The 57,671-nt window shown below is 33.4% G+C and carries 58 protein-coding genes, 3 tRNA genes and 1 riboswitch (1 of these 62 running past the window's edge); of the genes, 35 read left to right on the top strand and 26 right to left on the bottom strand.

The features are described from left to right. Positions 1 to 498 precede the first annotated feature (498 nt). The 12 genes from thrS to QLS65_RS14480 all read left to right on the top strand — a co-directional run bounded on the left by thrS (position 499) and on the right by QLS65_RS14480 (position 13,735). The gene (gene thrS / locus QLS65_RS14425) at positions 499 to 2,445 is read left to right on the top strand and encodes a threonine--tRNA ligase (protein ID WP_282718479.1); all 1,947 of its coding nucleotides are present in this window, start codon (positions 499 to 501) and stop codon (positions 2,443 to 2,445) included. Between the two features lie 16 nt (positions 2,446 to 2,461). Next, the gene (gene infC / locus QLS65_RS14430) at positions 2,462 to 3,019 is read left to right on the top strand and encodes a translation initiation factor IF-3 (protein ID WP_369800971.1); all 558 of its coding nucleotides are present in this window, start codon (positions 2,462 to 2,464) and stop codon (positions 3,017 to 3,019) included. A 116-nt stretch (positions 3,020 to 3,135) separates the two neighbouring features. Further along, positions 3,136 to 3,333: a 50S ribosomal protein L35 gene (gene rpmI / locus QLS65_RS14435; RefSeq protein ID WP_022827375.1), complete on the top strand. Its 198-nt coding sequence runs from the start codon at positions 3,136 to 3,138 to the stop codon at positions 3,331 to 3,333. A 179-nt stretch (positions 3,334 to 3,512) separates the two neighbouring features. Continuing rightward, entirely contained in the window at positions 3,513 to 3,857 is a 345-nt protein-coding gene (gene rplT / locus QLS65_RS14440) for a 50S ribosomal protein L20 (RefSeq protein WP_035633036.1), read from the top strand. A 189-nt stretch (positions 3,858 to 4,046) separates the two neighbouring features. Further along, the gene (locus QLS65_RS14445) at positions 4,047 to 6,656 is read left to right on the top strand and encodes a zinc-dependent metalloprotease (RefSeq protein WP_282718480.1); all 2,610 of its coding nucleotides are present in this window, start codon (positions 4,047 to 4,049) and stop codon (positions 6,654 to 6,656) included. A 221-nt stretch (positions 6,657 to 6,877) separates the two neighbouring features. Then, a complete protein-coding gene (locus QLS65_RS14450) occupies positions 6,878 to 8,602 on the top strand; it encodes a tetratricopeptide repeat-containing sensor histidine kinase (protein WP_282718481.1) in 1,725 nt (574 codons plus the stop codon). 226 nt (positions 8,603 to 8,828) lie between these two features. After that, complete coding sequence (locus QLS65_RS14455; RefSeq protein ID WP_282718482.1) at positions 8,829 to 10,505, top strand: tetratricopeptide repeat-containing sensor histidine kinase; 1,677 nt, start codon at positions 8,829 to 8,831, stop codon at positions 10,503 to 10,505. An 11-nt stretch (positions 10,506 to 10,516) separates the two neighbouring features. Further along, positions 10,517 to 11,185, top strand: coding sequence for a DNA-binding transcriptional response regulator (locus QLS65_RS14460; RefSeq protein WP_282711304.1), 669 nt, complete (start codon positions 10,517 to 10,519; stop codon positions 11,183 to 11,185). 188 nt (positions 11,186 to 11,373) lie between these two features. Next, on the top strand, positions 11,374 to 11,661 hold the full coding sequence (locus QLS65_RS14465) for a hypothetical protein (protein ID WP_282711306.1): 288 nt from the start codon (positions 11,374 to 11,376) through the stop codon (positions 11,659 to 11,661). 180 nt (positions 11,662 to 11,841) lie between these two features. Continuing rightward, a complete protein-coding gene (locus QLS65_RS14470; protein WP_282718483.1) occupies positions 11,842 to 12,147 on the top strand; it encodes a hypothetical protein in 306 nt (101 codons plus the stop codon). Positions 12,148 to 12,167: 20 nt separating this feature from the next. Then, a complete protein-coding gene (locus QLS65_RS14475) occupies positions 12,168 to 12,458 on the top strand; it encodes a hypothetical protein (RefSeq protein ID WP_282711310.1) in 291 nt (96 codons plus the stop codon). Positions 12,459 to 12,931: 473 nt separating this feature from the next. Then, positions 12,932 to 13,735, top strand: coding sequence for an endonuclease/exonuclease/phosphatase family protein (locus tag QLS65_RS14480; protein WP_282718484.1), 804 nt, complete (start codon positions 12,932 to 12,934; stop codon positions 13,733 to 13,735). A gap of 1 nt (position 13,736) precedes the next feature. Here the strand turns inward: QLS65_RS14480 and QLS65_RS14485 are convergent, their stop codons facing one another. Both QLS65_RS14485 and QLS65_RS14490 read right to left on the bottom strand, forming a co-directional pair. Continuing rightward, on the bottom strand, positions 13,737 to 14,579 hold the full coding sequence (locus QLS65_RS14485) for an isoaspartyl peptidase/L-asparaginase (RefSeq protein ID WP_282711311.1): 843 nt from the start codon (positions 14,577 to 14,579) through the stop codon (positions 13,737 to 13,739). A gap of 61 nt (positions 14,580 to 14,640) precedes the next feature. Beyond that, complete coding sequence (locus QLS65_RS14490) at positions 14,641 to 15,513, bottom strand: cyanophycinase (RefSeq protein WP_121341364.1); 873 nt, start codon at positions 15,511 to 15,513, stop codon at positions 14,641 to 14,643. A gap of 263 nt (positions 15,514 to 15,776) precedes the next feature. On the opposite strand from QLS65_RS14490, the gene cphA reads away from it, so the two are divergent. Next, positions 15,777 to 18,401 (top strand): cyanophycin synthetase, encoded by a 2,625-nt coding sequence (gene cphA, locus QLS65_RS14495; protein WP_282718485.1) that lies wholly within the window; start codon positions 15,777 to 15,779, stop codon positions 18,399 to 18,401. A gap of 127 nt (positions 18,402 to 18,528) precedes the next feature. Here cphA and QLS65_RS14500 read toward each other — a convergent pair whose 3' ends face one another. Next, positions 18,529 to 19,788 (bottom strand): asparagine synthetase B, encoded by a 1,260-nt coding sequence (locus QLS65_RS14500; RefSeq protein WP_282718486.1) that lies wholly within the window; start codon positions 19,786 to 19,788, stop codon positions 18,529 to 18,531. A 345-nt stretch (positions 19,789 to 20,133) separates the two neighbouring features. On the opposite strand from QLS65_RS14500, the gene QLS65_RS14505 reads away from it, so the two are divergent. Then, positions 20,134 to 20,781, top strand: a complete 648-nt coding sequence (locus QLS65_RS14505) for a DUF547 domain-containing protein (protein ID WP_282718487.1) — start codon at positions 20,134 to 20,136, stop codon at positions 20,779 to 20,781. A gap of 81 nt (positions 20,782 to 20,862) precedes the next feature. On the opposite strand, the gene QLS65_RS14510 is transcribed toward QLS65_RS14505, so the two are convergent. The 9 genes from QLS65_RS14510 to tgt all read right to left on the bottom strand — a co-directional run bounded on the left by QLS65_RS14510 (position 20,863) and on the right by tgt (position 29,494). Continuing rightward, positions 20,863 to 21,531 (bottom strand): response regulator transcription factor, encoded by a 669-nt coding sequence (locus QLS65_RS14510; RefSeq protein WP_282711317.1) that lies wholly within the window; start codon positions 21,529 to 21,531, stop codon positions 20,863 to 20,865. A gap of 3 nt (positions 21,532 to 21,534) precedes the next feature. Next, complete coding sequence (locus tag QLS65_RS14515) at positions 21,535 to 22,326, bottom strand: sensor histidine kinase (RefSeq protein WP_282711319.1); 792 nt, start codon at positions 22,324 to 22,326, stop codon at positions 21,535 to 21,537. After that, complete coding sequence (locus QLS65_RS14520; RefSeq protein ID WP_282718488.1) at positions 22,323 to 22,964, bottom strand: hypothetical protein; 642 nt, start codon at positions 22,962 to 22,964, stop codon at positions 22,323 to 22,325. The genes QLS65_RS14515 and QLS65_RS14520 overlap by 4 nt, the downstream gene beginning before the upstream one ends. A 6-nt stretch (positions 22,965 to 22,970) precedes the next feature. Next, positions 22,971 to 23,363, bottom strand: coding sequence for a hypothetical protein (locus QLS65_RS14525; RefSeq protein WP_282718489.1), 393 nt, complete (start codon positions 23,361 to 23,363; stop codon positions 22,971 to 22,973). Positions 23,364 to 23,542: 179 nt separating this feature from the next. Continuing rightward, positions 23,543 to 25,087: a replicative DNA helicase gene (dnaB, locus tag QLS65_RS14530; protein ID WP_282711325.1), complete on the bottom strand. Its 1,545-nt coding sequence runs from the start codon at positions 25,085 to 25,087 to the stop codon at positions 23,543 to 23,545. A 140-nt stretch (positions 25,088 to 25,227) separates the two neighbouring features. Then, positions 25,228 to 26,181: an acetyl-CoA carboxylase carboxyltransferase subunit alpha gene (locus QLS65_RS14535; protein ID WP_099716027.1), complete on the bottom strand. Its 954-nt coding sequence runs from the start codon at positions 26,179 to 26,181 to the stop codon at positions 25,228 to 25,230. 121 nt (positions 26,182 to 26,302) lie between these two features. Further along, positions 26,303 to 27,184 (bottom strand): DMT family transporter, encoded by an 882-nt coding sequence (locus QLS65_RS14540; RefSeq protein ID WP_099716028.1) that lies wholly within the window; start codon positions 27,182 to 27,184, stop codon positions 26,303 to 26,305. Continuing rightward, positions 27,171 to 28,259, bottom strand: coding sequence for an LptF/LptG family permease (locus QLS65_RS14545; RefSeq protein WP_282718490.1), 1,089 nt, complete (start codon positions 28,257 to 28,259; stop codon positions 27,171 to 27,173). Before QLS65_RS14545 ends, QLS65_RS14540 begins: the two co-directional genes overlap by 14 nt. Before the next feature lie 104 nt (positions 28,260 to 28,363). Continuing rightward, positions 28,364 to 29,494, bottom strand: a complete 1,131-nt coding sequence (gene tgt, locus QLS65_RS14550) for a tRNA guanosine(34) transglycosylase Tgt (RefSeq protein ID WP_282718491.1) — start codon at positions 29,492 to 29,494, stop codon at positions 28,364 to 28,366. A 459-nt stretch (positions 29,495 to 29,953) separates the two neighbouring features. Here tgt and QLS65_RS14555 point away from each other — a divergent pair, with 459 nt between their 5' ends. The 5 genes from QLS65_RS14555 (at position 29,954) to QLS65_RS14575 (ending at position 33,165) form a co-directional block, all read left to right on the top strand. Continuing rightward, entirely contained in the window at positions 29,954 to 30,829 is an 876-nt protein-coding gene (locus QLS65_RS14555) for a TIR domain-containing protein (RefSeq protein ID WP_282718492.1), read from the top strand. 166 nt (positions 30,830 to 30,995) lie between these two features. Then, positions 30,996 to 31,550, top strand: a complete 555-nt coding sequence (locus QLS65_RS14560; protein WP_282718493.1) for an REP-associated tyrosine transposase — start codon at positions 30,996 to 30,998, stop codon at positions 31,548 to 31,550. A 118-nt stretch (positions 31,551 to 31,668) separates the two neighbouring features. Next, entirely contained in the window at positions 31,669 to 32,226 is a 558-nt protein-coding gene (locus QLS65_RS14565) for a YdeI/OmpD-associated family protein (RefSeq protein ID WP_282718494.1), read from the top strand. Positions 32,227 to 32,258: 32 nt separating this feature from the next. Then, positions 32,259 to 32,645 carry a ribosomal maturation YjgA family protein gene (locus tag QLS65_RS14570; RefSeq protein WP_282718495.1) on the top strand — a complete coding sequence of 129 codons (387 nt, stop codon included), beginning with the start codon at positions 32,259 to 32,261 and terminating at the stop codon, positions 32,643 to 32,645. Between the two features lie 97 nt (positions 32,646 to 32,742). Then, entirely contained in the window at positions 32,743 to 33,165 is a 423-nt protein-coding gene (locus tag QLS65_RS14575; RefSeq protein ID WP_282718496.1) for a DoxX family protein, read from the top strand. A gap of 88 nt (positions 33,166 to 33,253) precedes the next feature. Here the strand turns inward: QLS65_RS14575 and QLS65_RS14580 are convergent, their stop codons facing one another. Beyond that, a complete protein-coding gene (locus tag QLS65_RS14580; RefSeq protein ID WP_282718497.1) occupies positions 33,254 to 34,189 on the bottom strand; it encodes a nuclear transport factor 2 family protein in 936 nt (311 codons plus the stop codon). A 419-nt stretch (positions 34,190 to 34,608) separates the two neighbouring features. On the opposite strand from QLS65_RS14580, the gene QLS65_RS14585 reads away from it, so the two are divergent. The 7 genes from QLS65_RS14585 (at position 34,609) to QLS65_RS14615 (ending at position 40,364) form a co-directional block, all read left to right on the top strand. After that, on the top strand, positions 34,609 to 35,928 hold the full coding sequence (locus QLS65_RS14585; protein ID WP_282718498.1) for a serine hydrolase domain-containing protein: 1,320 nt from the start codon (positions 34,609 to 34,611) through the stop codon (positions 35,926 to 35,928). Positions 35,929 to 35,931: 3 nt separating this feature from the next. Continuing rightward, positions 35,932 to 36,642 (top strand): DUF4328 domain-containing protein, encoded by a 711-nt coding sequence (locus tag QLS65_RS14590; RefSeq protein ID WP_282718499.1) that lies wholly within the window; start codon positions 35,932 to 35,934, stop codon positions 36,640 to 36,642. A 32-nt stretch (positions 36,643 to 36,674) separates the two neighbouring features. Next, a complete protein-coding gene (locus QLS65_RS14595) occupies positions 36,675 to 37,181 on the top strand; it encodes a MepB family protein (RefSeq protein WP_282718500.1) in 507 nt (168 codons plus the stop codon). Positions 37,182 to 37,202: 21 nt separating this feature from the next. Further along, positions 37,203 to 37,478 (top strand): rhodanese-like domain-containing protein, encoded by a 276-nt coding sequence (locus tag QLS65_RS14600; protein WP_282711348.1) that lies wholly within the window; start codon positions 37,203 to 37,205, stop codon positions 37,476 to 37,478. A 219-nt stretch (positions 37,479 to 37,697) separates the two neighbouring features. Further along, on the top strand, positions 37,698 to 38,261 hold the full coding sequence (locus tag QLS65_RS14605) for a YciE/YciF ferroxidase family protein (RefSeq protein ID WP_282718501.1): 564 nt from the start codon (positions 37,698 to 37,700) through the stop codon (positions 38,259 to 38,261). 215 nt (positions 38,262 to 38,476) lie between these two features. After that, the gene (locus tag QLS65_RS14610) at positions 38,477 to 39,328 is read left to right on the top strand and encodes a transketolase (RefSeq protein ID WP_282718502.1); all 852 of its coding nucleotides are present in this window, start codon (positions 38,477 to 38,479) and stop codon (positions 39,326 to 39,328) included. Positions 39,329 to 39,410: 82 nt separating this feature from the next. Next, positions 39,411 to 40,364, top strand: coding sequence for a transketolase family protein (locus QLS65_RS14615; RefSeq protein WP_282711353.1), 954 nt, complete (start codon positions 39,411 to 39,413; stop codon positions 40,362 to 40,364). Positions 40,365 to 40,431: 67 nt separating this feature from the next. Here QLS65_RS14615 and bamM read toward each other — a convergent pair whose 3' ends face one another. Next, positions 40,432 to 41,412, bottom strand: coding sequence for a BamM family beta-barrel-assembly machinery protein (bamM, locus tag QLS65_RS14620; protein ID WP_282718503.1), 981 nt, complete (start codon positions 41,410 to 41,412; stop codon positions 40,432 to 40,434). 79 nt (positions 41,413 to 41,491) lie between these two features. On the opposite strand from bamM, the gene QLS65_RS14625 reads away from it, so the two are divergent. Beyond that, a complete protein-coding gene (locus tag QLS65_RS14625; protein WP_282711357.1) occupies positions 41,492 to 41,881 on the top strand; it encodes an RNA-binding S4 domain-containing protein in 390 nt (129 codons plus the stop codon). An 82-nt stretch (positions 41,882 to 41,963) separates the two neighbouring features. Further along, positions 41,964 to 42,464 (top strand): phosphoribosyltransferase family protein, encoded by a 501-nt coding sequence (locus tag QLS65_RS14630; protein WP_282711359.1) that lies wholly within the window; start codon positions 41,964 to 41,966, stop codon positions 42,462 to 42,464. On the opposite strand, the gene QLS65_RS14635 is transcribed toward QLS65_RS14630, so the two are convergent. Then, a complete protein-coding gene (locus QLS65_RS14635) occupies positions 42,456 to 42,974 on the bottom strand; it encodes a shikimate kinase (protein WP_282718504.1) in 519 nt (172 codons plus the stop codon). The genes QLS65_RS14630 and QLS65_RS14635 overlap by 9 nt on opposite strands. A gap of 127 nt (positions 42,975 to 43,101) precedes the next feature. Between QLS65_RS14635 and QLS65_RS14640 the strand changes: the two genes are divergently transcribed. From QLS65_RS14640 to QLS65_RS14650, 3 genes are all read left to right on the top strand, one after another. Then, positions 43,102 to 43,174: transfer RNA gene (locus QLS65_RS14640), tRNA-Lys, on the top strand. Between the two features lie 38 nt (positions 43,175 to 43,212). Beyond that, positions 43,213 to 43,285 (top strand) — tRNA-Lys (locus QLS65_RS14645). A gap of 42 nt (positions 43,286 to 43,327) precedes the next feature. Next, positions 43,328 to 43,410 (top strand) — tRNA-Leu (locus tag QLS65_RS14650). A gap of 306 nt (positions 43,411 to 43,716) precedes the next feature. Here the strand turns inward: QLS65_RS14650 and QLS65_RS14655 are convergent. The 4 genes from QLS65_RS14655 to QLS65_RS14670 are packed head-to-tail and all read right to left on the bottom strand — an operon-like array spanning position 43,717 to position 45,867. Beyond that, the gene (locus tag QLS65_RS14655; protein WP_282718505.1) at positions 43,717 to 44,250 is read right to left on the bottom strand and encodes a DUF4252 domain-containing protein; all 534 of its coding nucleotides are present in this window, start codon (positions 44,248 to 44,250) and stop codon (positions 43,717 to 43,719) included. Position 44,251: 1 nt separating this feature from the next. Then, positions 44,252 to 44,827 (bottom strand): DUF4252 domain-containing protein, encoded by a 576-nt coding sequence (locus QLS65_RS14660; RefSeq protein WP_282711362.1) that lies wholly within the window; start codon positions 44,825 to 44,827, stop codon positions 44,252 to 44,254. A gap of 58 nt (positions 44,828 to 44,885) precedes the next feature. Then, positions 44,886 to 45,371, bottom strand: coding sequence for a hypothetical protein (locus QLS65_RS14665; RefSeq protein ID WP_282718506.1), 486 nt, complete (start codon positions 45,369 to 45,371; stop codon positions 44,886 to 44,888). Then, positions 45,358 to 45,867 carry an RNA polymerase sigma factor gene (locus tag QLS65_RS14670; RefSeq protein ID WP_282718507.1) on the bottom strand — a complete coding sequence of 170 codons (510 nt, stop codon included), beginning with the start codon at positions 45,865 to 45,867 and terminating at the stop codon, positions 45,358 to 45,360. The genes QLS65_RS14665 and QLS65_RS14670 overlap by 14 nt, the downstream gene beginning before the upstream one ends. Before the next feature lie 120 nt (positions 45,868 to 45,987). On the opposite strand from QLS65_RS14670, the gene QLS65_RS14675 reads away from it, so the two are divergent. Further along, positions 45,988 to 47,439 (top strand): S41 family peptidase, encoded by a 1,452-nt coding sequence (locus tag QLS65_RS14675; protein ID WP_282718508.1) that lies wholly within the window; start codon positions 45,988 to 45,990, stop codon positions 47,437 to 47,439. Between the two features lie 151 nt (positions 47,440 to 47,590). Here the strand turns inward: QLS65_RS14675 and QLS65_RS14680 are convergent, their stop codons facing one another. The 7 genes from QLS65_RS14680 to QLS65_RS14710 form a co-directional block, all read right to left on the bottom strand. Next, positions 47,591 to 49,501: a TonB-dependent receptor plug domain-containing protein gene (locus tag QLS65_RS14680; RefSeq protein WP_282718509.1), complete on the bottom strand. Its 1,911-nt coding sequence runs from the start codon at positions 49,499 to 49,501 to the stop codon at positions 47,591 to 47,593. A 75-nt stretch (positions 49,502 to 49,576) separates the two neighbouring features. After that, positions 49,577 to 49,848, bottom strand: a riboswitch (cobalamin riboswitch). A 46-nt stretch (positions 49,849 to 49,894) separates the two neighbouring features. Then, complete coding sequence (gene cobC, locus QLS65_RS14685) at positions 49,895 to 50,431, bottom strand: alpha-ribazole phosphatase (protein WP_282718510.1); 537 nt, start codon at positions 50,429 to 50,431, stop codon at positions 49,895 to 49,897. After that, positions 50,416 to 51,222: an adenosylcobinamide-GDP ribazoletransferase gene (locus QLS65_RS14690; protein WP_282718511.1), complete on the bottom strand. Its 807-nt coding sequence runs from the start codon at positions 51,220 to 51,222 to the stop codon at positions 50,416 to 50,418. The genes cobC and QLS65_RS14690 overlap by 16 nt, the downstream gene beginning before the upstream one ends. 66 nt (positions 51,223 to 51,288) lie before the next feature. Then, on the bottom strand, positions 51,289 to 52,965 hold the full coding sequence (cobT, locus tag QLS65_RS14695; RefSeq protein WP_282718512.1) for a nicotinate-nucleotide--dimethylbenzimidazole phosphoribosyltransferase: 1,677 nt from the start codon (positions 52,963 to 52,965) through the stop codon (positions 51,289 to 51,291). A 120-nt stretch (positions 52,966 to 53,085) separates the two neighbouring features. Next, entirely contained in the window at positions 53,086 to 53,730 is a 645-nt protein-coding gene (locus QLS65_RS14700; protein WP_282718513.1) for a Dph6-related ATP pyrophosphatase, read from the bottom strand. A gap of 90 nt (positions 53,731 to 53,820) precedes the next feature. Next, on the bottom strand, positions 53,821 to 54,336 hold the full coding sequence (cobU, locus tag QLS65_RS14705; protein ID WP_282718514.1) for a bifunctional adenosylcobinamide kinase/adenosylcobinamide-phosphate guanylyltransferase: 516 nt from the start codon (positions 54,334 to 54,336) through the stop codon (positions 53,821 to 53,823). Positions 54,337 to 54,338: 2 nt separating this feature from the next. Then, positions 54,339 to 54,716: a C1orf53 family protein gene (locus tag QLS65_RS14710; protein ID WP_282718515.1), complete on the bottom strand. Its 378-nt coding sequence runs from the start codon at positions 54,714 to 54,716 to the stop codon at positions 54,339 to 54,341. A 97-nt stretch (positions 54,717 to 54,813) separates the two neighbouring features. Between QLS65_RS14710 and QLS65_RS14715 the strand changes: the two genes are divergently transcribed. From QLS65_RS14715 to QLS65_RS14725, 3 genes are all read left to right on the top strand, one after another. Then, a complete protein-coding gene (locus QLS65_RS14715; RefSeq protein WP_282718516.1) occupies positions 54,814 to 55,956 on the top strand; it encodes an ABC transporter substrate-binding protein in 1,143 nt (380 codons plus the stop codon). Between the two features lie 105 nt (positions 55,957 to 56,061). Continuing rightward, on the top strand, positions 56,062 to 57,093 hold the full coding sequence (locus QLS65_RS14720; protein ID WP_282718517.1) for an iron ABC transporter permease: 1,032 nt from the start codon (positions 56,062 to 56,064) through the stop codon (positions 57,091 to 57,093). Continuing rightward, on the top strand, positions 57,093 to 57,671 hold the 5' portion of the coding sequence (locus tag QLS65_RS14725; RefSeq protein WP_282718518.1) for an ABC transporter ATP-binding protein. 204 nt of this gene lie beyond the right edge of the window; only the first 579 of its 783 coding nucleotides appear in the window; the start codon lies at positions 57,093 to 57,095; its stop codon lies off the right edge, out of view. Before QLS65_RS14720 ends, QLS65_RS14725 begins: the two co-directional genes overlap by 1 nt.

The following is a 57,671-nucleotide window of genomic DNA, read 5'->3' on the forward strand; positions in this document are numbered from 1 at the left end:
AACTACATCCTTTATTCGCTTTTACAAGCTTTTCTAAACCTTTTTTTTCATGTTTTCTTAACCTATCCTTTAACTCGCTGAAAACATGATTCTTGAAACACAAAGTTTTTTATGATATTCAAAAGAAAAATCAAAAAACACACCGGATTCTCCTTTTATCTAGACTATACAATATATACGTAGCCATAATCTTTATTCACTTTTTTAATTAACACCCCTAATTACTCCCTATTTCGGATGATTTAAGCAGGATACGACTAACCAAAACCACTCTCCTAGCCCCGATAGCAGTGAAAATCCTTTTCTCTCGTTTCTTTACGAGAGAAAAGATTACAACGAATAGGGGGAAACAGCTCCTAATTATAACACTCCTACTAAACTCATATGCTATAATAACTCTTCTTTTAATTTTTAGACCTATTTATGATAACAAACCTTATATAAATATTGTATGTATTTTTGTAATGGTCTATATTTGCATTCTTAAAATAATAAATGATGATTAAGATTACTTTGCCCGACGGGTCAGTTAAAGAGTTTGCTCCTGGGATTACTCCTATGGATGTTGCCAAGAGCATTAGTGAAGGATTTGCCAGAAATGTTATTTCGGCTTCTTTTGATGGTACAACTGTGGAAACAACAACTCCTTTGACGACGGACGGCAGTCTTATATTATATACTTGGAATGACGAAGGCGGAAAAAAAGCTTTTTGGCATTCTACTTCACACGTAATGGCACAAGTTCTTGAGGAAATGTTTCCTGGTATAAAATTAACTCTTGGACCAGCAATCTCTAATGGCTTTTATTACGATGTAGATTTTGAAGACCAAAAAATCACTGATGCTGACTTTAAAAAAATTGAAGATCGTGTTCTTGAAATTTCAAGAGGCAAGCATGAATTCAAACTACGTCCCGTTTCTAAAGCTGAAGCTTTAGAACTATATAAGGACAACGTTTACAAAACAGAGCTTATTAGCAATCTTGAGGACGGAACAATTACGTTTTGCGATCACGACACGTTTACTGATTTATGTCGTGGTGGCCATATTCCAAATACTGGGATAATCAAAGCGATGAAAATCATGAGCGTTGCAGGAGCATACTGGCGTGGTGACGAGAAAAACAAACAACTGACTCGTGTTTATGGAACTTCATTTCCTAAACAAAAAGATTTAACGGAATACTTAGAATTACTGGAAGAAGCAAAACGTCGAGACCATAGAAAACTAGGAAAAGAACTTGAACTGTTTGCTTTTTCTCAAAAGGTAGGCGCAGGTTTACCATTATGGTTGCCTAAAGGAGCCGCTTTAAGAGACAGACTAGAACAGTTTTTGAAAAAAGCACAGAAAAAAGGCGGATACGAGCAAGTGGTTACACCACATATTGGCCAAAAAGAGTTGTATATAACTTCAGGACATTATGCAAAATATGGTGCAGATAGTTTCCAACCTATAAGCACTCCAGCTGAAGGCGAAGAGTTTTTATTAAAACCTATGAACTGTCCTCATCACTGCGAAATATACAATGTACGTCCTTGGTCATACAAAGATTTACCAAAGCGTTATGCTGAATTTGGTACTGTTTACAGATACGAACAAAGTGGAGAATTACACGGTTTAACTCGTGTAAGAGGGTTTACTCAGGATGACGCGCACATTTTTTGCACTCCTGAACAACTAGACGAAGAGTTTAAGAAAGTAATTGACTTGGTACTATATGTATTTGGTTCATTAGGATTCGAAAACTTTACCGCTCAGATTTCATTGAGAGATAAAGAAAATAGAGATAAGTATATAGGTACTGATGAAAACTGGGAAAAAGCAGAAAATGCAATTATTAATGCTGCAGCCGACAAAGGTTTAAATACTGTAGTAGAATATGGCGAAGCAGCTTTCTATGGTCCAAAATTGGATTTCATGGTCAAAGATGCCTTAGGAAGACAATGGCAATTAGGGACGATACAGGTAGATTACAACTTGCCAGAACGTTTTGACTTGACATACAAAGGATCTGATAACGAATTACACAGACCAGTAATGATCCACAGAGCCCCTTTTGGTTCAATGGAACGATTCATTGCTATTTTATTAGAGCATACTGCAGGAAATTTCCCTCTTTGGCTAATGCCTGAACAAGCTATAATATTGTCTTTGAGCGAGAAATATGAAATATATGCGAAAAAAGTTTTAGATTTGCTAGAAAATCACGAAATTCGCGCCCTCATTGACAACAGAAACGAGACAATCGGGAAGAAAATCAGGGATGCAGAAATGCAAAAAACCCCGTTTATGTTGATTGTAGGAGAGGAAGAAGAGAAAAATGGGACTATTTCTATCCGTCGTCACGGACAAGAAGGAAAAGGGAATATCAGTGTTACGATAGAAGAATTTGCTGCTATTGTCAACGAAGAGATCAATAAAACATTAAAAGTATTTACAGTTTAACTTAAATTATAAAGTCATAGCAATAAGAAGCAACAGAGGTTACCAACCTCGCGTAGAAAAAAAAGATGCACACAGAATAAACAGCCTTATTCGTGGTGTACAAGAAGTGAGACTTGTAGGTGAAAATATAGAACCTGGAGTTTTTAAACTTTCGGAAGCTTTAAGATTAGCTGACCAATTTGAATTGGATTTAGTCGAGATTTCTCCAAATGCTGATCCACCGGTTTGTAAAATCATGGATTACAAGAAATTTGTTTACGAGCAAAAGAAACGTGATAAAATCTTAAAAGCGAAATCTACACAAGTAGTTGTTAAGGAAATTCGTTTTGGACCTCAAACAGATGAGCATGATTACGAATTTAAGAGAAAGAATGCTGAGAAGTTCTTGAAAGAAGGTGCTAAATTGAAAGCATTTGTTTTCTTTAAAGGACGTTCGATTATCTATAAAGATCAAGGGCAAATCTTATTATTAAGATTAGCTACAGATCTTGAAGAATTTGGTAAAGTGGAAGCGATGCCAGTTCTAGAAGGAAAGAGAATGATTATGTTCATTGCTCCAAAGAAAAAGAAATAAGTCTTAAAGTCAAAAGTCTTAAAGTCAAAAGTATTCAACTTTTGACTTTAAGACTTTAAGAACTTTCTGACTAAAGAAGATAAGTAAGTAAGAATAAATTAAAACACTAGGAAAAAATGCCTAAAATGAAAACCAAATCTAGCGCCAAGAAACGTTTCAAAGTTACTGGTTCTGGAAAGATTAAAAGAAAGCATGCTTTTAAAAGTCACATCTTGACTAAAAAGTCTAAAAAACGTAAATTAGCTTTGACACACTCAGCGCTAGTTCACAAAACAGATATGAAAAGCATCAAACAACAATTAAGAATTATCTAAGATCAATTGTTAGTTGTTAATTATTAATTGTTCACTCATGGTCTATAATTTATAATTTACAGTTTATAATTATTTTAAAAAATTCTTTAGGTTAAAACAATTTCAAATAACCTTGGAGTATGGCCATTAAGTGCTTTTGATTAAATTCAAGCCGCCTGCTACAAAAAAACAGTAAAATTATGCCAAGATCGGTAAATTCAGTTGCTAAAAGAGCAAGAAGAAAAAAAATAATGAAGCAAGCCAAAGGTTTCTTTGGTAGACGTAAAAACGTTTGGACAGTTGCTAAGAATGCGGTAGAGAAAGCAATGTGCTACGCTTACCGTGATAGAAAAGTGAATAAAAGAAATTTCCGTGCATTATGGATTCAACGTATCAACGCTGGAGCTAGATTGGAAGGAATGTCTTATTCACAATTCATGGGTAAAGTAAAAGCTAATGGAATCGAATTGAACCGTAAAGTTCTTGCAGATTTAGCTATGAACCACCCAGAAGCTTTCAAAGCAGTACTTAATAAAGTAAAATAAACGTTTTATCAACTCAATTTAGATTACTTACTTATATAGAAACCTCAATCGAAAGATTGGGGTTTTTTTGTTTTCAAAATTTATTCTAATCAAAAAAATACGACTAATATCAAAATTTTATTCTAATTTCGTAAGGATTTTAAGAAAATCAGACGTGATTCCTATCATTTTTCATTAAACCCAAATACTATGACTAAATTGAAATCCACACTGCTTCTTTTTTTAGTGCTTTTATTTATTACAAGTTCTACATTCGCTCAAGAAAAAAGCAATCGTAAGAAGAGAAACAAAAAAGAAGTTGCTGATGTAAAATCTGATAGCATTAAGAAGAAAAAAACTGCTACCGTTTCTATAAATGATAAAATAAAAAGTGCTAAAAAAATTGAAGGCTTGTTTACCATGTATCAGGATACCGTTACTGGAAACATGCAACTTTACATTAAGAAAAACCAACTGGATAAGGAATTTATTTATCAAAGCTATTCCATGAATGGACCAACGGCTTTGTTTTTAAATCAAAGTATGCATCGTGCAACAAGCGTTTTCAACATAAAGAAAGCCAATGACAAAATTGAATTTGGATTAGTAAACACCGCTTTTTATTACGACAAAACAAATGCCGTTAGTAAAACTGCTGGTATTGATATTTCGGAAGCAATTTTTCTGGCTGAGAAAATTGTAGCACAAGACAGTACTGGTTTCTTAATTCTTGCAGATGGGCTTTTCTTGAGTGAAAAATTAGATCCAGTGAAACCTACGATGCCTCCAGGAATACCTCCTGGAGCAATTTTCAACCTGGGTAATTTCAATTCCGCTAAGTCAAAATACCATAGCATCCGATCTTTTCCTAATAACACTGATGTAGTTGTAGATTTAGCTTATGATAATCCAGCACCTCTAAATGGCGGTGGGAATGACATTACTGATGCACGATATGTTCGTGTACGTATGCAACATACGTTTTTAGAAATTCCTGAAAATAATTTCAAATCCAGACAGGATGACCCTCGTATTGGATATTTTGGACAAACTATTAATGACCAAACCAGTATAAAACCAACACCTTATAAAGACATTATCAATCGATGGTATTTGACAAAAAAGGACCCTACGGCAGCTATCAGTGAACCTGTAGAACCCATTGTTTGGTGGGTTGAGAATACAACTCCCGTTGAATATCGTCAAACTATTGTTGAAGCAGGTAATCGTTGGAACCAAGCTTTTGAAAAAGCAGGTTTCAAAAATGCTGTTGTAATGAAAATACAACCAGACTCTTTTGATTGGGATGCAGGTGATGTACGTTATAACGTTATTCGATGGGTTGCTTCTGCTAATCCAAATTATGGTGCAATTGGCCCAAGTTTTGCCAATCCAAGAACAGGGCAAATTTTAGGTTCTGATATTACAGTGGAATGGAGTTCAGGAAGCAGATCTCCAATATATGATGAATTATTTTCGGCGAAAAGCATTCAAAATCAAAATAATCTCAACACCTATTTCCATTCAGATGGACATCTTTGTACCATGGCAAACGAACTAAAAAGTCAGTTTTTGACTGGTGCTACTATAGCAGAAGCTTATGATGAAGATCCAAAAACTATTTTAAAAGTTCATAAAGAATTTTTATACTATTTGATCTTACATGAAATGGGTCATACTTTGGGACTAAATCACAATATGAAAGCGAGTCAAATGTTAAGCCCTTCTGAACTTAATGATACCTCAATTACAGAAAAAATTGGTTTAATTGGTTCAGTAATGGATTATCCTACTATTAATCTTTCATTGGATAGAACAAAACAAGGAAACTATTTTACTACAAAACCAGGACCATACGATCTTTGGGCCATTGAATATGGATACAAGGAATTCGATGAAAAACTGGAAGAGAATGAGTTAAATAAAATTCTTAGTAGAAGTACTGAACCAGGTCATGCTTTTGGTAATGATGCCGATGATATGAGATCGTCTGGAAAGGCGATTGATCCACATGTAATGGTTGAAGACTTAAGTAGTGATGCAATAGGATATGCCGAAGGCCGATTTAAATTAGTCAACACTGTAATGCCTAAACTTAAAGTAAAATATAGTAAAACTGGACAGAATTATGCAGAATTGCGTTCTCGATATAGTATGCTAAATGGGCAAAGAAGAAACATGATTGCTGTGGTAAGCCGCTATGTTGGCGGAGTGTATGTTGACCGAAGTTATGTAGGCCAAAATACAACTGAAAAACCATTCACCCCTGTATCTGAAGCTGAGCAAAAAAGAGCTATTGAGGTATTGAATAAATATGCATTTGCACCAAATGCATTTGACGCTGATGCTTCTTTATATCCGTATTTACAATTGCAAAGACGTGGATTTGGATTTTTCTCTTCTACAGAAGATCCAAAATTAGGTGGTATCTATCTATCAATGCAAACTGATGGAGCGCTTTCACACATTCTCCACCCTACGACATTGCAACGAATTTCTAATACAAGTCTGTATGGCAATACATATTCAGTAGCAGAAGTTATGAATGATTTAGTTAGCGGAATATTCAAAGCTGATTTAGTTGGAAAAGTGAATATGCAAAGACAATACCTTCAAACTTATTTTGTTAAACAAGCTGTAGAAATTTCGGATATAAATTCTTCTAGAAACTCTTATGATGATATTTCGAAAGCTGCCGCAAGACAAACATTGAAAAAAATTAAATCAATGCTGCTTACAGCAACTTCCATAGAAGAAAGTACGCGAGCACATAGAGGCAACCTCATTTTCTTAATCGATAATGCTCTTGCCATAAAATAATTTTTTTAAACAATAAAAAACTCCCATTTAGATTCAAAAAATCAGAATGGGATTTTTTTTATGGGATAACTTAGCTTTAAATAATACTGTATAATTGGTTTTAATGGTTTCCCATATAAAGGATGGAATCCGGGATATGAAAATACTCCTAAAAATTAATCAAAATAATAAAACTAAAGTTTATAAACTATAAATTATTACTTTCGGGGAAAGTTATCTTTATGATGCGTTCCTCGATTTTTATATTCCTATTCTCGATATTTATCTATTCTTGTCAAAATGATTTAAAAAAAGAGTCAGCCTCCAATAAAGGAAATAATATCAGTAAAAATGCTATTCAGGCACGCGAACTATTAGATACAGGCGATAAGTTCTTAGCACTTCAAAAATTTGACAGTGCTTTTCATTACCATAACCGTTCAAAAATACTATATGAATTAGAAAAAGATAGCGCGTCAGTAACCTACAATTTAATTCAAATGGCGCATAGCCAACAAACCTCTGGTGATTATGTTGGAAGTGAAAAAAATTTAATTGAAGCTTTATCCTTTACAGAGCTAAACTCTACTTATAAATCAGCAGCATACAACCTTCTTGGCATTTCTTCAAAAGAACTGTTCAATTATAAAGATGCTTTGTATTACTACAATAAAGCCAAAACTGAAACTAATGATTCGATAGGAAGAATTGCTTTTGAAAATAATATTGCCACGGTTTACATCAAAATGAAAAAATACGACTCTTCTATTAAGATATTAGAATCCATTTTGAAATCATCTTATTTAAACACTAACAATAAAAGAAAAGCCAGAGTTCTAGACAATCTAGGCTATTGTTATTTTAAAACAAAACGTAACTCAGAAGGATTACAATTGATGAGAAAATCACTATTCATCAGAAAAAGCAATACAGATTTCTATGGAAGTATTGAAAGTAATTTACATTTAGCCGAATATTACCAAGGATTAAATCCCAAATATGCTAAAACATACGCCGAAGAAGCCTATATAACTGCTACAAAACTCAACAGTGTAGATGAAAGATTGAGATCATTATCTTTTTTAGTATCCAATAATTCTGAAAAAAGCACTACTAACTATGCTTTATACTACATCCGACTTAATGATAGTATTATAAAAGTTCGTAATAATGCCAGAGATCAGTTTATAAAAATCAAATACGATAGTGATCAAAACAGAGAAGAAAATCTAAATCTAAAAACACAAAAAGCCGAAAATGCACTTCTGTTGGAACAACAAAAAAATAGAAATTTATTATTATACTTAGCCGTTGGAATTATAATCATGATAAGTATTTTTGTCTATAATTATCTGGTAGCCAAAAATAAAAGAGAAAAAATAAAAACCTCTTATAATACCGAAATTCGAATTGCTAAGAAACTTCATGATGAATTAGCTAATGATGTATATCATACTATGGCTTTTGCTGAAACACAGGATTTATCTACCACCCAGAATAAAGAAATATTACTGACCAATCTAGATACTATTTATTCCCGTACACGAAACATATCCCGAGAAAACAGCACCGTAGAAACAGGAACATTATTTGTATCTCATTTAAAAGAAATGATGTCCGGATTCATTACCGATAAAGTGAATGTTTTAACCAATGGAATGGATTCAATTGATTGGTTGGTAGTAGAAAGTAATAAAAAAATCATCATTTACCGTGTTATACAAGAATTGCTTGTCAACATGAAAAAGCACAGTCAATGTAGTTTAGTTGTACTGACTTTGAAACAAAATGGAAACAAATTACAGATAGACTACACAGATAACGGAGTTGGAGCAACATTAGAACAATTAAATTCAAAAAATGGACTTCAAAATATTGAAAACCGTATTCAAGCTATAAAAGGAACAATAACTTTTGATACTAAATCAAATAAAGGATTTAAAGTACAATTTATTATTCCAATGTAATTCTAATTCATTTATTTAATCAAATAGTAACTACCAAAGTATAAACTATACCAGTATTTAAAACACTGATAATAATTTAATTGATGCATCGAAACTGAAAATCCCAGTTCTTCTTCAAAAACTATACTCTAAATTGTATTGAAGATAGTTTCTATATTTTAATTAATTTCTTTATTTTCGAAGAATGATTCTAAAAAAGTTACCCCCAATAGTTTATTTTTTATCATTGTCATTCTTTTTAATACTTCACTCGTGTGAAAAAAAGACGCTAAACAATCCCGAAAAAAAACACAATACAGCTGAAATTGATCGATTAATTAATCTAGGAGACAAATTTTTTGAGAAATCAGAATATGATAGTTCCTACTATTATTTTAATAAAGCTAAATCAGCCTGTAATGAAAAAAAAGATGTTTCTAAAATCATCTATTCAATATCTAATCTAGCAACTATCCAGCAAAATCAAGGAGATTACTCCGGTAGTGAAACTACAGCTATGGAGGCGATTCCTTTTTTAGAAAAAACTACGAATCCCAAATATAAATGGAATATTTATACCATAATTGGTATTAACTATTTATATGCATATGATTATGAAAATGCACTCTACTACTACAATAAAGCATTAAATTTAAAAACTGATGAACTCCGAAAATCAGATACAAAAAACAATATTGCTGTTATATATATGGAAAAGGAAGATTATAATTTAGCAATACGAATTCTACAACCTTTATCTTTAAAAAAAGAAGTAATTAATAATTCCGAAGCCTTTTCCAGAGTAATCGATAATTTAGGTTATTCCTATTTTAAAGTAGGAAATTCAAAAGCACTTGCCTATTTAAATCAATCCTTAGAAATAAAAGTAAAAAAAAAGGATGACTGGGGTTTGATTGGAAGTTATTACCATCTTTCTGAATTTTATCAAAAAAGCAATCCAAATCTAGCCACAGATTATGCTTTAATGACTTATAAAAAAGCAACAAAACTAAAAAACATTGAAGGCCAATTACTCAGTTTAAAATTATTAATTGAACTCAATACAGGAAATAAATCCAAAGAATATTCCCTGAAATACCTCGATATCAATGACAGTATCACTAAAGTAAGACAAAAAGCTAAGAATCAATTTGCTAAAATCAAGTACGACTCCAAGAAAGAAAAAGAGGAGAATCTGAAACTAAAAGCCCAAAAAGTACTTGAATCAGAACATCAGAAAAAGAGAAATTTAATATTATATTTAGTTGTGGGAATAATTACTGTAATAAGTATTTCTATAACCAATCTACTATTAGCCAGAAATAAAAGGGAAAAGATTAAAGCTTCCTATACTACTGAAATTCGAATTGCTAAAAAACTTCACGATGAATTAGCTAATGATGTATATCATACTATGGCATTTGCTGAAACTCAAGATTTATCCACAAAACATAATAAAGAAATATTAATTTCCAATCTAGATACTATTTATTCAAGGACACGAAATATATCCAGAGAAAACAATGCTATGGAAACTGGACCGTTATTTATATCTGATTTGAAAGAAATGATGTCCGGTTTCAATACTCAAGAAGTAAATGTGATAACTAATGGAATGGATTCCATCAATTGGATGGCAATAGATAGTAACAAAAAAATCATCATTTATCGTGTCATCCAAGAATTGCTAGTCAACATGAAAAAACACAGTCAATGCAGTTTAGTTGTTCTAACTTTTAAAAAAATAGGAGATAAATTACAAATAGACTACACTGATAACGGGGTCGGAGCAACTATAGAACAATTAAATTCAAAAAATGGACTTCAAAATGTGGAAAACCGTATTCAGGCCATAAAAGGATTAATTAATTTTGACACTAAATCAAATAAAGGATTTAAAGTGCAATTTATTATTCCAATATAATACTCGATTCTATGTTCCATAAAGTTTTAATAGCCGAAGATTTAGACAGTATTAGTATAGCAGTTGTTCAAGCTCTGGAAGAAATTTCTATCTTAGAAATTCATCATGCCAAATACTGTGATGATGCTTTTTTAAAAATAAAAAAAGCACTTCATGACAATAAGCCCTATGACTTATTAATTAGTGATTTATCATTTAAACCTGACCATCGAGAAAATAGACTAAACTCAGGCGAAGAACTAATTGAGGCAGTAAAAAAAGTACAACCTGATATCAAGACTATAGTATTCTCCATAGAAGAAAAATCTTTTAGAATAAAATCACTATTCAATAACTTGGGAATTAATGCCTATGTATCTAAAGGAAGAGACAGTATTCCTGAGCTAAAGAAAGCGATTCAACGCATTTATAATAATGAAGAAATTAAACCTTCAGCTGAAATATCTCATGCATTAAGAGACAAATCGCTATTTGAAATTGAATCCTATGACATTTCACTTTTAAAATCATTATCTAAAGGTTTGACTCTTGAAGATATTTCATCAGAATTTAAACATTCAGGAATCATCCCAAATGGCAGCAGTAGTCTCGAAAAACGAATTAACAGATTAAAAATATACTTCAAAGCCAGTAATAATGTGCATCTTATTGCTATTACCAAAGATTTAGGTTTAGTTTAAGCTAATTTTTTTCTCCAATAAAAATGGTGCAACAATCAATAAAATCCGTTAAAGAAAATCGCAATTTCAAATCTTAGAAATTGAATATTATTTCTTTTTTTAAAATAATTACCTATTTTACGGTTTCCCGTAAAGAAATGGTTTCTAAAGATATTAGGTTTGGCTAATAAAACTTTAAATCAAATAAAATGGCAGATTTCACGAGAGAAGACTTAGCATTTACTGGATATTCACAAACTATAAATGCTGACGATTATCCTAAAACTATCGAAGTTCTTGATAGGATTTATGTTGATAAAACAGAAGAATTTGAAGTAATTCATTTCTGTAATCAGTTTCTAAAAAAATATAAAGTTCCTCAAACCAAAGCAAGTTTTCAAAAAGCAGAAAGTTTTCTACAACATCCCTCTTTGGAAAACGAAATCTACCGAACACAGTTATTAGATTGGATTGCAACTAATTGGATAAAAATATAATAGTTATTTATTTCAATTTACTAATTGATAATTTCAGAATACTTTATAAACAACTTGAGCATATAGTTTTGTGTTATTTATTTTTAATGGTTACGTGTTCCCGTAAGGAAATCTCTTTTATCAGACTTAATTTTGAGGAGATAAAAAATCCAAATCATTTTCAAAAAATAAGTTTAGATCATGAAGAGAAACAAAACTATATCCATTACGAAAGTACCAGAAAAAAACAAAGAGAATTTAATTACAGATAAATGGGATAAAAAACTGAATGACTATGATAATTATGTCAAAGAATATCTCTTACACTATAAAAAATCGCTCAAAGGGAATACCATGTCATTATCAAAATATCCTTATTTAAAAGTAAAATCTGAGAGCTTAAATAAAAAGTTGAATAAAGGAATAATGAAAAAGTTATTAACGAAAAAACAACTTATAAAGGTTTTTAATATTCGAAAAAAAATTGTGAGTGCATGTTGTAATTAATGTATAATCTTTAAAAATAAATGAAAAAAATTATAGCGCTAGGACTCTTGTTATTCATGACCTTATTCTCTCATACGTCAAAAATACAATCCGAACAAAAAAGGAATATACAAAATAAATATGATGCGAATGAAAAGCAACTAATAATCAATAGAAATGATTATCCATTAAATAAATTTGATGATCCAATAAAATATACCATGGATACTTCTGCTAAACAACGTCCAATAAAACATTTCTCCAGACATAGAAAAGGAAAAATTATTTACATACAAAAACACAAAAAGATCAATACTCTAGTTCTTGAATAAAAACACTTTCTCTTTTTTTATCACGAATAAAGAAAACCATAAAACACTATTTTTTCAAGAATCTAGTTTTAAACAATCAAAAAAGCAAAATTAATGAAGACATCAATTGTTTTAAAATCTAATATATTATTTTCAGTACAAATAGCTATACTTTTTTTAGGTGCTATCTGCATCATTTTTTTAGTATATAAAATTTGGAGAAGACGATAAAATTCAAAAAACTGCCTAGGATTATTTATTTTAAAAGTTGAGATTTGAGAAAAAAATGATTGATAACTAAATTTACAAGTTTCAAAATTTTAAAATTAATTGAAAATTTTTCTCTGTTAAATCAATTTTAATCAGAAAAGTAATAAATACAAAAATCAAAGTAAAACATACTCTTTCATAATTTAACATCTGTTATTACAATTGCTAACAGTTAATTTCGTTATGATTTAACTAAATAACTTTAAAATAAAATTCTCAATAAATTGAAATCTCCCTTTTATCTACTACTATTTCTTATTTCAACCTTTTGTTTCTCACAAACCAAACTCCTTTCTTGGAATATAGAAAACCTTGGGAAATCTAAATCAGATGAAACGATAAACTATATCGCCAATACACTTCGTGATTACGATATCATTGCAATCCAAGAGGTTGTAGCGGGTTATGGCGGTGCTCAAGCAGTAGCGCGATTAGCAGATGAACTCAACCGCAAAGGAGCCAAATGGGATTATGTAATCAGCGACCCAACCAGTAGTAGTGCATACAAAACGGAACGCTATGCTTTTATATGGAAAACGAGCAAATTGAAAAAGATAGGTAGCGCTTGGCTCGAAAAAAAATACCATTTAGAGATTGATAGAGAACCGTATTTTTGCACGTTTCAATATGAAAACAAGCAATTTACTGTCGTTAATTTTCATGCTATCACTAAAAATAGGCAACCTGAAACCGAAATAAAATACTTTAAGTTTTTATCCGATGAATATCCCAACTTGAATTTAATATTTGCTGGTGATTTCAATTGTCCGCAATCGCACACGGTTTTTAATCCTTTGAAAAAAATGGGGTATCAATCTATTTTAGTCAACCAAAAAACCTCTTTGAAACAAGAATGTAAAAATGGTAAATGTCTAGCATCTGAATTTGACAATATGTACTACAGAACTTCAAAAATCAATACTATAAATTCAGGAATTATCCCTTTTCATAAAAACTTTAATTCATTAAAAGAAGCTAGAATAATATCAGATCATATCCCTATTTGGTTTGAATTTTCTTTGAATTAAATTAATCGAAAACTTCAAAATTATCTCCGTCAAAACTGGCAAAAACCATACTGGGATGTGAATCGTGATGAAAAATATTTCCCTGATTATCGATAGCAATTGCACCAGCAAAACCATCATAAGGCTTTAATTCATTGAATGTTTTAGTAAAGGCATCTTGCAATGTAAAACCATCAGTAACACGAGTCACGATTTTGGTAGCGGTGGCATTACTCACAATATCCTCTCCTACTCCTGTCAAGCTCACTCCACAAAATGCATTGGCATAATTTCCCGCTACTGTAGCCGAATCTGAAATGCGTCCCGGAATTTCAAAACCTTTACCTCCTGTGGAAGTAGCAACAGCAATTTTTCCATTAGTATCCAAAGCTACACAACCCACAGTTCCGGTTCCTAGTGATTTTAGCTTTGCTTCATATTCAACTCGACGTTGTGGAATCTCAGTTGAAAAAGCTTCAAAACCATTCTCTCTTGCAAAATTCGTTGCTCCGCTTCCACCTAAAACCCTATCGTCATAACTCATCAATATTTGAGCAACCTGAACTGGATTTTTAACTTCTTCAATATTGATAACACCACTCATTTTCTGAGTTTCTCCATCCATAACAGCAGCGCTCATCCTGATTTTTCCGTCACTTTGAATTTGGGAACCAATTCCCGCATTAAACAATTCATCGTCTTCCAAAAGTGACACTGCATAAACAACCGTTTCCAAAGCCGAATGTGTTTTTAAAAAATCGTACGAATCTTTTACAATTCGCTCTAATGCATTTTGTTTGGCAACTTTTGTTTCGTGATTGGTAGATGATTCCGAAAAAAAACCTCCGTGTATAATTAGTTTCATAATGTATCGGGTGCAGCTTCCAGATTTCGACAGTTATCTAAATACTGAAAGGCTTTCTTATTTATACGTAGTGTGAAGATTGAATGTGCATTTTATGCGTTTCGAGATTGTAAGTGTCAAATTTACTCATAACGTGCGTTACCAAATGTGAGATTGATATCGGCTGACCTAATTCAACTTTTGTCAAATTAGTGTCTTTTATTTCACGGCCATCCACCAAAATAACTAACCCGGAACCTATAGCTTCCATTTGGGTATTATTGGTAATTAACAAACCAGTATCTTCTCCAAGTCCTATTCCCAATACTCTTGGATTACCAACAACTGCTTGAAAAAGCCTGCCAATTCTCCCGCGTTGTACAAAATGGGTATCGATAATAACACCATCAATTAAGCCTAATCCACTTGAAATTTTCACTTCTCCTTTCAATAAAGCTTCAGAACTGCTGCCTTGATAAATCATATTATTAGATGCCGCAGCTGCCCCAGCCGAAGTTCCTGCATAAATAAACTCTTCATTATGGTATTTATCCAGTAAAATATCATGAAATGGTGTTCCGCCAAGAATGGAAGTCAATCGCAATTGATCGCCTCCAGTAAACATAACAATATCTGCAGCTTTTAGTCGGGCTAAAACTTCCGCATCAGCTGCTTGTTCCCGTCTTTCTATAGTAAGTATATCTACATTTTTAGCATTCAAATATTCAAATGCCTTAACATATTCTGGACCTATTTCGCGCGGAATGATTGAAGCGGTTGTAATGACTTCTATTCGTGAATTCTCTTTGTGTTTTGACTCGTTTAATATCCTTTTTAAAATGCCTGCTTCAAAAAAGTTTAAATTGCTAGTTGCATTTTTATCTAAATCAGTTTCAGTAAAACTTCCTTTATCTACCGCACCTCCTATTATTATTAGTTTTCCTAGTATATTCATTTTGTAAAAATAACCAAAAAGATAAAAGAAGCCATTGAACTAGGCTTTTTTTTTAAATTATCACAAACTCAATATTTATTGTTTATTTTTAAGGTAATAAATTTTGATTCCTATTTTTAAAAAACTACTTTAGTTGGATTCTATACTTTTTTTTTAAAAAAATACCGTCTCAAATCAGCTCTTTTCCTAAGTTAGAATCTATTTCATTTAAAATTAAGTCATTACATATCCATTTTTTAGTTCAAAAATAATCTTTCCGTTTTATGAAAATAATTAAAGTACAAGCACTTCGTGGCCCCAATATTTGGAGTATCCAAAGAAAAAAATTAATCCAAATGCGATTGGATTTGGAAGAAATGGAACAGTTTCCTACCAATAAAATAGACGGATTTAGAGAACGTATCGAAACTATGTTTCCTACGATGATTGAGCACCGTTGTTCCGAAGGGTGTCGTGGTGGATTTTTTTCCAGAGTAGAACGAGGCACTTGGATGGGACATGTTATTGAGCATATTGCTCTTGAAATTCAGTCTTTAGCTGGCATGGAAACTGGTTTTGGAAGGACTCGTGAAACCAAAACTCCCGGAACCTATAATGTAGTCTTTAGTTATACCGAAGAAAATGTGGGGCTTTTTGCTGCAGAATCTTCTGTTGCCATTGCTGAAGCATTAATTGCCGGAACAGATTATGATTTGAATGCCGACTTACAGAAAATGCGTGAAATACGCGAACGTGTTAGACTAGGACCAAGTACCGGAAGTATTGTAGAAGAAGCCGTTTCCAGAAATATTCCTTGGATACGATTAGGAACAAATTCTTTGGTTCAATTAGGATATGGAATTAACCAAATGCGTTTTCAGGCAACAATTACCTGTAAAACAAGTAGTATTGCGGTTGATATTGCCTGCAATAAAGAGCTTACCAAAAAAATGTTGGACATGGCATCCATTCCTGTTGCCAGCGGAAGTATTTGTGTAGACGAAGATGACTTGGCTGAGACCATAAAAAAAATTGGTTATCCAATCGTGTTAAAACCATTGGATGGAAACCACGGAAAAGGTGCTTCAATCAATGTTACTAATTGGGAAGATGCAGTTTCAGGATTGGCTTTCGCCAAAGAATACAGCAAACGAATCATTGTTGAGAAATTCATTACTGGCTTCGACTTTAGAATATTGGTAATTGATAATAAATTAGTTGCTGCTGCAAAACGAGTTCCTGCTCATGTAATTGGAAACGGAAAGGATACCATTCAGCAATTAATTGAAACTACGAATCTAGATCCAAGAAGAGGTTACGGTCATGAAAATGTACTGACACAAATTGATGTCGATAGAGATACCGAAGATTTATTGGAAAAACTAGGCTACACATTAGAAACCATTCCTAGAATTGGTGAAATTGTATTCTTAAAATCTACAGCAAATTTAAGCACTGGCGGAACTTCTGTGGATGTTACCGATATGATGCACCCTGAAAATATATTTCTTGCCGAAAGAATTTCAAGAGTAATTGGACTCGATGTGTGTGGAGTTGATATAATGGCAGAGAATTTAACCCAACCGTTAAAAGAAAATGGCGGTGTAATTCTCGAAGTCAATGCGGCTCCTGGATTTAGAATGCACCTTGCTCCTTCTGAAGGATTGCCAAGAAACGTTGCATCGCCCGTAATTGATATGTTATACCCACCGGGAAAATCCTGTCGCATTCCTATAATTGCTGTTACAGGAACCAATGGAAAAACGACCACCACCCGACTTTTGGCTCATATTGTAAAAAATAATGGATTCAAAGTAGGATTCACCACATCGGATGGGATTTATATTCAAAACCACATGATGGAAAAAGGTGATACTACCGGGCCTATCAGTGCTGAATATGTTTTGAGAGATCCAACTGTGGAATTTGCCGTTTTAGAAACCGCTCGAGGAGGAATCCTTCGTTCCGGTTTGGGTTTTAGCAGTTGTGATATTGGAATTATTACTAACATTCAAGAAGATCATTTAGGTTTAAGTGACATTCATACGTTAGATGATTTGGCAAGAGTAAAAGCTACGGTTGTCAAAAGCATCAAGAAAAATGGTTGGGCAGTTTTGAATGGAGACGATGAACATTGTGTAAAAATAGGTCAAGATTTGAATTGCAATGTCGCTTATTTTAGTTTGAGCGAAGACAGTGATTTTATCAAAAAACTTTCTGCCGAGGGTAAAACAGTTGCTGTATATGAAAATGGATACATTACCATCAAAAAAGGAGAATGGAAAATCCGAATCGAACGCGCCACTCACGTTCCATTAACATTAGGCGGAAAAGCAAAATTCATGATTGCAAATGTCCTTGCGGCCACTTTAGCGAGTTATTTGTGGGGATTTAAAACCGAAGACATCAGCCTATCATTACAAACTTTTATTCCAAGTGCTGCACAAACTCCGGGTCGTATGAATATATTTGAGTTCAAAAAATTCAAAGTATTGATTGACTTTGCACACAATGCTTCCGGTTATAAAGGTGTCGAAGAATATTTACAAAGTGTTGAAGCTACCAAAAAAATTGGAATTATTGCCGGTGTGGGTGACAGACGTGATGAAGACATTAGAGATTGCGCAACTATTGCAGCCCGAATGTTTGACCATATTATCATTCGCCAAGAAAAATACCTAAGAGGAAGAACCGAAGATGAAATCATTAATTTAATCCTTGACGGTATAAAAACATCCGGTAAAACAGTAACCTATGAAATTATCCCTAAGGAAACTGAAGCCATAAAACACGCCATAAATTGTGCCGAAGAAGGAAGTTTCATCACCGCATTAAGTGATGTAGTGACTAATGCCATTGATATTGTACAAGAATATTTAGACAAAGAAAACGAACACGGAATCGTGTAATTTTTTCAGGAGCTAATCCTGCTGTCCGTTATATCTTTCTCTGCCTAAAAAGGCAAAGAAAGGATGTCACTGCCATCAGGGCTAAAAATACAAAAGCCAATCGATTACGATTGGCTTTTATTTTATACTACGTTTTCAGTTTTTTCTTTCTCGCTGCAGGAAACAATACATTATTCAGAATCAAACGATACCCCGGCGAATTTGGATGCAGATCCAGAACCGTTGGTGGATCGCCCACTTGGTGCTGAAAATCTTCTGGGTCATGACCACCATAAAATGTGAACATTCCCTTCCCTTTCTGACCATGAATGTAACGTGCTTCACCATTAACCTCGCAAGTACCCATCACCAAAATATTCGATTTAATTAAAGGAATATCAAATGCGGTGGTTTGCCCCATGAACCCTTTTACGAGTTGGGTATGATTTTGACAAAGCATACTAGGAATTGGATCCCATTTTGCCGAAAATTCCATTAATGTAAAATAATCTTTCTCCATAGGAACTCTTCGTTTCGAAGTCATATCAATATCTGAAAATTCATATTGTTCTGGTCTTCTTTCTAAAGTAAAATCTTTGAAAGCAAATGAATTACTGTAATTCATTTTTGATTGGTAATTTCCTTCACTCGGGTCTCCATCAAACATGGTTTCACAAATATCAACACCATCCGCTGTCAAAGCAATATCAAAACTATCCGTTGCAGAACACATGGCAAACATAAACCCACCACCTATGACAAAATCCCTGATTTTTTTAGCAACAGCTCCTTTTTCTTGAGACACTTTAGGAAATCCTAATTTACTTGCCAGTGTTTCTGAATCTTTCTTTTGCTCGATATACCAAGGTGCATTTTTATAAGCGCCATAAAACTTACCATATTGTCCCGTAAAATCCTCATGATGCAAGTGTAGCCAATCATATAGCAACAATTGATCACTCAAAACTTCTTCATCATAAATTGGGGTAAAAGGAATTTCGGCATAAGTCAGTACCATCGTAACTGCATCGTCCCAAGGTTGTTTTCCTTTTGGGGTATAAACAGCAATTTTAGGTGCTTTTTCCAGTACAACAGATTCCATATTTTGGGAAGGACTGGATATTTCATTCAGTATTGCCAATTCATCACCATCGGAAATAACCTCAAAACTCACTCCCCTAATTTGACATTCTTTTCGAATTTCCTCCGCATCAGGTAATAAAAAAGAGCCTCCTCGATAGTTAAGCAACCAACTGGCTTTATAATTTTTATCCAAACACCAGTATGTAATTCCGTATGCTTTTAGATGATTCTGTTGACTCGTTTCATCCATTGGCAACAAAATAAAAGAAGCTTTTGCTGTTATACTCAGCAAAAAAATAAGAATATATAGAAATGGTTTCGACATCGATTTTTCAGTTTTATACCTCAAAGATAGAAAGTAAGCTATTCAAATTCATGAAATTTAACGATTAAATCTATTCTAAAAATAAGTTTATAGACAAAACACGTAAAAATACGCATAGCCAAACAATTTCCTATTCCTAAATTCGCAGATATCCTATAATCAATGAAGATGAAAAATTTAACAATGAATCCAACCGAAAAAAATAGACCTGTCACTATTAAGAATCTTATAAAAAATGTTGCAATAGTATTTTTAATAATACTTATCATTACCTTCTATGTCTTGTGTTATCATCTTATTTTTAATTAATATTCCTGAAAAGCTATAAATACAATACCAATTATTGTGAAAAATTATTACACAACTTTATCTGAAGAGATTCTCTCTGTTGCAAAATCAGGGAAAGATACTATAGCATTGCGAAGACAACTTTTTTACATCAGAAAAGTAAAACTTGAAAAAAGTTTAAATACAGATGATTTGAAAAAAACTTTTTGGATAAATATTTATAATGCTTTTTACCTCATCAACTTAACAGAAGCTAAACAAGGAAAAGAAATTTTTAATCTGAAAAGAATCAAAATTGCACGTGCAGTATTTTCACTAAATGATATTGAGCATGGTATTTTAAGAAAATACAAATTTAAAATTGGTTTTGGATATATTACAAATCCATTCTACTCTCATTTTATAAAAACCTTAGCTGTAAGCAAAGTCGATTACAGAATTCATTTTGCACTGAGAAGTATCTGTTTAGAGAAAAAAACTATTGATTATTTCGATTATGAAGAAATTGATAAACAACTGACTATAGTTACCAAAGATTTTATTCATTTGGAAACTGAATTTGACAACGAGTCTAAAATAATTAGAGCTTCTGATTTTTTATTGTCATATTTGAGAGATTTTGGTGGGAAAAATTCCGTAAAACAATTATTGGAAACAATTTTCGAAAGAGATTTAAAGGAATACAAACTCCGATTTAAAACCTAGAAAAGAGCAGGAAATTTACTGAGAATTTCTTGAATCAGACATTCAAAAAAAGAAATCAACTTGGTCATTTCTTATAAAGAACTAATCATTCAGCAACATCAAATCATTCTGAACTGCATAAACCACTAGTCCTGCAATGTTTCTGGATTCGGTTTTTAGCAACAAATTATTTCTATGCCCTTCTACAGTTCTTGGACTTATAAAAAGTTGTTCAGCAATTTCCACTGTACTTTTTTGAAAGCAAATAAGTTTGAGTACTTCAATCTCACGTGGACTAAGAAAGTTGTTATCAAAATTACTTTTTGTCTTCTTATTTGTCAGTACATCGGCCTGAATTATTTTCATCACATAATCCGTATAATAAAATCCCTTTGAGGCGACTTCTTTAATTGTAGTCAGTAATTCTTGTGGTGTTGTATTCTTTATAAGATACGAAACAGCTCCTACATCAATCATATTAGCAATAAAAGATTTTGAATCATAACTGGTAAGCGCAATGATTTTAAGTTCCGGAAATTCCTTTCTAATAATCTTAGTTGCCTCGACTCCATTTATTATTGGCATTTTTAAATCCATAATGATTATATCAGGGTGATTATTTTTATTGTTTTGGAGAAAAGAAATCAATTCATCTCCATTAGAAGCTTCAAAAATAATCTCAATATTTGTTTCGCGTCCCAATAAAAAAGAGATTCCTTTTCTAAAAAGAATCTCATCATCAACTACTATTATTCTTATAGTTTCATTCATTACTTAAAAATTAAAAACTACTGAGATACCTTTGTTTATCGATGATTCCAAGATCATTTTACTGTTTAAAAAAGCGATTCTACTTTCTATATTTTTCATACCCAAACCTTTCTGATTTTCATTGTTTTTGATTTCAAAACCAATTCCGTCATCCGTGTAAAAACACCAATTCTTTTCATTCTTATTTTCAAAAACAATCGAAATAAAGGATGCTTTTCCATGACGCAGCGAATTATTCATCAGCTCTTGTAGAATTCTAAATACATGTAAATGTTTATCATTGTCAGTAATATCAAACGCCGTTTTATTCTCATAATTTACTTTTACGGCTTTGGAACTACTGAATTCCAAACATAATTCCTCAACACCTGCATGAAGCCCAAATTTATCTAAAACGGGAGGCAGCAGGCCGTGTGCAATTTTCCTTGAATTATCTAGTGCTTTGGTCGTAAGACTAATGATATTGGTTGTAATTTCAACCACCTCATTTTCAGTTAAATTAGAAGTGGTAAGCAAATGACTGTTCAAAGAAACTATGTTCAATTTAGAACTAATATCGTCATGCAAATCTTGAGCAATGCGCTTACGCTCCTCTTCCTGAGTAATAATCACAGCACTTAAAAGTTCTTTCTGATACTGAATTTCTAAGTCTTTTTTTTCTAATTCCTTTTGAATAATTTTCTTTCTTGAAAAATAGAAAAATAAGACTAAAACCAATCCCATTAAGAGAAAAGCGACACAACTATATATTATGATTTCAATTATTTCACTTTCTTGTAGTGTGTTTACTTTCATAAAGCAGTATCAATTGACTTTTTAGAAAAATTTTTTTTCCATTCTATCAGTATAAACAGTTGATAAATAATGTACAAAAAGCTATTCAAAATCCAGGGTATTTTATTTATTTTAGGACTTAAAGAGGTCATTAGATTTCCAACCAAAAACAAAATAGTACTGCCAAATAAATAAATCAGAATTCCCATATTAATGTAATAGAATTCTTTTTTTTCATTCAACAGATTATAAAAATGAAAACTCGCAAACACAATCAATAAAAAAGAAGTGATTACAATTTCAAATAAATTGAACTTAAAAAATAAAGTGTTATCATTAACAAATTGAATCCCCAAAAACAACAATCCTGAAATTAAGCCTCCTTTTACAATCTTCTTTTGTAAATCTACTTTCTTCAATATGGTTAAGTAAAAAATACTCAAGGCCACAAACTGTCCAATAAAATAAAAGTGCGAAAGAAATAAATTGTTTCTTTTTTGTTGAATTAAAATTTCAGCCAAAATTTGGACGACAAAAACCAATCCTAAATACAAAGTAAATATTTTATAAGCTTTTCCTTGATCGGAAAATCTTATAAAAAAAAGGAGTAAATTCAATAATAATATCAAATATCCTATGTATGCTAATATTTGATTCATTAAATATTAAGTTAATAAAGGACTTGAAGGGTCGCAGTCAGTTGGACAAGGTCTTGTAAAATCATAAATATCATCTTGCTCGGCTGAAGCATTCCCAACCCCAACAGTGATCATATCTACATAAATTTTAGTTACAGGATCATATTTTGTACCTACGATCATTAATTTTTCAATATTATTATCATCTACCCCAATGTAAGCTCTAACGGCATCAACGCCCTCAGCTAATACTTCGAGTAAATCTACTTTTGGAATCAAAAAAGCATTAATAGTATGATGTTTGTTGTAACCGCCTTCTTTTTTAGACCAGCGTTTGGCCCATCTTTGTGCAGTTTTTAGAGGAATTGCATTTACAGTTTTTGTTTGTTTATGGTTTTCAGGAATAGTTTCTTGTGACATGGGCTTTAGGTTTTAGTCAACTATATTTTTAAAATTAAAAATCTTTAGCAAGCTACTACTTTTTATTGTTTTAACAAAATACATCCCATCTATTGCAAAATTAAAAAACCTGAATCAGATAAATGATTGAGGCTTTTTAATTATATATTTTAAAAATAATATTTTACTTGTTTCATTTTCTAAAACGGAACATCACTATCATCATCTAAATCATTCAAATTACTTCCAAAAGCTTCATTAGCTGAAGGAAGATTTTTAGTTATAAAAGGATTATCTTCTTGGTTCATACTCGATGGTAAATCATCATAGCCACCACTAAAATCTTCCAGATTATCAAACTTCCCTAAATGTCCAATAAACTTCAATCGAACGTTTTCTATACTACCATTACGGTGTTTTGCAATCATTATTTCCGCCTGACCTGCAGTTGGTGAAGCTTCATCATCATCCCACTCATCAATTTTGTAATATTCAGGGCGGTATAGAAACGATACAATATCAGCATCTTGCTCAATCGCCCCAGATTCACGAAGGTCAGAAAGTAAAGGTCTTTTACTAGAACCACGGGTTTCTACCGCACGCGATAATTGAGAAAGCGCAATAACCGGAACATTTAATTCCTTTGCCAATGCTTTTAAGTTTCGGGAAATCGTAGAAATCTCCTGCTCTCTATTTCCTCCACCTTTTCCGTTTCCACCTGCTGTCATCAATTGCAAATAATCGACAATAATAATTCGGATACCGTGCTGTGAAACCAAACGTCTTGCTTTAGCCCTCAAATCGAAAATAGACAAGGAAGGCGTATCATCAATAAACAAAGGTGCTTTTTCTAAATTTTTAACTTTAGTACTCAGTTGTTCCCATTCGTGTTTTTCCAGTTTTCCAGTACGCAATTTCTCCGATGACAAACCAGTCTCAGAGGAAATCAAACGGGTAATCAACTGAACAGATGCCATCTCAAGAGAAAACAAAGCAACTGGCATTCCAAAATCAATCGCCATATTTCGTGCCATCGATAATACAAATGCGGTCTTACCCATCGCTGGCCTCGCTGCAATAATAATTAAATCACTAGGTTGCCAGCCTGAGGTAATCTTATCTAATTTATCGAAACCTGTTGCAACCCCACTCAATCCTTCCTGACCTGCAATTTCCTCGATTCTTTTCTTGGCTTGCAATACTAAACTTTGGGCAGTTTCAGAACTACGTTTAATATTCCCTTGTGTTACTTCGTATAATTTAGATTCAGCTCTGTCCAATAAATCAAAAACATCTGTTGTTTCATCATAGGATTCTTCGATGATTTCTGAAGATATTCGAATCAAACTACGCTGAATAAATTTTTGTAAAATGATTCTGGAGTGAAATTCTATGTGTGCCGAAGAGGAAATCTTCTGCGTTAGTTGAATTAAGTAAAAATCACCGCCTGCTAGATCTAATTTTGCATTTTTCTTAAGCTGGGCTGAAACGGTTAATAAGTCAATAGGCTGTGTTTCTGTAAACAGCTGAACGATAGCCTCAAAAATATGTTTGTGTGCATCTTTGTAAAAAGCATCAGGCTGTAAAATGTCAATCACATCATCAACCCCTTTTTTATCAATCATCATGGCACCCAGCACCGCCTCTTCTAAATCGAGAACCTGAGGAGGCAATTTCCCTTTTTCTAAGCTTATAATTGTTGTTTTATCCACCTTTACAGGGTTTATATTTCTGAAGTTTTCCATAGAGCGAAAGTAGCAAAAATTAAAAAATTATTGTCATTGAGTTGTTACAAATAATTGTTTATAAGTAACTATTTTTTGTTTATAACCAAAAAAAAATCCGAAACGGTAAGGCTTCGGATTAAAGATTAATTTGTAAGATTTTACTCTTTATATTCGCCCATTTTACAGTATTTATCCATTCTTTGGGCTATTAATTCTTCTGTTGATAAGTCTTTCAATTCATTAAATCCTTTCATGATATATTGCTCCACTGTTTTGAAAGCAGTCTCTCTATCATAGTGTGCTCCACCTAAAGGTTCCGGAATGATATCATCCACTAATTTTTGTTTTTTCATGTCAGCAGAAGTCAATTTTAATGCTTCGGCAGCTTGTTCTTTGTATTCCCAGCTTTTCCATAAAATAGACGAACAAGATTCTGGTGAAATAACAGAATACCACGTGTTTTCCATCATGTACACTTTGTCACCCACACCTATTCCTAATGCTCCTCCAGAAGCTCCTTCACCAACAATTACTGTGATAATAGGTACTTTAAGACGAATCATTTCAAATATGTTTCTGGCAATAGCTTCACCTTGTCCACGTTCCTCTGCTTCCAATCCCGGATAAGCTCCCGGAGTGTCAATCAAAGTCAAAACAGGAATACCGAATTTCTCTGCCATTTTCATCAATCGCAATGCTTTTCTATATCCTTCAGGATTTGCCATACCGAAATTACGGAACTGACGTGTCTTAGTGTTAAATCCTTTTTGTTGACCAACAATCATAAATGACTGTCCATCAATTTTACCTAAACCGCCAATCATGGCTTTGTCATCTTTAAAACCTCTGTCGCCAAAAAGCTCCAAGAAAGTATCACCGCATAAAGCACGCACGTGATCCATTGTATAAGGACGACTTGGGTGCCTAGATAGTTGGACACGTTGCCAAGCTGTCAAGTTTTTATAAATATGTCTTTTAGTCTCTTCTAACTTTTTGTTGATTTGTTTGCAAGTATTCGTTACATCAACATCCGATTCTTGACCAATAATAAGACATTTGTCTAACTGTTCTTCTAGTTCTTTTATTGGAAGCTCAAAATCTAAATATTCCATAGGATTTTTGCGTTTTTGTTTTTATTTGGAACCGCAAATATAAAATTTTAAATCGTTCAAAAAGGTAAATTTTATATTTATGTGTAAAAGTTTGCTTCTCAAAACGTTGAGAAAGTTATTATTATTTGTCCTTTTGATAGTGTTTTATAACCCCGTTCAGGATTACGGTGATTACAATTATTAATGCTCCGATGTAAAATTCAAAGCTCATTTTCTCTTTTCCGCCAAGGATAAAATAGGCCAAAACAATCCCGTAAACCGGCTCTAAATTTGTAGTCAGCATTACAGTGTAGGGCGTTAGTTTTCGCATTACTTTTACAGAAGCGGTAAACGCATAAGCCGTACAAATAGAAGCCAAAATCAGTATTAAAACCCAATTATTAGCTGTCAGTATAAAGAAGTCCGCAGTGAATTTTTGTTGGAACAAAAAGTAAATCGTAATAAAGAAAACACCTGCCAGAAATTCGTAAAAAGCAATTACTGGAGGTTCGTGTTTTTCTATCAATTTTCCATTCATCAGCGTAAACAAAACACCTAATATGATCGATGCCAAGGCATATAGCATTCCATCCAAATAGTTAATTTCGACTTTCATAATCAATGCCAGACCAGCAATAATAATAAGACCAAAAAACACTTCGTACCACAATACTTTTCGACCATAAAAAACAGGCTCTAAAATGGAAGCAAAAAACGCTCCCAGCGAAAAAACGGATAGTGTAATGGATACATTAGAAACATGAATCGCTTTGAAGAAAAAAATCCAATGCAAAGCAATCAGCAATCCCACAAAAATCAATTTCAAGAAGGATTTTAAAGGGATTTTAAATGATATCTTTTTGAATGCAATAAACAAAGCTAAAAACAGCCCTGCAAAAAACATGCGATACCAAACTAAAGCATCGGCCGTAATAGTGATTAAAGCTCCTAAAATGGCGGTAAAACCCCATATAAAAACTATTAAATGAAGATTTAAGTAACTCTTTAATTTATCGTTTTGCATTACGTAACAAATAAATGGCTAAAATTCCAAAAGCAATATTAGGCAACCAAACGGCTAACATGGGTGGAATACTCGATTTTTCGGCCAATACGCCAAAGATTTTATCAAAAAATACAAAGGCAAAAGCCAATGCAATTCCTATGGCTAAATTAGTTCCCATTCCTCCTCTTCGCTTCATGGCGGAAACGGCAACAGCAATAATGGTAAGAATAAATGCCGATACCGGAACACTATATTTTTTATACAAAACCACTAAATACACATTGATATTAGAGGAACCTCTTTCTCTTTCTTTTTTAATAAAGGCATTTAATTTCCCTAGACTCAAGGTTTCTGCAATGTAAACCACAGGCGTTAAATCCTCCAAATCAAAAGTAAAAACAGCGTCTTTTTGAGGTGCTTTTTCAATCTTATCATTCAGTTCACCCACCGTTCTTTTGGTATAATCATACATGGTGTAAGTGCTGTCCTTTAGATTCCATTTGATTCTGGTAGCGGTAATTTTATGGACTAACTTTTCGTTTTTAAACTTTTCAAGTGAAAAACTAAAAGCAGTTTTAGACTCCGCGTTAAAACTGTTTACATAGATAAACTCATCATCACTAATTTGTCTGTAAACGTCAGTATTATCGCCACGCATCGCTTCTTTTCCACCACCTTTCAAGTACGTATACCTAAAATTATTGAATCCTTCACTGGCTGCAGGAACCACAAAGAAACCCATCAGCAATACAAAAACGGAAACAATGGAAGCGCCTATTATATAAGGCCTTAGAAAGCGCGTAAATGAAATCCCCGAACTTAAAATAGCGATAATCTCCGTATCATTCGCCAGTTTTGAAGTAAACCAAATCACCGATAAAAACAAAAATATAGGGAAAAGGGAATTGGCAAAATAAATAGTAAAGTTGTAATAGTAGAGCGCAATCTCTAAAAACGCAACTTTATTTTCGAGCATCTTATTGATCTTCTCGGATACATCCACAACAATTCCTATGGGGATAAACAACAACAGCATCACCGCAAATGTGGCTAAATATCTTTTTAGGATGTATTTGTCTATTATTGTTAGCATTTAAAAAAGTTTAAGGTTTAAGGTTTAAAAGTTTAAGGTTTAGTACAGTTGCAAATTCACACAAAGAGTTTTAAACTTTAAACTAAAAAAAACTTTAAACATTACTACAATCGTTGGCTCATATTTTTCACCATCATTTCTTTCCAAGGTCTGAAATCGCCCGCTAAGATATGTTTTCTGGCTTCACGAACCAACCACATATAAAAACCAAGATTGTGTATCGTGGCAATTTGTTTCCCTAAATATTCATTGGCAGCAAAAAGATGACGCAAATACGCTTTTGTATATTCAGTATCCACGTAAGTGATTCCCATTTCGTCAATTGGAGAGAAATCAGCTTCCCACTTTTTGTTTTTGATATTTATTGTACCATTTGCTGTAAATAACATCCCGTTTCTGGCGTTACGCGTAGGCATCACACAATCAAACATATCGATTCCAAGAGCAATATTTTCTAGAATATTTATCGGAGTTCCCACGCCCATCAGGTAACGCGGTTTGTCTTCCGGTAAAATTTCACAAACCACTTCGGTCATGGCATACATTTCCTCCGCAGGTTCCCCTACTGAAAGTCCGCCAATCGCATTTCCTTGTTGGTTTGAATTCGCAATATATTCCGCTGATTGTTGGCGTAAATCTTTATAACAACTTCCCTGAACAATTGGGAAAAACGTTTGTTCGTATCCGTATTTAAAAGGCTGCGTATCTAAATGATTGATGCAACGATCTAACCAGCGATGCGTCATTTTCATCGAACGTTTTGCGTAGTTATAATCACAAGGATATGGCGTACACTCATCAAAAGCCATGATAATATCAGCACCAATGGTACGTTGAATTTCCATCACATTCTCTGGTGTAAAAAAGTGGTACGAACCGTCAATATGCGATTTGAACTTCACTCCTTCTTCCTTAATTTTTCGATTGGCCGAAAGTGAATACACTTGGTAACCTCCGGAATCTGTCAAAATATTACGGTCCCAGTTCATGAATTTATGCAAACCTCCTGCTTTCTCCAGGATTTCGGTTTGTGGTCTCAAGTATAAATGGTAAGTATTTCCCAAGATAATATCTGGGTTTATATCGTCTTTCAATTCGCGTTGATGCACCCCTTTTACAGAACCTACGGTTCCTACAGGCATAAAAATTGGGGTTTCAATCACACCGTGATCAGTGGTAACAGTTCCCGCTCTGGCTTTGGACTGCGGATCTTTTTTTAATAAATCAAACTTCATAGTAACGTATTTCACCCGATTGTTCGGCTGGCAAAGATAGGTTAATTTGAAAATTAGATAATTACATAATTTAAAAATTTATTTAAGATTTGGAAAAAACGTTTTTCAGGTTTCAAAAACAGCATTTAGAACCTAATTCCAATGTTTTTTTGGGGCGTGCCCAAGCCTTCACTAGCGTTACGACTTGGTCGGGCTATTCGTTATAATCTCCCGAAGAAAAATCGGGAGGATTTCCACTGTTATCCCTCACGCAAATCAACTACAATGGCAATTTCAAAAATCAATTTCAACTTCAAACCAAAATTCCAATTTGTACTATTATTTTTATATATTTGAGAAATATAAAGTATGATATAAATCATACATATCTACCCAAATTGAGTATGCTTTATATGATTTTGTCATACATATATACAAGTTAGGCACAATTATTTTGAACGAAAGAATACAAATAGAAATATGGCAAAAAAAGCACAACCTATTACCTTGGACAATGCACCAACAGAATTAATTTTATCCAAAGTTAATTTCAACAACACTTTAGACGAAAGAATTGAATTAGGAGAAGAATTATATAAACGTCCTGTTCATACACAAGCTAACTTCGCTAAAAACAAAGAAGACTTTTCTAGTTGGTCAGATTATAATTCTGAATTTTTAAAACAAGCTTTTAACAAAGAATACAACGAATACAAAAAAAGCTATGATGATGCAGGATCTTTCTCTATTGGGATAATTGGGAGAAACGCAACCCCTGCCCAAGAATTACAAAAATTTAAATCTAGAATAGAAACTAAATTAAGTAACCTAAAAAAATTACGAGCCAAAACTGATCTATTAAAAACAAGTTTTATAGATAATACTTTACCCAAAGCTGAAATTGTTCAATTAGACAAATCACAAGTATTTATTGTTCACGGACACGATGAAGCCGCAAAATCAAAAACTGCACGATTTATTGAAAAATTGGGTTTAAAACCAATAATACTTCACGAACAAGCAAGCGGCAGCAAGACAGTCATTGAAAAGATTGAGGCTTACTCAAATGTAGGTTTTGGTATTGTGCTGTACACACCTTGTGATATCGGAGCGAAAAATGAAGAAAAACCAAATATTAAAAATCGTGCAAGACAAAATGTTGTTTTTGAACACGGCTTTCTAATTGGTAAAATTGGTCGAGAAAATGTTTGTGCATTGGTTAAAGATGATATAGAAACACCTAATGACATTTCTGGTGTTGTTTATGTGAAAATGGACGATGAAGAAGCTTGGCATTTGAAAATTGCACGAGAGTTAAGAAACTCAGGCTATGAAATAGATATGAATAGATTATAACTGTGCCTAACACACGCTACAAGCAATTTGGGAATTTGGCATAATGGAAAAATTGGTTTGTATTTGGAAGATTTAGCAAATCCGAACGCGCTGATATACTGATCGTTAGCGCAGTTTTGCAAACTGTGCCCACAACAGTGAGCAAATAATACAATAATAACAAAAAATGTCTACAAAGTATAAAGCCACAACAACCGAAGATGCATATTTTATTACGATAACTACAATGGGTTGGGTCGATGTTTTTACAAGATTAAATCAAAAACAAATCATCATACAAGCGCTACACTACTGTCAAGATCAAAAGGGCTTAGAAATCTATGGATATTGCATTATGCACAGCCATATTCATTTGCTTTGCAAAGCAACAAATGGTTTTATCTTATCAGATGTAGTGCGAGATTTTAAAAAATATACCTCTAAAAAAATTATTCAAACTATTATTGAAGAACCAGAAAGCAGAAGAGAATGGATGCTGGATTATTTTAAAAAAGCTTGTGAGCATATAAAACAAGAACAACAATATAAAGTTTGGCAAAACGGTTATCATGCGGAACATATATATAGCAATAAATTTATAAAACAGAAAATTGATTACATTCACAACAATCCTGTAAATGAAAAAGTTGTAACGATGTCGGAAGATTATTATTTCAGTTCTGCAAGAAATTATGCAGGATTAGAAAATGAATTAGACGTGATTTTATTAGATTTATTTTAGTTGCCAATTGGATTGGGCACAGTTTGCAAAACTGCGCTAACGATTGTGGTAAATACGGGCAATCTGAATTCCTCTTTTTTTGTATTTTTCTGCGATATTTAATAAATTTCATTTAAAAATGACACCAACCTTTTTTGCAACACAAGCATCATTTAGAGAATGGTTAGAAAAGCACCACAAAGAGGAAACGGAACTTCTCGTTGGTTTCTATAAAGTGAGTAGCGGCAAACCTTCCATGACTTGGTCGCAATCCGTGGATCAAGCACTTTGCTTTGGTTGGATTGACGGTGTACGAAGATCAATTGATATTGAAAGTTACAGCATTCGTTTTACGCCACGAAGAAGCAGCAGTATTTGGAGTGCCATCAACATCCAGAAAGTTGAGGAACTCACAAAAGCCGGACTAATGACTCTTGAAGGGCAAAAAGCATTTGATTTACGTACAGAAAATAAATCACGAATTTATTCTCACGAAAAAGAACCAGCTATTCTTAATCCAAATTATGAAAGCCAATTTAAAATGAATTCATTAGCCTGGGACTTTTTTAATGCACAAGCGCCTTCCTACAAAAAAGTAATGATACATTGGATAATGACAGCAAAACAAGAAAAAACCAGACTATCACGGCTTGAAAAAACGATACAAATCAGTGAACAACAAAAACGAATGCAATAAAAAGTAAAACACTAAATAATTAAACAACCAAAATGTTTCAATTCAATCGCAACTATTTTATACTTACAATTTTACTTTTTCTCCTGGAAATAGTCATCGCTTTGTTTGTGCATGACAACTTTTTAAGACCTTATTTTGGAGATTTTTTAGTGGTCATGCTACTCTATTGTTTCCTGAAATCGTTCCTAAACGTATCGGTTTGGGTTGCCGCAAGTTTTGTGTTGCTGTTTTCATTTGCTATCGAAACCGCACAATATTTTAATATGGTTGAAAAACTAGGATTAGAGCATTACAAAATTGCTAAAGTTGTTCTTGGAAATTCTTTCGCCTGGATGGATTTGCTTGCCTACGTGCTTGGAATTTTGGCCGTAATTAGCATTGAAAAATTCACTTTAAAACGAGAGAATAAAATACAGTAACAACTTCGAGCCATCACTAAAATAAGTTATTTCATACAGCAAATTCTTGCAAAAATATCTTACGTTTGTAAGAACACAATACTAAAAACTTTAAATTATGATTCAAAAACTGTTCTCCCCATCTTCTTGGTCTGCTAATGCAACCGATTGGGCTTCGCTTATTTTACGATTAACACTTGGTTTATTGATGCTAAGTCATGGTATTCCAAAACTAATGAAGTTATTGAATGGCACAATGGAATTTGGTGACCCAATAGGCATTGGTGTTCCGGCATCATTGACTTTGACTGTTTTTGCAGAAGTTGTATGCTCTTTATTAATTGTAATCGGATTATGGACCAGACTGGCATTGATTCCGCTAATTATTACCATGGCAGTAGCCGTGTTTATTGTTCATATAAATGATGATCTGGGAACAATGGAATCTGCATTAATGTATTTACTGTGCTATATTGCCCTATTTTTATTAGGAAGCGGTACCTATTCAATGGATTCCGTTTTGAAAAGAAAAACCCTTTAAAAAATCATTGAATATAAAAACGTCCTAAAATAAGTTGTATTTTGTGCCAACTTATTTTAGGACGTTATCCATTTCAAAACGGATATAATTATTCTAATAATTTTTCACTGTAGTAAGCAATTTCAGAAATTATTTTGCCTTTATCATCAAAATTATCAATGAAAAATATGGGCAAAACTATTTTCTTTTTATCAGATTTTCTTGTTAATCTAAAATTCCACCACGACTGTACCACTCTTGCATCTCCCATTTCATAATGCAAATAGTCTGGATATCCAACCATGTCAATACTTGTCAAATCATATTTTTCAAAAAGCTTTTGATCATTTGCTTTTTGCTCCGCTAGAGTGATGCTTTTGTCTACAGGCATATTTATATCCGAGAATGTTGCCTTTTCGTCATAAAAACTATACGCTTTGTCAAAGTCTTTGTTTTCAAAAGCATAAATCATTTTTCTGACACTATTAATGTTTTCGTGATGATTATAAATCGCACCATTTTCCCTGTCGTTGAAACTATGCCCGATTTCATCAAAAACACTGCTATTTCTGTACCTAATAATAGTCTTGATTTTATTGTTCTTATCCACCACAAATAAACGGTGCAACGGCGTATCAATTTTAACTCCTGTTTTATTATGCACTCCTTTTAAATCCTCCCAAGTTTGAACCCAAACTACATCTTTATTATCAGCTTCTTTATATTCTAAAGCATCTGGATAAGCACCTTCTGATTTTTTAATACTTAAATAATCAATGTTCTCTTTCCAAAACTTGACCTCGTTTAAAAAAGCAGCTTTGTTTGATCCTTTATCATCCTTATTAGAAGTCACACCATTAAATGATTTAAAATCGTCTGTTAAAAAACTGGCAACTTTATCAGCGTCTCCCTTGACATAAGCTTGAGTCATGGCTTCAACAACATTAATTGCAGGATGCTCCACATAAATAGTCCCGTTTGTTTTCTTTTGAGCGTAAGTGATGCAAACTGCAATCAACAGTACCATTGAGAAAAATTTTTTCATATTTATTTGTTTTTTTGGTTAATAAGACATTAAATTTAATTATAAATACTGAATATCAGGTATTTACGATTAAAAACTTTCGTCTTGTTTTAAATAAAAAAGGAACATTTTTGAATTTTTTCTGCATTTAAATTCATAAAATAATTCCCTTTTACGGACGAATAAAAACATAAAAACACGGACTTTTCCTAACTGTGTAACTCTTTTCAAAACTGAAATAGAAAAATATAATTCCAAAAAAAGCAACGTTGTTGTAATCCTTTTACAGGAAGTTATTTTTTATAAAAATAATTTTATATCAGTTTAATCGTATATATTTACTTGAAAATTGCTAAAATCTTATTCTTTTATCCTTTTCAAAATGAACTGGGATTTCACAGGATTTTATAAAACCTTACAACAATACAATTGAAACAATTATGGTAAAGAAAATTTTAATTACAATGCTTTTCAGTTTATTATTTGGCACTGGATATTCCCAAAAAATGAACGTTGCAAAACTGGATAGTTTATTTCAAATTCTTGAAGCAAAAGATAAGTTTATGGGAAGCATAGCCGTTTCACAAAATGGAACGCTGATTTATTCCAAATCAATTGGAAAAGCAGATATTGAAACGAATAAAAAAGCAACTAATTTATCCAAATACCGAATTGGTTCTATTTCAAAAATGTTTACTTCTGCATTAGTATTCAAAGCGGTTGAAGAAAAGAAAATAGCATTAAATCAAACTATAGAAATCTATTTCCCAACAATCGAAAATGCAACGAAAATAACGATTGGAAATTTATTAAACCATAGAAGCGGCATCCATAATTTTACCAATAATCCAGACTATTTAAAGTACAATACCGAACCGAAATCCGAAGGGCAAATGATTGAAATCATTGCAAAAGGGAAAAGTGATTTTGACCCAAACAGCAAAGCAAATTATAGCAATTCAAATTATGTTTTGTTGAGTTATATTCTTCAAAAAGCATACAAAAAACCATATGCAGCTATTTTAAAAGATAAAATTACAAAGCCATTAGGCTTAAAAAATACTTACGTAGGAGATAAAATAAGCATTCAAAACAACGAATCTAATTCTTATAAATTTTCAGAAAAATGGATAAAAGAAACCGAAACGGATATGTCAATCCCAATGGGTGCTGGTTCAATTGTTTCTAATCCGACTGATTTGACCATTTTTATTGACCATTTATTCGCGAATAAAATAATCAACGAAAGCAGTTTAAAACAAATGATTACTTTACAAGACAACTACGGCATGGGTATTTTACAAATTCCGTTTTATGATAAAAAAGGATTTGGCCATACTGGAGGAATTGATGAATTCAGATCTGTGTTGTATTATTTTACAGAGGACAAGATTGCCGTTGCTTTAACATCAAACGGAAAGACATACAACAATAATGATATCATTATCGCCGCTTTAAGTAGTTACTTCAACAAGCCATTTGTAATTCCTACTTTTAAAAATTTCGAACTCAAAACCGAAGACTTAGATCCTTATTTAGGAGAATATTCAGATGCTGGATTTCCCATGAAAATTACGATTACAAAAGATAATTTAAAACTTTTTGCACAAGCAACCGGACAATCAGCATTTCCGCTAGAAGCAACTGAGAAAGATAAATTTGAGTTTTTAGCCGCTGGAATACAACTAGAATTTAAGCCGAATGAAAAACAAATGATTATAAAACAAGGTGGTGGAGCATTTAAATTGACAAAAAAATAAAAAATGGAAAATTTAAAACCCAACAGCCAAAGAGCAAAAATTGCTATTATGCTATTATGGACTGTGCTAACTGTCGAAATAATTTCACTCCTTTCTGATTATTTGCAATATGACTTATTAGAAACTGTTGCAAATGGCGGACAAATCACAACTGAAGCAGCCACTGATAATGATTTAAGACAAAAAATCATAGGCCTAATTTATTTGACAGTATATGTGATTTCGGGAATTACTTTTATACGATGGTTCAGGAGAGCCTACTACAATCTTCATATAAAAGCCGAAAGTTTATCATTCACCGAAGGATGGGCCGCCGGTTGCTGGTTTGTACCAATCATATCTCTTTATAGACCCAACCAAATCATGAAAGAGTTGTATCAGGAAACACAAAGTTTACTATCTAAAAAGGATGAAAATTATGCTCAAAATCTAACGACCCATTTCATTGGATGGTGGTGGGCATTATGGATTATTTCTTCATTTTTAGGGCAATTCATTTTTAGATATTCCATGAAGGCGGAGACACTTGAAGAGCTTACTACGACTACTATTGCCAGTATTTTTGCTTCAATAATTGGTATTCCTCTAGCCATAATTACTGTAAAAGTGATTAAGGATTATTCTGAAGTTGAACACTTACTTTATGAATTGAAGGATGAGGAAGAAGAAGTGAAAATCATACCTGATACTGACTTACAACCATTAGAAAATTAGTTTCCCATTAAAAAGCCCAAATAACAACGCGAATGATTCCCGAAAACCTAATTGAGACTAAAGAGCTTGTATTTGACAAATGTGGTTTTGAACTCCGAAATCTTGAAATAGAAAAAGAAAGTGCCGAATATAGCGCCTGTAAATTTGACCTTGACATCATTAAAATACTCTTTCGTGTTGCAAAAATCACCCCTACAAAGATTGGACAATTTGTCACTTTTTGGAAGAGAAGCGAAAATGGACCTATCGAGCCTTATGCGGTTTCAGACTCGATTGATTTTTTTATTATAAATACTAAAAGCAACGATAAATTTGGTCAATTTATATTTCCAAAGTCGGTGCTTAGTCAACAAGGAATTATCAGTACTGACTTAAAAGAAGGAAAACGAGGAATTCGGGTGTATCCGCCGTGGGACTTGACAGAAAGCAAACAAGCGCAAAAAACCCAAAAATGGCAACTGGAATATTTCTTAGAAATTCCGTTGAATAAATCCGTAAATTTAGATAGAGCTAAACAGCTTTATACTATCATAGATTAATAATCTTTAAAGAACAACAAAATGGAAGTAGCAAAAATAATTAAAGAAAAACTGGGAACCATAGTCGATGTACGTTCCTATGATGAGTTTATGGGCGGTCATGTTGCTGGTTCCATAAACATTCCTTTGAATGAGATACCACATAGAATGCAGGAAATACAAGAACTTAAAGCCCCATTAATTCTTTGTTGTGCATCGGGAAATAGAAGCGGACAGGCACAAGTGTTTCTAACGGCACATGGAATTGAATCTTACAATGGCGGTTCATGGCTGGATGTGAACTATCATCAGTCATAAACCACTTAAAAAGACAATCCTACAGCCATTCAAAACTAAAATCAGAACATTAATTTCTTTAAAAAATCATACATTTCGTATTTACAATTAGTTAATTAACAATTGATTACATTTTAATATGTTTAATTTTACCCTACTTGAAAATTAAATAATGAGTTTGTTTGAGAGAATATCATATTTAATATTTTTCATAAAAAATTAATCTTAAAAACTAGTGTTATGAGAACTGAAATGGGTAAAAGCGAAAATAGTAAAGGAGCTGTACAAGCAAATGCAGCACATGGATTGAGAGATTTATTTGAAGTTGGATTGAAAGATATTTATTGGGCAGAGAAAGTGTTAACTAAAACATTGCCAAAAATGATGAAAAACGCATCATCACCAGAATTAGTTAACTCTTTAAAAAACCAATTGAATGAGACACAAGAACACGTTTCACGTTTAGAAAAAATATTTGAAGCAACTGGTGTTGAGGCGACTGCCAAAAAATGCGAAGCAATGGGAGGCATATTAAAAGAAACCAATAGCTTGATTAGACAAACTGACATTGGCGTTGTTCGAGATGCAGGAATTATTGCAGCAGATCAAAAGGTAAAACATTATGAAATTGCAACTTATGGAACCCTCCATGCTTTTGCAAAAACTTTAGGAGAAGACAAAGTAGCTAATCTATTGGCAATGAGTCTTGATGATGAAAAAAAAACAGATGCGGTATTAACTGGAATCGCTTTAGCTGCAATCAATAATCAAGCGCACAGAGCTAATGCAATTACGAACACTTAACTACAATTGTAATTGGAGAATTTCAATTATTCTGTATTTCTCCATTCACAAAAAAGCCCGCTTTTAGCGGGCTTTTTTGTGAATTATTCAAACTTATGTAGGTAATTTTATTCAACATAAATTCTAACGGAATCTTTCATTAAATATTCCTAAAAACTTTTGCGGTAACCCTAAATAAAAATTACATTTGCAGCAGTTTAACTTTTACACACAAAATGAAGCCTAACACACAACAATTAAACGATTTAACAATCCAAGTCAGAAGAGATATTCTTCGAATGGTACACGCTGTCAATTCAGGTCACCCAGGTGGTTCTCTAGGTTGTACTGAATTTCTGGCAACCTTATACCAAAAAATAATGGAACGCAAAGAAGGCTTTGATATGGACGGTATTGGAGAAGATCTTTTCTTCCTTTCAAACGGGCATATTTCTCCTGTTTTCTACAGCGTTTTAGCGAGAAGCGGTTATTTCCCGGTATCGGAATTAGCAACTTTCCGTTTGATCAATTCAAGATTACAAGGTCACCCAACTACTCATGATGGTTTACCCGGAGTAAGAATTGCGTCAGGTTCTCTTGGACAAGGATTATCAGTAGGAATTGGTGCTGCTCAAGCTAAAAAATTAAATGGTGACAATCATATAATTTACACGCTTCACGGAGATGGTGAATTACAAGAAGGTCAAAACTGGGAAGCAATTATGTATGCTTCTGCAAAAAAAGTAGACAATCTTATCGCTACAATCGATTTAAACGGAAAACAAATTGACGGAACAACTGATGAAGTTTTAGCAATGGGAAGTATCCGCGCTAAATTTGAAGCTTTTGATTGGGATGTTTTAGAAATTGAAAAAGGAAATGATATTGAAGCTATTATTTCTGGAATGAATGATGCAAAATCAAGAACAGGAAAAGGAAAACCAGTTTGTGTGTTGTTGCATACTGAAATGGGTAATGGTGTAGATTTTATGATGTACAGTCATGCTTGGCACGGTAAAGCGCCAAATGATACGCAACTTGAAATTGCTTTAGGTCAAAATTATACAGAAGGCGAAAGCGACTATTAAGAATTAAGATTGTTGATTAACGATTTCTGATTACAGATTTTTTAATCTTTCAATTTTTTAATCTTTCAATTTTAAAAGAAAAATGAAAAAATATACAAATACAGGAAGTAAAGACACTCGTTCGGGTTTTGGAGCGGGAATGACTGAATTAGGTCAAAAGAATGAAAATGTGGTTGCACTTTGTGCGGATTTAATAGGTTCTTTAAAATTTGACGATTTCAAGAAAAATCACCCGGAGCGTTTTTTCCAAATTGGAATTGCAGAAGCAAATATGATTGGAATTGCAGCGGGTTTAACTATTGGAGGAAAAATTCCTTTCACAGGAACTTTCGCTAACTTTTCTACAGGAAGAGTGTATGATCAAATCCGTCAATCAGTGGCGTATTCTGAGAAAAATGTGAAAATTTGTGCTTCGCACGCTGGATTAACATTAGGTGAAGACGGTGCTACACATCAAATTCTTGAAGATATTGGATTAATGAAAATGTTACCCGGAATGACTGTAATCAATACTTGTGATTACAATCAAACTAAAGCGGCTACTTTAGCATTAGCAGATCACCATGGTCCAGCTTACTTGCGTTTTGGTCGTCCGGTTGTACCTAATTTCATGCCTGCTGATGAGCCTTTCGTAATAGGAAAAGCGATTGTTTTAAGCGAAGGTTCTGACGTAACAATTATTGCTACTGGACATTTAGTTTGGGAAGCGCTAATTGCTGCTGAAGCTTTGGAAGCAAAAGGTATTTCTGCCGAAGTAATCAATATCCATACCATCAAACCATTGGATGAAGAAGCGATTTTGAAATCATTAGCAAAAACAAAATGTATCGTTACTGCTGAAGAGCATAATATTCTTGGTGGTCTTGGTGAAAGCGTTTCCAGAGTCCTAGCACTAAACAGTCCGGCTCCACAAGAGTTTGTAGCGGTTAATGACAGCTTTGGAGAATCCGGAACACCAGAACAATTAATGGAAAAATACAAATTGAACAATCAAGCGATTGTTGAAGCCGTAGAAAGAGTAATGAAAAGAAAATAATCTTTTCTTTTTATACCAAAAAAAAATCCAGTTCAATTGAACTGGGTTTTTTTTTGATTTGTATTTTTTAATTACACTTTACTAAATGTCTTTTTACTCTAGCGGGATTAGTAGTATTTCCATCACAACTTGGGATATCAGCAAAAGGGATTAAAACACCATTAGCACCTGTAATTTCAGTTTTTGTACTAAGACCATCACCATCATCGTCTGTATCTAAAAAGTTAGGAATTCCATCTCCATCAGTATCATCAGGATTCACAACGCCTGTTGCTAAAACACGCATGTAACCATCACCGTTTATATCCTCTTGAAAATTCATAATTCCATCTCCATCAGAATCCTGTCTGCTGATAGCGAATAATTTAAAACTAAAAACTAAAGGAGAATAAGCCGGAATACTGGCACTTCCTGAATTGTAATATCCAAGTCCTGAAGGAATAAACATAATTCCAGCTCCAAAATCATTATAAGAAACCGTACCGTCAGCATTAGAAGAATAAGTGCCTGTTTTAAACTCTGGAAAAGTTTCACCCCATCCTGGTATAGTATTAAATAAACTTAAGAATTGTTGTGGATTTCTGACTTCTTCAAATCGAGTAGCAGCTAGTGCTGTAACTCCAGATACCGTTTGACGAGATAAATAATCTCCTTTGTAAGCGGCCAAAACCCCATCTACATTAGAAGGTCGCTCTCCTACTCCCTCTCTTAGCACTAAATAATACAACTTGTACACTATATCATGAAGTTTTACCTCTTTAGTCAAAAGTTTAGGAAAAGTGGTGCTATTCAAATAGGAATAAATAGAGGGTGCTGTTCCTCCTGTTGGAATTTTTGTAAAAGTAACATCTTGATCATCAGCAAAACCAGGATGATTAAGAACAGTTATAGAATAGGTTTTTAAATATTCTTCAATATCAGTTAAATCAGTAGCAAGTTGTGCTGCATAATCTCTAGGTGGTTCAATTTCAGCGACATCATCCTTTGAACATGAAAATAAAGAGACGGTTGTAATTAATAAAATAAAATAATACTTAAATTTGTTCATTATAGCTAAATTTTTAAGTGCGCAAGATACAATATTGATTGATTTTTGTAAACTATTTAACTCCGATTTTAGAAAATTTATGAGAATAGATAAATATTTATGGTGCATGCGGTATTACAAAACCAGAAACATGGTTACTGAAGCCTGTAAAAAGAATCATGTGACTGTAAATGGTCTTGTTGCCAAGCCATCAAAAGAGGTTTTTCCTACTGACAAAATTACGTTTCGGAAAGACCAAATTACTCAAATCATCACCGTTCTGGATGTACCAGAGAACCGTGTTGGGGCTAAATTAGTTGATATATATCGTAGAAACGACACTCCAGCAGAAGCCTACCAACATTTAGAATTACTGAAATTATCTAAGGAGCATTACCGAAAAAATGGCACCGGAAGACCTACCAAAAAAGACCGAAGAGATATCGATGAATTTGGGAATGAAATAACCACTGATGAAGATGATGTGTAAACCTAAAACATTACTTTTTTAAGTTACCAATATGATTCTTTGAATTTTAAACTGTAAACGGTTAAATAACAAACTAAAAATAATGAGCAAAAATATTATCTTAACGAATCAAGAAATCGAGCATAAAATAAAAAGAATTGCTTACCAAATCTATGAAACATTTGTAGATGACGAAGAAATTGTAATTGCAGGAATTGCCTCTAACGGTTTTACATTTGCAAAAAAAATAGCTTCAATCTTAGAAACCATTTCTCCTCTTAAAGTTTCACTTTGTGAAGTACAAATCAATAAGCAAAATCCCGAATTACCAATTCACACTTCCTTATCAAAAGAACAGTATGCAAATAAAGGCTTAGTTCTTGTTGATGATGTATTAAATTCAGGGACCACATTAATCTACGCAGTAAGGCATTTTATAGACGTTCCTTTAAAAAAATTTAAAACTGCAGTACTTGTGGACCGAAATCACAAAAAATACCCTGTAAAAGCTGATTTTAAAGGCATATCACTTTCTACATCATTATTGGAACACGTACAAGTGGTTTTTGATGAAAACGATGACAATTATGCTTATTTAAGCTAGAATTGCAACAATATCGAGTACTGTCTCATCGATTGTCTTATCATCAACAATCACCTTGTATTGCGCTTGATTGTAATAAAAGCTTCTATCAAAAAGATGTTTAGCAATAAACTCTTTCATCTCAGCGTCACTTTTATCGGCAATAAGAGGACGCTTACTTTTATTATGACTCAATCTATTGAATAAAGTATCTATTGACGCTTTAAGATAAACAGATACCACATTATCGCCTTTTAGCAACTCATGATTATTGGCATAACATGGAGTTCCTCCACCTAAGCCGATGATTAATTGTTCTGGCGAATGCAATAATTCGATAAAAATTTCGTGTTCTAGCTTTCTAAAATAAATTTCTCCGTGATTTTCAAAAATAGCATTTATAGATAAATTCACCTTCTCTTCAATCTTTTTATCCAAATCCACAAAAGGAATTTCAATAAGTTTTGACAATTTATTTGCAATTGTGGACTTACCACAGCCCATATAACCTAATAATATAATTTTTTTCATCTGAATAAAACCTTACAAATTAAGGTGTTGAGTAATTTTGTTAAAAAAAGACAAATTTATAATAAAATTGCTTGGAAAACTCCAAAATAAGTCCTTATATTTGCACCCGCATTCAAGGAAAGAATATGACTCGATAGCTCAGTTGGTAGAGCACATCACTTTTAATGATGGGGTCCTGGGTTCGAGCCCCAGTCGGGTCACAATTTTAGTGATCAACACATAATTTCCTTGAAGCATTGACTCGATAGCTCAGTTGGTAGAGCACATCACTTTTAATGATGGGGTCCTGGGTTCGAGCCCCAGTCGGGTCACAAAAGGTCGAGTAATTTATTACTTGACCTTTTCTTTTTTTAGGCCACGTGGAGAAACGGTAGACTTGCCAGCTTGAGGGGCTGGTGCTCGCAAGGGCGTGTGGGTTCAAATCCCACCGTGGTCACGAATAAATAAAAATGCTTCAAAAATAATTCCAAGTTAACTTGATTATTTTTGAAGCATTTTTGTTTTTAAAGCGGAGCTTTGTTGGGAAAGGTAAAGTAAATCACCTTTAGTTCCTTTTGTTTTTTATCCTAACTCTTATTCATTATTTATATATCTAAAATCATAATTAAACAAGAACGATTCAGTGGCAATAAAAAAGATGTTTTGCAAACAATAACACATTTACATTTAATCGAAACTTATAGATCGTAAAAAAAGCGCCTTGACATATTATCAAGGCGCTTTTTATTGTTTTAGAATACGTTTATTTCATTAACTGCTGCAAAGGCTTTAATTGCTCTAAATCAATATTAGATTGCTGTAAAACGCTCATCATAGTCATAACACTAGTAGGATTCATATCCTTGCCTAAAATTCGAACAACAGCAAAACCATTTTCTTTTTTATTGGCAAAGAACACAAACTCTTCAATGTGCTCATCAGTTCCTACGAAGCTCACCGAAGCACCTTCTTTACCAGAACCAAACTTCATAAGCTGTTGGTACTTTTTGTCTTTTAAAATCAAATTAACCTTAGCACGTTCAATTTCAAATTCCGCTTTATTCTTATCGTTTAATTTGAAAGTCAAAACATTCATCTTGTCAAAAGACTTTAAAGCATTACTCTGTGCAATTGACAATTTTGTTTTATCAACGTTCAGAATATTAGGTGACACATCAAGAGCTATAAAATTTTTGTTTTCGGTATTTTCTACAAAATACTTTTGCAAGGTCGGTTCCGAGTTACAGCTCACGAGAAACAAACTCAATAGCAGCGCTAATCCAAAAACTGTTTTCATCTTATTTTTTTCCTTTAGTTGCTTTCTTCAAATCTTCTCCACCAGGAATTTTCATCTTATTAGTAAGAACTGAAATTTCATTCAAATCGAAATTACCTTTCAAAGACATTAAAACCGTATCGTCATTTTTAGCACCCTCAATGAACATAAACAACTCTCTTATTTGAGAATCACTCGCTCCTGATTTTACTAGAATTTTAATGCTTCTGCCATCTTCATTCACACGCATCAGTTCTTCTAATCCTGCCGTTTTTATGTATTTATCGGCTATAACTTTCATTTCGCCTTCAATTCTGGCACTTTTAGTGGTAAATACTTTCAAATCATCCAGTTTCTTTATCAAACTCAAGTACTGTTGTGTTTCTTTATCTGAAGCATCCATTTTTACCTTGCTCATCAAATCAAACATTTTTTTATTGACAATGATTGATGTTACGCCTTCTTGCCCGTCGAATTTATCAAAAATCGCTTGTGCAAAAAATGTGCTTGAAACTAATGTAAATACTAATGTCAGTATAAACTTTTTACTCTTATTGAAATTATTGTTCATTTTGTTATTATTAATTGTTGATTTCATTTTTTTAAATTGTTATGGTTTAAAATTATTATTTTTTTTTACTATTTACTCAAGGCAATTAAGAACCACCAGACTGTTTTTTAGTACTAATGAATATTTTGTCTTTTGTGGTTTGGTATTCTTGAATATACAGTACACTTTCTATGCCAACATTTACATTATCTGATAATAATGATAATGCTTTTTGAGTTGCTCTGAAAGCCTCTTCAGGATCATCATACGTTCCTAAATCTTGGCTTTCATTTACAACATCTGCACTATAATAAGCATAGGTTCCTATTCCCAGCAAAACAACAACCGAAGCCGCAATTGATATCCACGCAACATTGCGTTTTTCATCCCGAGGCCTCGGGAGTAGTGGAATTTCTGGCGTAAACTGATGCTGTTTTGCAAGAGAGAAATACCCAAATATAGGTTTGTATTGTTCTAAATGCTGCGCAACATTCGATGAAGAAAAATAATTACGTAATTCATTTTCTTCTGCAATACTGGTTTCTCCCTGAAAGTATTTTTCTAATAAATCTTCTATTTTAACTAATTCCATAATTGTGTGTTTCTGTCATATAATCCCGTATCGTTTTCCTTGCTCTTGAAAGCGCCACCCGAATCGCACTCTCATTCATGTCGAGTATTTTTGCGATTTCTTCAAATTCGTATTGTTCAACATCCCGCATTTGAATAATTAATCTTTGTTGAACGGGTAATTTATTCATTACTTTCTCCACCCAGTTCAAACTGTCCAGGTCTTCCATTTTCTTATCGAGACCCGGTTCTCTATCTACATAATTTGTATGAACGATTTTGAGGTTTCCTGTTCTTTTTGATTTTAGCTGATCCAAACAATAATTTTTGGTCATTGTCATTGCAAATGCTTCTACACTACTATACTCCGCTAAATTTCCATTTTTACTCCATAATTTGACCAAAACTTCCTGAGTTGCATCTTCGGCTTCTTCAGTACTTACGAGCAATCGCTTGGCCAGCCTAAAAACTTTGTCTTTAAAAGGAGTGACAAGCAACACAAACTCATTTTGGTTCATAAAAAATTAGGTTTTTAAACTGGTTATATAATCTAGACGACTCATTTTTATTTTTGTAACAAAAAACATAAAATAAAACTAAAGTTACTATTTTTACGTTAATTATATTAAAACCTACATATGAGAACAAGTTTCAAATTTACGCTTTTATTATTTATAGCAGTTTTCACTTTCCAAAGCTGTCAAGATAATGATGATGTTGCCCCACCAGCCAGTTTAGACATACAAGATTTTATTTGGAAAGGGATGAACCAATATTACTTATGGCAAGCAGATGTTCCAAATCTAGCCGATGATAAATTTGCAGACCAAACTGCATTAAATACGTTTCTAAGAGGATATACCGTTCCCGAGGATTTGTTTGATGCACTCAGAGTTGACAAAACTATAGATCGTTTCAGTTGGATTGTCGATGACTATTTAGAACTCGAAGGAACGCTCCAAGGAACCACTAAAAATAATGGTGTTGATTTTGGTTTAAGCAGAAAACCTGGAAGTACTACTGAAATATTTGGTTATGTACGTTATATCATTGCAAATTCAGATGCATCGAACAAGAACATTAAGCGTGGTGATTTTTTTACTGCCGTAAATGGAACTCAGCTTACTTTGAGCAATTATGAAGCACTATTGTTTGGTTCCAACGAAAATTACACATTAAATCTGGCAGATTATAACGGAACTACTATTGTAGCCAACGGAAAATCAGTAGAGTTGACAAAAACCGTTTTATCCGAAAATCCAATTTTAATCAACAAAGTAATCACTTCCGGTTCACATAAAATAGGGTACTTGATGTACAATGGTTTTTATGCTAATTATGACACGCAATTGAATGAGGCTTTTGCTTCTCTAAAATCACAAGGGGTTACGGATCTAGTTTTGGATTTACGCTATAACGGAGGTGGGTCTGTGCAAACTGCTACGCGATTAGCGAGTATGATTACTGGACAGTTTACAGGAAAAATATTTGCTAAACAACAATGGAACGCTAAAATTAATGCGTATTTTGAGACTAACAATCCCGGAGCTCTACTAAACAATTTTACTGACAAAATTGGAACTACTGCAATAAACAGTTTAAACTTAACTAAAGTTTATGTATTGACTACTCAAAGCACAGCATCAGCAAGTGAATTAGTAATCAACGGATTAGAGCCTCATATCAATGTAATACAAATTGGTGATGTAACTGTAGGAAAAAATGTTGGGTCAGTTACACTTTATGACTCTCCTACTTTTGGCTCCGAAAACAGAAATCCAAATCACAGATACGCCATGCAGCCGATTGTATTGAAAATTGTGAATTCAACTGGTTTTGGAGATTATTTCAATGGATTACAACCTGATTATTTATTAAAAGAAACAATTAGCACTTATGGCGTTCTTGGAGACACTTCAGAACCTTTATTAAGTACCGCTATTGGAAAAATAACAGGAACATCCCGCATGTTGAAGCAAAATACAGGAGTAGATTTTGAGTTTTTTAAAGATGCGAAATCAATCAAAGGAATCCAAAATCAAATGTATATTGACAAAGCTCCAGAAGGACTTTTGAAAGCATTGGAATAATATTAATTTCAAAAATTAAACTAAAAGGAGGCTTTCATCACTGAAAGCCTCTTTTTTTATCATTACAAATCAAAAAATCCGATTTTCTCCAACAAAAAACCCGCTCGAAATAAGGAACGGGAATTAAGACTAAAAACTAAAATATACTCTTTTAGAATAAGAAATTTAAACCTAATTTAAAGTTTCTTCCTCTAGTGCTATACCCTCTGCTCTCAACAAAATCTTTATCCAGAATATTATCAACCGCACTAAAAACGTTTAATCTATTTTTGATTAATTCGTAACGAACATTAGCATTTACTAATTGGTAATCTTTCAAAATTTCTGAATTTAAAACAGGATCATAAGTAGGTCCCGGATATGTCGTGTATTCTAAATATCTGTCTGATACAAACTGATACGCCAGATTAAAAGCAAGGCGTTCTGTTGCTTGCACATCCACAGAAGCATTAGCTTTATGTTTCGGGTTTAGAATGCGAGATTGTTTTTCTAATTCCGTATACGTATAATTGGCATTGAATTTTACTTTATCATTAAAAGCATAAGAAATCATTGTTTCAAGACCCTTGGCCTTATTCTTACCATTAACATTGAAGTATTTATAAGTCATCAAATCAAATCCTATTGCATCTTCTTCTTCTCTTTGAAAAACAACAGCATTTAAAACCACTTTCTTATTTGCCAAACTTACTTCAAAACCAACTTCGGCAGTGGCATCTTTCTCTGGAGATAAATCCAAATCACCATACGGAGAGTACAATTGGTACAAACTTGGAGTAACAAATGCTGTGCTATAAGAAGCTAATACTTTCAATGATTCTGAAAAGCTATACGATGGATTTACGTTATACACTAAATTATTCCCGTATTTGCTATGAATGTTATAACGTGCTCCTGCATTTAAGTTTAATCCAAAACCAGAATTATAAACCGCCGTTACATAAGGATCAATCATATTGAATTTTGCCATCTCAGTTGTAATTGCATCATACTCGCTTAAGTTTGACATTTCGTGAAACTGAAATTGTGCTCCTGTTACTACAAATAACTGAGATGAAATTTCATATTTATTAAAGGCATCAACATTGACACTTCTTGACTTCGCTTGGAATAAAGAACCATAACTAAAGATGTCTCGGTTGATTACGTTTGCACTGGTATTGATTACCAATTCTCCCTTATTGTATTTATATTTTGGAGTAAAACCAACTCTAAATTGCTCCGAAAGACTAAAATTTTTAAGATCATCTGCAAACGAACCTGCATCAAAACCGTTTTTCATTCGATCATAATTAGCAAAGAAATCAAATGATAATTTTTTAGTTGGCGTAAAGCCAATTTTTACTAAAGAATTAACTCTTGAGAAATCATCATTTTCAAATTTAGTATTTGAATTTAATGGTCTCGCCTCAGAAATCCCTGTAGTTTCAGTGCTATTCAAAGAAGCAAAATAATTTACTTTTTCAAAACCACCGTTTACAGCAATTCCTTGACTGTAATCTTGTATGCTATAATTTGCATTTTTGGCAGCTGTTTGTGTACCAATATTCACGTATGCATTTCCAGCAATAGCTTTCTTACCTGCTTTTTTAAGTGTAATATTAATCACACCAGTTGCTGCTCCTGAACCGTATAAAGTACTTGAAGCTCCTTTCATAATCTCAATACTTTCAATTTGCTCCACAGGAAGCAATCTCAAATCATACGATAAGCTAATCCCGGAAGCATCCGTTACCGGAACCCCGTCAATCAAAATTAAAACCTGATGATTTCTTCCTCCACGAATGTAAAGGCCCAAATCCTTACCATTACGACTCTGATTCCCATTGATTTCAACACCTGCTACCGTACTTAAAATAGAAGCTACTGATTGTCCTGCTTTTTTCTTTAAATCTGCAGCAGTGATTTTCACGATAACTTTTCCTGATTTTTCTTTTGGCAAAGCAAATTTTGAATCGGAAACAACAACTTCATCAAGTTGTTTTGGTTCTTGTTCTTGTGCATACGTGTTCATTGCAAATAACAATGCAATCGCACTAAAGCGAATGAATTTTTTGTTCATTTTAAAAATGTAAAATTTAATAAATGGGGAGAAAAGCATAGAATGACCCATACCCAAACCTTTTTTCCCGAAAGTTTGATACTCGATGTAATAGGCAGGTCTCCTGGCTTGCGTCTTGTTGTTTACCTTCTCATCTCGTCTTTAGGACGAGACAATGGTTTTGTAGATAACAACAAGCTTGATAGCTTACAGTTGCGGGTACAGCGCTAGATTTTTGAATTTTGAATTTTGAATAATGATTTCAGATTTTAAATCTGAAATCAAAAATCGTTAATCATCAATCTTCAATCACTCTCTTCCCTTTTAATGTGGTTTGAAAATAACAAACCTCAACCTCAATACGGCGGCAAAGATAAAATTATATTAAGTTAATAACCTAAATAATTGCGGATTTTATAATTCAATTTTAATTACAGCACCAAAATCTACTTTATTCTGAAAAGCATCTTTTAGAGGCAAATCCGAAATTTTACATAAAAAACTTCGTATCACTCCTGCATGTGCCACAATAATTACTGGTTTTGAATTGGTTGTTTGAAGTTCATTATGCATAAAATCAATTACTCGATTGTGTAAATCCGTAAATGATTCTCCATTGGGCACGCGAACATTTACAAAATCAATCATCCACGGCGTAAAATCATCAGGTGGAATTACATCCCAATTTTTCATTTCCCAATCGCCAAAATTCATTTCCATCAAGCGAGAATCTTCATTTACAGCGGTAATTTCTGAATTGTCTTTGATATAATTTGCCAAAAGAACACAGCGAAGTAAAGGACTCGAATATAATATTGCATCTTGAGGCAATTGATTCAAAACAGACTGAAAAACAGCATCATAAGGCTCCATTATTTTCACATCCGATTGTCCATAACAAATTCCTTTTTCGCAAACCGTTTCCGTGTGACGTACTAAATAAACTTCCATAATGCAATAACTGATATATAAAAAACCACTTCACAAACCTGTTGGGTTGCGCCCAAACAATCTCCAGTATACCCGTCAATCCATTTCTGAAAATAACGCGCTAAAAAAAATCGAGTCAAAAAAACAGGGATTAAAACCAACAGTATTTCCCACTGAAAATAGGACAAAATAACTAATGGAAGTAATCCAAAAAAGAAAGCTCCCACCACTTCTCTCCAAGAATAACTTTGTGCGATTGGTTTGCTTTTGCTGGAAGCGTCCTCACGAGAATATTCATGGGTAAAAACAATTGAAATTGCCGCTAATCGACTGATAGAATGCGCAGAAACAAAGAGTAATAGAATTATAAATTGTGAATTATAAATTATAAATTTAGGATTATCCGAGACATCAATTAATTGAGTCAACCCTTGAAATTTAAGGATTAACAATAGCACTAAACCAATCGCTCCATAAGCACCAATGGCGCTGTCTTTCATAATCATCAGTATTTTTTCTTTGGTCCAACCGCCACCAAAACCATCGCAAACATCAGCAAAACCATCTTCGTGAAAAGCTCCGGTAACTAAAACGGAAGCAATCATAGAGAAGATTACCGCAATTTCAGGTGCAACTAAATAATTAAAAACACAATATACCCCAAAAGCAACGCTACCCACAATCCAACCAATTAATGGAAAATAACGGGACGCTTTATTCAAATAATCCGGATTATGATCGATGTTTTTGGGACACGGAATCCTGGTGTAAAACATTAATGCTGTAAAAAATATGTGTAGTTCTTTTTTCATTTTTGGAATTATTTTTTGATTTATTTTCCTGTAGAGACGCACTGCAGTGCGTCTATACGTGCGTCTCTACCGACTGCTAACCCCCGCAGATTCAAAACTCGCCATATCATTTAAGAATGCCACAGCCAACTCAATTATAGGAAAAGCAATGGCACAACCCGTTCCTTCACCCAACCGTAAATCAAGTTGCAACAAAGAACGAACTCCTAGGTAATCTAATATTTTTTGGTGTCCTTGCTCCGCGGAAGAATGGCAAAAAATAGCATTTTTAATAATGGATGGATTCTTTTTAAAGGCAATTAAAAAAGCAACACTACAGATAAAGCCATCCAGTAGAATCAACATATTGGCTTCCTTTGCCTGAAGCATTCCACCTACCATTTGCATGATTTCAAATCCGCCGAAATAACCTAACTTGCTCTCTAAATCATCTGAACCATTATAATTGGCAATGCATTTTTTAAGGATATTAATTTTTTGAATCAACTGTGCATCATTTACACCTGTGCCTTTCCCTACACAATCTTGAATTGGTAATTCTAAAATAATACTCATTAAAACCGAAGCTGTAGCTGTGTTGCCAATACCCATTTCACCAAAACCAATACAATTACTGCCCGTTTTTGCAATAGTGGCAACAATTTCGCTTCCTTTTATAAAACACAATTCAATTTCTGTTTTACTCATTGCAGGTCCTTGTAAAAAGGAGTGCGTTCCCTTCCCTATTTTAGCCGAAATCAAATCCGTATTCATAGGAAAATCATAATTCACACCTGCATCTACAATAGCTAATTGAATCTTATTTTGTTTACAAAATACGTTGATTGCTGCGCCACCTCTCAAAAAATTATTTACCATTTGTCTGGTTACATCTTGCGGATAAGCACTTACGCCATGATTTGCAATTCCGTGATCTGCGGCAAAAACAACCAGATTGGGTTTTGTGATCTTAGGTTCTAAAGTTTGAAACACCATCCCTATTTGTTTGGCGAGTACTTCTAAAACTCCTAATGAACCCGTTGGCTTGGTTTTTTGGTCGATTTTATGTTGTAACGCATTTGCAAAAGCAGCAGCATCCATTTCTTTTTTAGTGTCAAAAAACACTTTCTCTATTTTACTTTCATGCAAAACAGTGATTTCCTCAACTAATGGAATTTCTTGTTTTTGTTTCCAATTCAGTTGTTGCAACATGGGTTGATTATCATAATTGGTAGCCGGTTTTCCCACACAAAAATACCCCAACGGCTCTATATTTTCAGGCAAACCTAATAATTCCTTGAACTGATAGTAATTCAATATGGAAACCCATCCCATGGAATAGCCTTGCTCCGTTAAGGATAGCCAAATATTTTGCGCCGCACAAACGGAACTGAACTTTACTGCTTCATTACTCCCAACGGTTCCAATCGTAAAATTATTCAAAACGGAACGATCATAGCAAATCACTAAACCCAGTGGTGCTTCTTCTATTGCTTCTAACTTTAGGGCTTTATAGGCTTGTTTTTGTTGTTCGTCATCCGTTAGCGCAACTGCTTTTTCATCATAATCTAAAAACAAATTTTTAATGGCTTTCTTTATTTTAGCCGACCTGATAACATAGTATTTTGTAGCATCAGTCAAACCCACAGAAGGCGCCCAATGACCCGCTTGCAGTGCTTTTTCAAGAACAGCATCCGGTACTTGATCCTCCGTAAAATGACGGGTGTCGCGACGGGATTTTAAAATTTCATCTAAATAAGTCATGTTTTTTTATTTAAAAGTTCAATGGCAAAATTCAATGACAATTGCAAAAATCAATTTGAAAAACATTGCTTTGATATTGATTTTTGACATTGATATTGACATTGCTTTTTTTTTGAAAAGTTATTCTTCCCAAACGATGAAACAATAATTTTCATAGGTAATTCTGGTAAATTCAGGCAGTTCAATCTCTCCAGAAAATAACGGACAGTCAATTACCAAAGTATGAAACTCCCCATTTTCACCACAAGGATCTATTCCTTTTTTGTGTAATTCTTGTGCTAGTTCTTTGGTCAAAATTTTCCCCAGATAATGTTCTCCCATCATGGTATTACAAGAAACAATCATCGTTACAATTCCGTTTTCAAGCATTTGATTTACCAAAACGATTCGGTCTTGTTGCCACAAAGGTAAAATTGCTTTTAGCGATGCTGCGGCACATACTTTATCTTCCCAATCTTTGTGCGGTTGTAAATCAATATCACCAAAAACGGCGGCTTCCAAATCATATTTAGCTTTTAGCATTTTCAAAACTGCAATAAACTTGGCTTCATAATCGCCCCAAGTTGCGGGAATTCCTTCCAGAGGCAATCCCATTTTTTGGGCTTGCTGATTCAATATAGACAATGGTAATCCATGAGAACGAGACACTTTCCCGTTTTCATTCATCATATTGAGTAACACTTTTGGAATAAATCCTTGCTGAATTGCCTGCATCATTGCATAACAACTGTCTTTTCCACCACTCCAAGAAGTTACAAAATTCATATGTAGTTATTTATTGATTTTTAATTGAATATGTAATACGCTATGAGGCAATGTTTTCTTTGAATTCAATATTGTAAAATCATAGCTATTTCATTTTTTTTCTTTTATCGTTACAGGAATTCCAGAAACCATAAGCACAACGGTATCGGCAGTTGCAGCTATATATTGATTCATCCAACCTTGAAGTTCGGTAAATTTTCTCCCAATATGAGTTTCGGCATGAACGCCCATCCCTATTTCATTGGTTACAATAATAATAGTTGCATTTTCTTGATTGGCAATAGCATCAAATTCGGCTTTAGCTTGTTCTAAACACAAGGAAACATCATTTTTAGTATCCACAAAAAAGTTCGTTAACCAAAGCGTAACACAATCAACAATAGCTACTTTCCCCGAAAAATCAATTTCGCTTAAGTGTTTTTCTTTTTCGATATTAATCCACCGTTCGTCCCGATCTTTTTGATGGCGATCGATTCTCTTTTGGAAATCATCATCCCATTTTCGGGCTGTAGCCACATACATTGGTTTATCCGACAATCCTTTTGCTAAATTTTCGGCATAACTACTTTTACCGGAGCGTTCGCCACCAGTTATTAAATATGTCATTTTTATATTTTTTTAAATTCATACGGACAATGTCGACATCCATTAGTACAACAATGTCCTCTTTTAAGATGAAACCAAGCTTTAAAAACATAGTTCCCATTTTCTAAATAATAGTCGATTCCTTCTATGAGATTAGTCGTTTTGGGTAAATCTTTGGCTTTATTATCCGTTGCAGTTTCAGAAGATAGAGTTGCAACATATTCGTCAATTTTAGTGGAGCAAGCAATTGTAAAACAACTGTAGCACAAGCAATCCACCACTTCTGACGGAGTAAAAATGGGTGGAAAATTATTGCACCAGCATTTACTTCCTTCTGGTGTGTCCCCACAATTAAAAGGAGTTCCGCAAGTAGAACAGTTTTTGACTTTAATGCTATTCATTTCGTAAAGATAGTATTTGTTGAATTTTTTACTGCTAAAAATAAACAAGAAATTTTATAAATTTGGTATACCTTTGTCGCTATCGAAAAATTAAACCATGAAATTCACCTTTAAATTAATCCTTTTTGTTCTATCTTTTTCAACTTTCGTTGGATGTAAAAAAAGCGAAAACCTAACCGTAAAAGAAAGTACTGATTCAAAAAATACAATCGAATATGCCTCGGGACTTTCTATTAATAAATACGAAGGATATTCAGTAGTGACAGTTTCAAATCCTTGGCCTGAAGCCAATAAAAACTTCACTTATATATTGAAAGAAAAAAACGGCAGCATTCCTGATAGCCTGCAAAAATACACTACAATTTCAGTTCCTTTAGAATCAATCGTCGTTACCTCAACGACTAATATTCCTTTTTTGGAAATGCTGGGAGTTGAAAAATCACTGGTGGGCTTCCCTCATACCGATTATGTTTCTTCTGAAAAAACCAGAAAACTAATTGATGCAGGCGCTGTTAAAAACATAGGACAAAACGAAAAATTAAACATTGAGCAACTCATTGATTTGGCACCTAATTTAATCGTAACTTTTGGCATTGACAACAACAATCCGATGATTGATAATTTACAAAAAAGCGGACTTAATGTACTCATACAAGCGGACTGGATGGAACAAACTCCATTGGGTAAAGCAGAATGGATCAAGCTTTACGGTGCTTTATTTGGAAAAGAAAAAGAAGCCAAAACGCTTTTTGATGAAATTGTTAAAAATTACAATGACGCGATACAATTGGTTGCAACCCAAAAACCAACAGCAACCGTTTTGTACGGATCTATGTATCAAGAACAATGGTATGTAGCAAGAGGAAATAGCTGGGTAGCCCAATTCATGAAAGATGCCAAAGCAAATTATTTGTGGGCAAATGTCGAAGGAACAGGAAGTCTTAGTTTGCCTTTTGAAAAAATATTAGAGAAAGCAAAAACGGCGCAATATTGGATTGCAACAGGTTCTTTTAAAAGTATTGCTGAATTCGAAAACAGTAATCCACATTACAGTCAGTTTGATGCTTCTAAATCTAAAAATGTGTATACTTTTGAAAGTAAATTAGGTGCAACTGGAGGAACCATTTATTATGAATTAGCACCAAGCCGACCCGATTTAGTCTTGAAAGATTACATTAAAATCTTCCATCCTGAACTGCTCCCAAATTATACTTTTGCTTTTGCACAAAAACTAAATTAAATCCTCACCCCAACCCTCTCCAAAGCAGAGGGAGCCAAAACTGGATTTTTAATTCATTTTAAAAATTAAATATAGTATCATAATACATCTATAAACGAACCACAATTGAACAATCAAAAACGAAATACGATTCTATTTTTCTTGCTTACTTTAGGGCTTGTTCTATTGTTTTTTGTAAACATTAGTTTTGGTTCCATCACGATACCTTTTAAAGAAATTTATACTAGTTTAACTGGTGGTCAAGCGAGTAAATCCACTTGGGAATATATCATCATCAATTATCGTTTACCCAAAGCCATTACTGCAATTCTTGTTGGAATGGGGTTATCTATAAGTGGTTTGCTGATGCAAACTCTGTTTCGAAATCCACTGGCAGGACCTTATGTTTTAGGACTAAGTTCCGGTGCCAGTTTAGGCGTTGCTTTTGTACTATTAGGAGCGAGCTTACTTCCACCTTTTTTAAGTGCCATTTTATTATCCTCTTATGGAGTGGTTTTAGCCTCAACTATAGGAAGTTCAGTTGTATTACTCGCCGTTTTGATGGTTTCCCAAAGGTTACGCGATACGATGGCTATCTTAATTGTGGGATTGATGTTTGGCAGTTTTACCAGCGCAATAGTAGGCGTTCTTACGTATTTTAGTTCCGCTGAACAATTGCAAAAATTCACGTTTTGGTCTATGGGAAACTTAGGCAATTTGTCTTGGTCTTCTATATTAATTCTGACAATTTGTGTGGCGATTGGCTTATTATTAAGTCTATTTAGTATCAAGCCACTTAATGCACTATTATTGGGTGAAAATTACGCACGCAGTTTAGGTTTGAATTTCAAAAAAACACGATTAATTATTATTTTTGCAACAAGTATTTTAGCCGGAAGCATCACCGCGTATGCAGGTCCAATTGCCTTTGTAGGACTGGCAGTTCCGCACATAGCAAAATTAGTGTTTCAAACCAGTAACCATTCAGTTTTGTATTGGAGTACGTTACTTTTAGGCGCTTCGATTATGCTTATTTGTGATGTAATTTCAGAATTGCCCGGATTGGAGATCACTTTGCCAATCAATGCTGTAACTTCTATAATTGGAGCTCCAGTTGTGATTTGGCTATTGGTTAGTAAACGAAAAATGATTGCCTAATGGAAAACAAAATCATCTTACAAGCGTCTCAAATTAGCATCGGCTATTTTCATAAAAAAGAGAAAATCGTAGTGGCTTCAGATATCTCTATTGCTTTAAAAAAAGGAAAACTGATTGCTTTAATTGGTGCGAATGGCATTGGAAAATCAACGCTTTTAAAAACGATAACAGGAATCCAGAAACCACTTTCCGGTACTGCATTTTTAAATGAAAAGAAAATCACTGATTACGAACCTTTGGATTTAGCGCAAAACCTAAGTATTGTTTTAACAGAAAAATTACCCCCCAGTAATTTAACCGTTTTTGAACTCATTGCTTTAGGAAGACAACCCTACACCAATTGGATGGGAACTTTATCTGACATTGATATTGTTAAAGTTAATGAAGCTATGGCATTGACGCAAATCAGTCATTTAGCTACAAAAAAACATTATGAAATCAGTGACGGGCAATTGCAAAAAGTATTAATTGCACGAGCTTTGGCACAGGATACTCCATTAATAATTTTGGATGAGCCTACAACCCATTTGGATTTATTACATAAGGTGGCTTTATTCAAACTTTTGAAAAAGCTTACT

Origin of the sequence: Flavobacterium algoritolerans, from assembly GCF_030010385.1 — a bacterium.
GTDB classification, from domain to species: domain Bacteria; phylum Bacteroidota; class Bacteroidia; order Flavobacteriales; family Flavobacteriaceae; genus Flavobacterium; species Flavobacterium algoritolerans.

What these genes read in the sequence shown, in the direction of transcription:
- QLS65_RS14475 (WP_282711310.1), top strand. Translation starts at nt 12,168, where the DNA reads ATGAAAAAAATTATAGCGCTAGGACTCTTGTTATTCATGACCTTATTC.
- QLS65_RS14610 (WP_282718502.1), top strand. Translation starts at nt 38,477, where the DNA reads ATGAAGCCTAACACACAACAATTAAACGATTTAACAATCCAAGTCAGA.
- QLS65_RS14585 (WP_282718498.1), top strand. Translation starts at nt 34,609, where the DNA reads ATGGTAAAGAAAATTTTAATTACAATGCTTTTCAGTTTATTATTTGGC.
- cobC (WP_282718510.1), bottom strand. Translation starts at nt 50,431, where the DNA reads ATGGAAGTTTATTTAGTACGTCACACGGAAACGGTTTGCGAAAAAGGA.
- QLS65_RS14460 (WP_282711304.1), top strand. Translation starts at nt 10,517, where the DNA reads ATGTTCCATAAAGTTTTAATAGCCGAAGATTTAGACAGTATTAGTATA.
- cobU (WP_282718514.1), bottom strand. Translation starts at nt 54,336, where the DNA reads ATGACATATTTAATAACTGGTGGCGAACGCTCCGGTAAAAGTAGTTAT.
- QLS65_RS14545 (WP_282718490.1), bottom strand. Translation starts at nt 28,259, where the DNA reads ATGCTAACAATAATAGACAAATACATCCTAAAAAGATATTTAGCCACA.
- QLS65_RS14670 (WP_282718507.1), bottom strand. Translation starts at nt 45,867, where the DNA reads ATGAACCAAAATGAGTTTGTGTTGCTTGTCACTCCTTTTAAAGACAAA.
- bamM (WP_282718503.1), bottom strand. Translation starts at nt 41,412, where the DNA reads ATGAACAAATTTAAGTATTATTTTATTTTATTAATTACAACCGTCTCT.
- QLS65_RS14700 (WP_282718513.1), bottom strand. Translation starts at nt 53,730, where the DNA reads ATGAATTTTGTAACTTCTTGGAGTGGTGGAAAAGACAGTTGTTATGCA.
- QLS65_RS14715 (WP_282718516.1), top strand. Translation starts at nt 54,814, where the DNA reads ATGAAATTCACCTTTAAATTAATCCTTTTTGTTCTATCTTTTTCAACT.
- QLS65_RS14630 (WP_282711359.1), top strand. Translation starts at nt 41,964, where the DNA reads ATGAGCAAAAATATTATCTTAACGAATCAAGAAATCGAGCATAAAATA.
- QLS65_RS14575 (WP_282718496.1), top strand. Translation starts at nt 32,743, where the DNA reads ATGATTCAAAAACTGTTCTCCCCATCTTCTTGGTCTGCTAATGCAACC.
- QLS65_RS14470 (WP_282718483.1), top strand. Translation starts at nt 11,842, where the DNA reads ATGAAGAGAAACAAAACTATATCCATTACGAAAGTACCAGAAAAAAAC.
- QLS65_RS14595 (WP_282718500.1), top strand. Translation starts at nt 36,675, where the DNA reads ATGATTCCCGAAAACCTAATTGAGACTAAAGAGCTTGTATTTGACAAA.
- rplT (WP_035633036.1), top strand. Translation starts at nt 3,513, where the DNA reads ATGCCAAGATCGGTAAATTCAGTTGCTAAAAGAGCAAGAAGAAAAAAA.
- QLS65_RS14515 (WP_282711319.1), bottom strand. Translation starts at nt 22,326, where the DNA reads ATGAAAGTAAACACACTACAAGAAAGTGAAATAATTGAAATCATAATA.
- QLS65_RS14660 (WP_282711362.1), bottom strand. Translation starts at nt 44,827, where the DNA reads ATGAAATCAACAATTAATAATAACAAAATGAACAATAATTTCAATAAG.
- dnaB (WP_282711325.1), bottom strand. Translation starts at nt 25,087, where the DNA reads ATGGAAAACTTCAGAAATATAAACCCTGTAAAGGTGGATAAAACAACA.
- QLS65_RS14465 (WP_282711306.1), top strand. Translation starts at nt 11,374, where the DNA reads ATGGCAGATTTCACGAGAGAAGACTTAGCATTTACTGGATATTCACAA.
- QLS65_RS14560 (WP_282718493.1), top strand. Translation starts at nt 30,996, where the DNA reads ATGTCTACAAAGTATAAAGCCACAACAACCGAAGATGCATATTTTATT.
- tgt (WP_282718491.1), bottom strand. Translation starts at nt 29,494, where the DNA reads ATGAAGTTTGATTTATTAAAAAAAGATCCGCAGTCCAAAGCCAGAGCG.
- QLS65_RS14520 (WP_282718488.1), bottom strand. Translation starts at nt 22,964, where the DNA reads ATGAATCAAATATTAGCATACATAGGATATTTGATATTATTATTGAAT.
- QLS65_RS14675 (WP_282718508.1), top strand. Translation starts at nt 45,988, where the DNA reads ATGAGAACAAGTTTCAAATTTACGCTTTTATTATTTATAGCAGTTTTC.
- QLS65_RS14485 (WP_282711311.1), bottom strand. Translation starts at nt 14,579, where the DNA reads ATGAAACTAATTATACACGGAGGTTTTTTTTCGGAATCATCTACCAAT.
- QLS65_RS14580 (WP_282718497.1), bottom strand. Translation starts at nt 34,189, where the DNA reads ATGAAAAAATTTTTCTCAATGGTACTGTTGATTGCAGTTTGCATCACT.
- QLS65_RS14690 (WP_282718511.1), bottom strand. Translation starts at nt 51,222, where the DNA reads ATGAAAAAAGAACTACACATATTTTTTACAGCATTAATGTTTTACACC.
- QLS65_RS14710 (WP_282718515.1), bottom strand. Translation starts at nt 54,716, where the DNA reads ATGAATAGCATTAAAGTCAAAAACTGTTCTACTTGCGGAACTCCTTTT.
- QLS65_RS14590 (WP_282718499.1), top strand. Translation starts at nt 35,932, where the DNA reads ATGGAAAATTTAAAACCCAACAGCCAAAGAGCAAAAATTGCTATTATG.
- QLS65_RS14510 (WP_282711317.1), bottom strand. Translation starts at nt 21,531, where the DNA reads ATGAATGAAACTATAAGAATAATAGTAGTTGATGATGAGATTCTTTTT.
- QLS65_RS14450 (WP_282718481.1), top strand. Translation starts at nt 6,878, where the DNA reads ATGATGCGTTCCTCGATTTTTATATTCCTATTCTCGATATTTATCTAT.
- QLS65_RS14490 (WP_121341364.1), bottom strand. Translation starts at nt 15,513, where the DNA reads ATGAATATACTAGGAAAACTAATAATAATAGGAGGTGCGGTAGATAAA.
- QLS65_RS14635 (WP_282718504.1), bottom strand. Translation starts at nt 42,974, where the DNA reads ATGAAAAAAATTATATTATTAGGTTATATGGGCTGTGGTAAGTCCACA.
- QLS65_RS14625 (WP_282711357.1), top strand. Translation starts at nt 41,492, where the DNA reads ATGAGAATAGATAAATATTTATGGTGCATGCGGTATTACAAAACCAGA.
- cphA (WP_282718485.1), top strand. Translation starts at nt 15,777, where the DNA reads ATGAAAATAATTAAAGTACAAGCACTTCGTGGCCCCAATATTTGGAGT.
- QLS65_RS14570 (WP_282718495.1), top strand. Translation starts at nt 32,259, where the DNA reads ATGTTTCAATTCAATCGCAACTATTTTATACTTACAATTTTACTTTTT.
- QLS65_RS14535 (WP_099716027.1), bottom strand. Translation starts at nt 26,181, where the DNA reads ATGGAATATTTAGATTTTGAGCTTCCAATAAAAGAACTAGAAGAACAG.
- QLS65_RS14680 (WP_282718509.1), bottom strand. Translation starts at nt 49,501, where the DNA reads ATGAACAAAAAATTCATTCGCTTTAGTGCGATTGCATTGTTATTTGCA.
- QLS65_RS14445 (WP_282718480.1), top strand. Translation starts at nt 4,047, where the DNA reads ATGACTAAATTGAAATCCACACTGCTTCTTTTTTTAGTGCTTTTATTT.
- QLS65_RS14665 (WP_282718506.1), bottom strand. Translation starts at nt 45,371, where the DNA reads ATGGAATTAGTTAAAATAGAAGATTTATTAGAAAAATACTTTCAGGGA.
- QLS65_RS14655 (WP_282718505.1), bottom strand. Translation starts at nt 44,250, where the DNA reads ATGAAAACAGTTTTTGGATTAGCGCTGCTATTGAGTTTGTTTCTCGTG.
- QLS65_RS14500 (WP_282718486.1), bottom strand. Translation starts at nt 19,788, where the DNA reads ATGTCGAAACCATTTCTATATATTCTTATTTTTTTGCTGAGTATAACA.
- QLS65_RS14555 (WP_282718492.1), top strand. Translation starts at nt 29,954, where the DNA reads ATGGCAAAAAAAGCACAACCTATTACCTTGGACAATGCACCAACAGAA.
- thrS (WP_282718479.1), top strand. Translation starts at nt 499, where the DNA reads ATGATTAAGATTACTTTGCCCGACGGGTCAGTTAAAGAGTTTGCTCCT.
- rpmI (WP_022827375.1), top strand. Translation starts at nt 3,136, where the DNA reads ATGCCTAAAATGAAAACCAAATCTAGCGCCAAGAAACGTTTCAAAGTT.
- QLS65_RS14540 (WP_099716028.1), bottom strand. Translation starts at nt 27,184, where the DNA reads ATGCAAAACGATAAATTAAAGAGTTACTTAAATCTTCATTTAATAGTT.
- QLS65_RS14600 (WP_282711348.1), top strand. Translation starts at nt 37,203, where the DNA reads ATGGAAGTAGCAAAAATAATTAAAGAAAAACTGGGAACCATAGTCGAT.
- QLS65_RS14615 (WP_282711353.1), top strand. Translation starts at nt 39,411, where the DNA reads ATGAAAAAATATACAAATACAGGAAGTAAAGACACTCGTTCGGGTTTT.
- QLS65_RS14565 (WP_282718494.1), top strand. Translation starts at nt 31,669, where the DNA reads ATGACACCAACCTTTTTTGCAACACAAGCATCATTTAGAGAATGGTTA.
- QLS65_RS14605 (WP_282718501.1), top strand. Translation starts at nt 37,698, where the DNA reads ATGAGAACTGAAATGGGTAAAAGCGAAAATAGTAAAGGAGCTGTACAA.
- cobT (WP_282718512.1), bottom strand. Translation starts at nt 52,965, where the DNA reads ATGACTTATTTAGATGAAATTTTAAAATCCCGTCGCGACACCCGTCAT.
- QLS65_RS14525 (WP_282718489.1), bottom strand. Translation starts at nt 23,363, where the DNA reads ATGTCACAAGAAACTATTCCTGAAAACCATAAACAAACAAAAACTGTA.